61 protein-coding genes and 3 pseudogenes (2 of these 64 only partly in view) are annotated in these 55599 nt (G+C 70.8%); 31 read left to right on the top strand and 33 right to left on the bottom strand.

The features are described from left to right. On the top strand, positions 1–359 hold the end of the coding sequence (locus P8T65_RS25810) for a futalosine hydrolase (RefSeq protein ID WP_316727625.1). 445 nt of this gene lie to the left of the window's left edge; the window shows 359 of its 804 coding nt (coding positions 446–804); its start codon lies beyond the left edge, outside the window; its stop codon occupies positions 357–359. 64 nt (positions 360–423) lie between these two features. After that, positions 424–1251, top strand: a complete 828-nt coding sequence (locus tag P8T65_RS25805; protein WP_316731714.1) for a 1,4-dihydroxy-6-naphthoate synthase — start codon at positions 424–426, stop codon at positions 1249–1251. A 90-nt stretch (positions 1252–1341) separates the two neighbouring features. Here P8T65_RS25805 and P8T65_RS25800 read toward each other — a convergent pair whose 3' ends face one another. Together P8T65_RS25800 and P8T65_RS47370 are read right to left on the bottom strand one after the other, a co-directional pair. Beyond that, positions 1342–1725: a cold-shock protein gene (locus tag P8T65_RS25800; protein ID WP_184892585.1), complete on the bottom strand. Its 384-nt coding sequence runs from the start codon at positions 1723–1725 to the stop codon at positions 1342–1344. A gap of 159 nt (positions 1726–1884) precedes the next feature. Then, a complete protein-coding gene (locus P8T65_RS47370; protein ID WP_399100174.1) occupies positions 1885–2031 on the bottom strand; it encodes a hypothetical protein in 147 nt (48 codons plus the stop codon). Between the two features lie 85 nt (positions 2032–2116). Between P8T65_RS47370 and P8T65_RS25795 the strand changes: the two genes are divergently transcribed. The 3 genes from P8T65_RS25795 to P8T65_RS25785 all read left to right on the top strand — a co-directional run bounded on the left by P8T65_RS25795 (position 2117) and on the right by P8T65_RS25785 (position 3006). Beyond that, a complete protein-coding gene (locus P8T65_RS25795; RefSeq protein WP_316727624.1) occupies positions 2117–2443 on the top strand; it encodes a DUF6069 family protein in 327 nt (108 codons plus the stop codon). A gap of 107 nt (positions 2444–2550) precedes the next feature. After that, positions 2551–2706, top strand: a complete 156-nt coding sequence (locus P8T65_RS25790) for a hypothetical protein (protein WP_316727623.1) — start codon at positions 2551–2553, stop codon at positions 2704–2706. Between the two features lie 48 nt (positions 2707–2754). Continuing rightward, positions 2755–3006, top strand: a complete 252-nt coding sequence (locus P8T65_RS25785) for a hypothetical protein (RefSeq protein ID WP_316727622.1) — start codon at positions 2755–2757, stop codon at positions 3004–3006. A 3-nt stretch (positions 3007–3009) separates the two neighbouring features. Here P8T65_RS25785 and P8T65_RS25780 read toward each other — a convergent pair whose 3' ends face one another. The 4 genes from P8T65_RS25780 to P8T65_RS25765 all read right to left on the bottom strand — a co-directional run bounded on the left by P8T65_RS25780 (position 3010) and on the right by P8T65_RS25765 (position 7145). Further along, positions 3010–3636, bottom strand: coding sequence for a haloacid dehalogenase-like hydrolase (locus P8T65_RS25780; protein ID WP_316727621.1), 627 nt, complete (start codon positions 3634–3636; stop codon positions 3010–3012). Positions 3637–3727: 91 nt separating this feature from the next. Then, positions 3728–5077, bottom strand: coding sequence for a hypothetical protein (locus tag P8T65_RS25775; protein ID WP_316727620.1), 1350 nt, complete (start codon positions 5075–5077; stop codon positions 3728–3730). Positions 5078–5145: 68 nt separating this feature from the next. Continuing rightward, a complete protein-coding gene (locus P8T65_RS25770) occupies positions 5146–6423 on the bottom strand; it encodes a glycosyltransferase (protein ID WP_316727619.1) in 1278 nt (425 codons plus the stop codon). 89 nt (positions 6424–6512) lie between these two features. Continuing rightward, a complete protein-coding gene (locus P8T65_RS25765; RefSeq protein ID WP_316727618.1) occupies positions 6513–7145 on the bottom strand; it encodes a response regulator transcription factor in 633 nt (210 codons plus the stop codon). Positions 7146–7712: 567 nt separating this feature from the next. On the opposite strand from P8T65_RS25765, the gene P8T65_RS25760 reads away from it, so the two are divergent. The 3 genes from P8T65_RS25760 (at position 7713) to P8T65_RS25750 (ending at position 11119) form a co-directional block, all read left to right on the top strand. Then, a complete protein-coding gene (locus P8T65_RS25760; protein ID WP_316727617.1) occupies positions 7713–8051 on the top strand; it encodes a hypothetical protein in 339 nt (112 codons plus the stop codon). Between the two features lie 210 nt (positions 8052–8261). Continuing rightward, on the top strand, positions 8262–8921 hold the full coding sequence (locus tag P8T65_RS25755; RefSeq protein ID WP_316727615.1) for an ABC transporter ATP-binding protein: 660 nt from the start codon (positions 8262–8264) through the stop codon (positions 8919–8921). Further along, a complete protein-coding gene (locus tag P8T65_RS25750) occupies positions 8918–11119 on the top strand; it encodes a hypothetical protein (protein ID WP_316727614.1) in 2202 nt (733 codons plus the stop codon). The genes P8T65_RS25755 and P8T65_RS25750 overlap by 4 nt, the downstream gene beginning before the upstream one ends. A gap of 69 nt (positions 11120–11188) precedes the next feature. Here P8T65_RS25750 and P8T65_RS25745 read toward each other — a convergent pair whose 3' ends face one another. Next, complete coding sequence (locus P8T65_RS25745; protein WP_316727613.1) at positions 11189–12244, bottom strand: hypothetical protein; 1056 nt, start codon at positions 12242–12244, stop codon at positions 11189–11191. A 264-nt stretch (positions 12245–12508) separates the two neighbouring features. Here P8T65_RS25745 and P8T65_RS25740 point away from each other — a divergent pair, with 264 nt between their 5' ends. Next, positions 12509–15226 carry a helicase C-terminal domain-containing protein gene (locus P8T65_RS25740; protein ID WP_316727612.1) on the top strand — a complete coding sequence of 906 codons (2718 nt, stop codon included), beginning with the start codon at positions 12509–12511 and terminating at the stop codon, positions 15224–15226. Between the two features lie 200 nt (positions 15227–15426). After that, a complete protein-coding gene (locus P8T65_RS25735; RefSeq protein ID WP_316727611.1) occupies positions 15427–15615 on the top strand; it encodes a hypothetical protein in 189 nt (62 codons plus the stop codon). Here the strand turns inward: P8T65_RS25735 and istB are convergent. From istB to P8T65_RS47355, 9 genes and pseudogenes are all read right to left on the bottom strand, one after another. Further along, positions 15599–17023, bottom strand: a complete 1425-nt coding sequence (gene istB / locus P8T65_RS25730) for an IS21-like element helper ATPase IstB (protein WP_399100162.1) — start codon at positions 17021–17023, stop codon at positions 15599–15601. The genes P8T65_RS25735 and istB overlap by 17 nt on opposite strands. A gap of 146 nt (positions 17024–17169) precedes the next feature. Then, a complete protein-coding gene (locus P8T65_RS47365) occupies positions 17170–17592 on the bottom strand; it encodes a hypothetical protein (protein ID WP_399100159.1) in 423 nt (140 codons plus the stop codon). Then, positions 17589–18128, bottom strand: a complete 540-nt coding sequence (locus P8T65_RS47360; protein WP_399100156.1) for a hypothetical protein — start codon at positions 18126–18128, stop codon at positions 17589–17591. Before P8T65_RS47360 ends, P8T65_RS47365 begins: the two co-directional genes overlap by 4 nt. A 37-nt stretch (positions 18129–18165) precedes the next feature. Next, positions 18166–20646, bottom strand: a complete 2481-nt coding sequence (locus P8T65_RS25720; protein WP_316727610.1) for a SpoIIE family protein phosphatase — start codon at positions 20644–20646, stop codon at positions 18166–18168. Positions 20647–20677: 31 nt separating this feature from the next. Then, entirely contained in the window at positions 20678–21391 is a 714-nt protein-coding gene (locus P8T65_RS25715; protein ID WP_316727609.1) for an HD domain-containing protein, read from the bottom strand. A 25-nt stretch (positions 21392–21416) separates the two neighbouring features. Then, on the bottom strand, positions 21417–23231 hold the full coding sequence (locus P8T65_RS25710; protein ID WP_316727608.1) for a PEP-utilizing enzyme: 1815 nt from the start codon (positions 23229–23231) through the stop codon (positions 21417–21419). A 94-nt stretch (positions 23232–23325) separates the two neighbouring features. Further along, complete coding sequence (locus tag P8T65_RS25705; protein WP_316727607.1) at positions 23326–24402, bottom strand: PEP/pyruvate-binding domain-containing protein; 1077 nt, start codon at positions 24400–24402, stop codon at positions 23326–23328. Positions 24403–24498: 96 nt separating this feature from the next. Next, positions 24499–25137 (bottom strand): recombinase family protein, encoded by a 639-nt coding sequence (locus P8T65_RS25700; protein ID WP_316727606.1) that lies wholly within the window; start codon positions 25135–25137, stop codon positions 24499–24501. 116 nt (positions 25138–25253) lie between these two features. Next, positions 25254–25688: pseudogene (locus P8T65_RS47355) on the bottom strand (recombinase family protein); the annotation flags it as partial. A 109-nt stretch (positions 25689–25797) separates the two neighbouring features. Here P8T65_RS47355 and P8T65_RS25695 point away from each other — a divergent pair. Both P8T65_RS25695 and P8T65_RS25690 read left to right on the top strand, forming a co-directional pair. Next, entirely contained in the window at positions 25798–27438 is a 1641-nt protein-coding gene (locus P8T65_RS25695) for a DNA repair helicase XPB (RefSeq protein ID WP_316731712.1), read from the top strand. A 74-nt stretch (positions 27439–27512) separates the two neighbouring features. Next, on the top strand, positions 27513–27797 hold the full coding sequence (locus tag P8T65_RS25690; RefSeq protein WP_230222081.1) for a type II toxin-antitoxin system RelE/ParE family toxin: 285 nt from the start codon (positions 27513–27515) through the stop codon (positions 27795–27797). A 255-nt stretch (positions 27798–28052) separates the two neighbouring features. On the opposite strand, the gene P8T65_RS25685 is transcribed toward P8T65_RS25690, so the two are convergent. Beyond that, positions 28053–28250 (bottom strand): hypothetical protein, encoded by a 198-nt coding sequence (locus P8T65_RS25685; RefSeq protein WP_316727605.1) that lies wholly within the window; start codon positions 28248–28250, stop codon positions 28053–28055. A gap of 304 nt (positions 28251–28554) precedes the next feature. On the opposite strand from P8T65_RS25685, the gene P8T65_RS25680 reads away from it, so the two are divergent. Next, positions 28555–30633, top strand: coding sequence for a HelD family protein (locus P8T65_RS25680; protein WP_399100147.1), 2079 nt, complete (start codon positions 28555–28557; stop codon positions 30631–30633). On the opposite strand, the gene P8T65_RS25675 is transcribed toward P8T65_RS25680, so the two are convergent. Further along, the gene (locus P8T65_RS25675; protein ID WP_316727603.1) at positions 30630–30947 is read right to left on the bottom strand and encodes a CPCC family cysteine-rich protein; all 318 of its coding nucleotides are present in this window, start codon (positions 30945–30947) and stop codon (positions 30630–30632) included. The genes P8T65_RS25680 and P8T65_RS25675 overlap by 4 nt on opposite strands. Further along, positions 30944–31429, bottom strand: coding sequence for a hypothetical protein (locus tag P8T65_RS25670; RefSeq protein WP_316727602.1), 486 nt, complete (start codon positions 31427–31429; stop codon positions 30944–30946). Before P8T65_RS25670 ends, P8T65_RS25675 begins: the two co-directional genes overlap by 4 nt. A gap of 436 nt (positions 31430–31865) precedes the next feature. Here P8T65_RS25670 and P8T65_RS25665 point away from each other — a divergent pair, with 436 nt between their 5' ends. Together P8T65_RS25665 and P8T65_RS25660 are read left to right on the top strand one after the other, a co-directional pair. Then, complete coding sequence (locus tag P8T65_RS25665; RefSeq protein ID WP_316727601.1) at positions 31866–32453, top strand: sigma-70 family RNA polymerase sigma factor; 588 nt, start codon at positions 31866–31868, stop codon at positions 32451–32453. Continuing rightward, positions 32450–33058 carry a hypothetical protein gene (locus P8T65_RS25660; RefSeq protein ID WP_316727600.1) on the top strand — a complete coding sequence of 203 codons (609 nt, stop codon included), beginning with the start codon at positions 32450–32452 and terminating at the stop codon, positions 33056–33058. The genes P8T65_RS25665 and P8T65_RS25660 overlap by 4 nt, the downstream gene beginning before the upstream one ends. Before the next feature lie 265 nt (positions 33059–33323). On the opposite strand, the gene P8T65_RS25655 is transcribed toward P8T65_RS25660, so the two are convergent. Next, positions 33324–34580, bottom strand: coding sequence for a hypothetical protein (locus P8T65_RS25655; RefSeq protein ID WP_316727599.1), 1257 nt, complete (start codon positions 34578–34580; stop codon positions 33324–33326). Positions 34581–34926: 346 nt separating this feature from the next. Between P8T65_RS25655 and P8T65_RS25650 the strand changes: the two genes are divergently transcribed. Continuing rightward, positions 34927–35712, top strand: coding sequence for an NPP1 family protein (locus P8T65_RS25650; protein WP_316727598.1), 786 nt, complete (start codon positions 34927–34929; stop codon positions 35710–35712). 371 nt (positions 35713–36083) lie between these two features. Here the strand turns inward: P8T65_RS25650 and P8T65_RS25645 are convergent, their stop codons facing one another. Next, a complete protein-coding gene (locus P8T65_RS25645) occupies positions 36084–36800 on the bottom strand; it encodes a copper homeostasis protein CutC (RefSeq protein ID WP_316727597.1) in 717 nt (238 codons plus the stop codon). A gap of 170 nt (positions 36801–36970) precedes the next feature. Here P8T65_RS25645 and P8T65_RS25640 point away from each other — a divergent pair. The 3 genes and pseudogenes from P8T65_RS25640 to P8T65_RS25630 all read left to right on the top strand — a co-directional run. Further along, a pseudogene (locus tag P8T65_RS25640) lies at positions 36971–37132 on the top strand (helix-turn-helix domain-containing protein); the annotation flags it as partial. A gap of 122 nt (positions 37133–37254) precedes the next feature. After that, positions 37255–37842: a DUF5753 domain-containing protein gene (locus P8T65_RS25635; RefSeq protein WP_316727596.1), complete on the top strand. Its 588-nt coding sequence runs from the start codon at positions 37255–37257 to the stop codon at positions 37840–37842. Beyond that, positions 37802–38017, top strand: coding sequence for a DUF397 domain-containing protein (locus P8T65_RS25630; protein ID WP_316727595.1), 216 nt, complete (start codon positions 37802–37804; stop codon positions 38015–38017). Before P8T65_RS25635 ends, P8T65_RS25630 begins: the two co-directional genes overlap by 41 nt. On the opposite strand, the gene P8T65_RS25625 is transcribed toward P8T65_RS25630, so the two are convergent. Continuing rightward, positions 38011–38388, bottom strand: coding sequence for a beta/gamma crystallin domain-containing protein (locus P8T65_RS25625; protein WP_220648032.1), 378 nt, complete (start codon positions 38386–38388; stop codon positions 38011–38013). The two genes, P8T65_RS25630 and P8T65_RS25625, sit on opposite strands and share 7 nt — an antisense overlap. A 216-nt stretch (positions 38389–38604) precedes the next feature. Between P8T65_RS25625 and P8T65_RS25620 the strand changes: the two genes are divergently transcribed. Further along, positions 38605–39408 (top strand): SGNH/GDSL hydrolase family protein, encoded by an 804-nt coding sequence (locus P8T65_RS25620; RefSeq protein WP_316727594.1) that lies wholly within the window; start codon positions 38605–38607, stop codon positions 39406–39408. Positions 39409–39431: 23 nt separating this feature from the next. On the opposite strand, the gene P8T65_RS25615 is transcribed toward P8T65_RS25620, so the two are convergent. After that, a complete protein-coding gene (locus tag P8T65_RS25615) occupies positions 39432–40109 on the bottom strand; it encodes a maleylpyruvate isomerase family mycothiol-dependent enzyme (protein WP_316727593.1) in 678 nt (225 codons plus the stop codon). An 89-nt stretch (positions 40110–40198) separates the two neighbouring features. Between P8T65_RS25615 and P8T65_RS25610 the strand changes: the two genes are divergently transcribed. Both P8T65_RS25610 and P8T65_RS25605 read left to right on the top strand, forming a co-directional pair. Next, on the top strand, positions 40199–40879 hold the full coding sequence (locus P8T65_RS25610; protein ID WP_316727592.1) for a hypothetical protein: 681 nt from the start codon (positions 40199–40201) through the stop codon (positions 40877–40879). 115 nt (positions 40880–40994) lie between these two features. Continuing rightward, positions 40995–42128: a GNAT family N-acetyltransferase gene (locus P8T65_RS25605; protein ID WP_316731710.1), complete on the top strand. Its 1134-nt coding sequence runs from the start codon at positions 40995–40997 to the stop codon at positions 42126–42128. A gap of 55 nt (positions 42129–42183) precedes the next feature. Here P8T65_RS25605 and P8T65_RS25600 read toward each other — a convergent pair whose 3' ends face one another. Together P8T65_RS25600 and P8T65_RS25595 are read right to left on the bottom strand one after the other, a co-directional pair. Beyond that, positions 42184–42456 carry a DUF4031 domain-containing protein gene (locus P8T65_RS25600; protein ID WP_184892549.1) on the bottom strand — a complete coding sequence of 91 codons (273 nt, stop codon included), beginning with the start codon at positions 42454–42456 and terminating at the stop codon, positions 42184–42186. Continuing rightward, on the bottom strand, positions 42453–42836 hold the full coding sequence (locus P8T65_RS25595; RefSeq protein ID WP_316727591.1) for a hypothetical protein: 384 nt from the start codon (positions 42834–42836) through the stop codon (positions 42453–42455). Before P8T65_RS25595 ends, P8T65_RS25600 begins: the two co-directional genes overlap by 4 nt. Before the next feature lie 55 nt (positions 42837–42891). On the opposite strand from P8T65_RS25595, the gene P8T65_RS25590 reads away from it, so the two are divergent. Then, positions 42892–43827: a MurR/RpiR family transcriptional regulator gene (locus tag P8T65_RS25590; RefSeq protein ID WP_316727590.1), complete on the top strand. Its 936-nt coding sequence runs from the start codon at positions 42892–42894 to the stop codon at positions 43825–43827. 104 nt (positions 43828–43931) lie between these two features. Next, the gene (gene murQ / locus P8T65_RS25585) at positions 43932–44966 is read left to right on the top strand and encodes an N-acetylmuramic acid 6-phosphate etherase (protein WP_316727589.1); all 1035 of its coding nucleotides are present in this window, start codon (positions 43932–43934) and stop codon (positions 44964–44966) included. A gap of 42 nt (positions 44967–45008) precedes the next feature. Here the strand turns inward: murQ and P8T65_RS25580 are convergent, their stop codons facing one another. Together P8T65_RS25580 and P8T65_RS25575 are read right to left on the bottom strand one after the other, a co-directional pair. After that, positions 45009–45437, bottom strand: a complete 429-nt coding sequence (locus P8T65_RS25580; protein WP_316727588.1) for a PIN domain-containing protein — start codon at positions 45435–45437, stop codon at positions 45009–45011. Next, positions 45434–45658, bottom strand: coding sequence for a type II toxin-antitoxin system VapB family antitoxin (locus P8T65_RS25575; protein ID WP_215456348.1), 225 nt, complete (start codon positions 45656–45658; stop codon positions 45434–45436). Before P8T65_RS25575 ends, P8T65_RS25580 begins: the two co-directional genes overlap by 4 nt. A 162-nt stretch (positions 45659–45820) precedes the next feature. Between P8T65_RS25575 and P8T65_RS25570 the strand changes: the two genes are divergently transcribed. Then, positions 45821–46399, top strand: coding sequence for a hypothetical protein (locus tag P8T65_RS25570; protein WP_316727587.1), 579 nt, complete (start codon positions 45821–45823; stop codon positions 46397–46399). An 18-nt stretch (positions 46400–46417) separates the two neighbouring features. On the opposite strand, the gene P8T65_RS25565 is transcribed toward P8T65_RS25570, so the two are convergent. After that, complete coding sequence (locus P8T65_RS25565; RefSeq protein WP_316727586.1) at positions 46418–46636, bottom strand: hypothetical protein; 219 nt, start codon at positions 46634–46636, stop codon at positions 46418–46420. Then, positions 46633–46866 (bottom strand): hypothetical protein, encoded by a 234-nt coding sequence (locus P8T65_RS25560; protein ID WP_316727585.1) that lies wholly within the window; start codon positions 46864–46866, stop codon positions 46633–46635. The genes P8T65_RS25565 and P8T65_RS25560 overlap by 4 nt, the downstream gene beginning before the upstream one ends. 115 nt (positions 46867–46981) lie before the next feature. Between P8T65_RS25560 and P8T65_RS25555 the strand changes: the two genes are divergently transcribed. The 5 genes and pseudogenes from P8T65_RS25555 (at position 46982) to P8T65_RS25535 (ending at position 50503) form a co-directional block, all read left to right on the top strand. After that, complete coding sequence (locus P8T65_RS25555; RefSeq protein ID WP_316727584.1) at positions 46982–47821, top strand: helix-turn-helix transcriptional regulator; 840 nt, start codon at positions 46982–46984, stop codon at positions 47819–47821. Beyond that, positions 47805–48029 carry a DUF397 domain-containing protein gene (locus P8T65_RS25550; RefSeq protein WP_316727583.1) on the top strand — a complete coding sequence of 75 codons (225 nt, stop codon included), beginning with the start codon at positions 47805–47807 and terminating at the stop codon, positions 48027–48029. Before P8T65_RS25555 ends, P8T65_RS25550 begins: the two co-directional genes overlap by 17 nt. Positions 48030–48054: 25 nt before the next feature. Next, positions 48055–48600: a DinB family protein gene (locus P8T65_RS25545; RefSeq protein WP_316727582.1), complete on the top strand. Its 546-nt coding sequence runs from the start codon at positions 48055–48057 to the stop codon at positions 48598–48600. Positions 48601–48906: 306 nt separating this feature from the next. Beyond that, positions 48907–49766 (top strand): annotated as a pseudogene (locus P8T65_RS25540) (hypothetical protein). 59 nt (positions 49767–49825) lie between these two features. After that, positions 49826–50503: a Uma2 family endonuclease gene (locus tag P8T65_RS25535; RefSeq protein ID WP_316727581.1), complete on the top strand. Its 678-nt coding sequence runs from the start codon at positions 49826–49828 to the stop codon at positions 50501–50503. On the opposite strand, the gene P8T65_RS25530 is transcribed toward P8T65_RS25535, so the two are convergent. The 3 genes from P8T65_RS25530 to P8T65_RS25520 form a co-directional block, all read right to left on the bottom strand. Beyond that, positions 50494–51126 (bottom strand): superoxide dismutase family protein, encoded by a 633-nt coding sequence (locus P8T65_RS25530; RefSeq protein WP_316727580.1) that lies wholly within the window; start codon positions 51124–51126, stop codon positions 50494–50496. The genes P8T65_RS25535 and P8T65_RS25530 overlap by 10 nt on opposite strands. A 202-nt stretch (positions 51127–51328) precedes the next feature. After that, positions 51329–52471: an NADH:flavin oxidoreductase gene (locus P8T65_RS25525; protein ID WP_316727579.1), complete on the bottom strand. Its 1143-nt coding sequence runs from the start codon at positions 52469–52471 to the stop codon at positions 51329–51331. A 203-nt stretch (positions 52472–52674) separates the two neighbouring features. Further along, the gene (locus P8T65_RS25520) at positions 52675–53253 is read right to left on the bottom strand and encodes a TetR family transcriptional regulator (protein WP_316727578.1); all 579 of its coding nucleotides are present in this window, start codon (positions 53251–53253) and stop codon (positions 52675–52677) included. Positions 53254–53323: 70 nt separating this feature from the next. On the opposite strand from P8T65_RS25520, the gene P8T65_RS25515 reads away from it, so the two are divergent. Continuing rightward, on the top strand, positions 53324–53917 hold the full coding sequence (locus P8T65_RS25515; RefSeq protein WP_316727577.1) for a dihydrofolate reductase family protein: 594 nt from the start codon (positions 53324–53326) through the stop codon (positions 53915–53917). A 112-nt stretch (positions 53918–54029) separates the two neighbouring features. Here P8T65_RS25515 and groL read toward each other — a convergent pair whose 3' ends face one another. Next, positions 54030–55599: the 3' portion of a chaperonin GroEL gene (gene groL, locus P8T65_RS25510; protein ID WP_316727575.1), read on the bottom strand. 53 nt of this gene lie beyond the right edge of the window; the window shows 1570 of its 1623 coding nt (coding positions 54–1623); its start codon lies off the right edge, out of view; the stop codon is at positions 54030–54032.

Raw genomic sequence — 55599 nt, 5'->3', positions numbered from 1 at the left:
TGGGCTTCGGCACCGTCACCCACCACCCGCCCCGGGACCTCGTGCGCGCCGCCGCGACCGCCACCGGCGCCCGTACCGGCACCGTGCTCACCGTCTCCACGGTCACCGGCAGCGCCGGGCGCGCCGCCGAGCTGCGCGCCCGTCACCCCCGCGCGCTGGCCGAGGCGATGGAGGGCTTCGGGGTCGCCGAGGCCGCCGCCGCGCACGCGACACCCGTCCTCGAACTGCGGGCCGTCTCCAACCCCGTGGGCCCGCGCGACCGCGCCGCCTGGCGGATCGGCGACGCCCTGACCGCACTCACCACGGCCTTCGGGAAGCTGACGCCCGTGCTGGAGAGTTGGAACCCCTATGAGCCCTGAGACGAGCCCCGAGAGCGCCCCCGCGGAAGCCGCCGCCGCCAGCACCGGCACCGGCGCGCTGCGGATGGCGTACTCCTCCTGCCCGAACGACACCTTCGTCTTCGACGCCTGGGCCCACGGCCGGATCCCGGGCGCGCCCGCGCCCGACGTGACGTTCGCGGACATCGACATCACCAACGGCATGGCCGAACGCGGCGACCTCGACGTACTGAAGGTGTCGTACGCCGTCCTGCCGTACGTCCTCGACGAGTACGCGCTGCTGCCGTGCGGCGGTGCGCTGGGGCGGGGCTGCGGTCCGCTGGTGCTGACGCGGGAGCCGGGCTCGGACCTCACCGGCCGTACGGTGGCCGTGCCGGGCAAGCGCTCGACCGCGTATCTGCTCTTCCGTCTCTGGGCGGCGGACACGCTGCCCGGCGGGGTCGGCGAGATCGTCGTGATGCCGTTCCACGAGATCATGCCGGCCGTACGGGACGGGAAGGTCGACGCCGGACTCGTGATCCACGAGGCCCGCTTCACCTACCGGAACTACGGCCTCCACAAGCTCGCCGACATGGGCGAGCACTGGGAGGAGACGACGGGACTGCCGATCCCGCTCGGCGCGATCATCGCCAAGCGTTCGCTGGGCGAGGCGACCCTGACCACGCTCGCCGAGACGATCCGCGCCTCCGTCCACGCGGCCTGGGACGACCCCGAGGCCTCCCGGCCCTACGTCCTGGAACACGCCCAGGAGATGGACCCGGCCGTCGCCGACCAGCACATCGGCCTGTACGTCAACGAGTTCACGGCCGATCTCGGCGAGGACGGCTACGCGGCGGTCAGGGGCCTGCTGACGCGCGCGGCGGCCGAGGGACTGGTACCGCCCCTCGGCCCGGACGCGCTCGAATTCCCCTGAGAACCAGGGGAATCGGTGGTGGTCGGTGGATTCGGCGGGACCCAGCGGGATCCAGCCGAATCCGGCGGGATTCGCCTGGAGTCGGCTGGTCTACACGTCCAACTGGTCGGCCACGGCGCGCAACAGACCCGCGATCTTCGTGCCGGCGGCACGGTCGGGATAGCGGCCCCGCTCCAGCATCGGCGTGATGTTCTCCAGCAGCGTCGTCAGGTCCTGCACGATCGAGGCCAGCTCGTCGGGCTTCTTGCGCTGGGCGGCGGCGACCGAGGGGGCGGGCTCCAGGATCGTCACGGAAAGGGCCTGGTCGCCGCGCTGACCGGCGACGACTCCGAACTCGACCTTCTGGCCCGGCTTCAAGGTGTCGACACCGGCGGGCAGTACGGAGGAGTGGACGAAGACGTCACCGCCGTCGTCGCGGGAGAGAAAGCCGAAGCCCTTCTCACTGTTGAACCATTTGACCTTGCCAGTCGGCAAAGCACACACTCCCTCGATCGCTCCCGGACTGGCCGGACACCCTTGATCTGCCGTTGAGACAGCCTACCGGGGGTCTCTCCAGCCGAACACGCCTTAAAACGGGACTGAGCCCCTGCCAGTGAAGGCAGCGGCTCAAAGTGGTACGGGAAGCGTGAGGGGCTACCCAATGTGCCGGTCTTCCCCCTTAGGCCAGTAGTTACCGGCGAGAGTTCCAGTGAGGATGCGGAGCGCGATTCCACGCGTGTGCAAGTCCCCAGCGATCGTCAGTACGTCCTTAGTTGAACGGCCCAACCGGTCAGCTTCCACACACCGAGGGTGCCTCCCTCACACATTCAGTCGAGAGCGGAGAAGAGGCCAGGGCGCTCCGCGTTCTCGGGAGACCGTCACCCGTTTGCTGGGGCACCGGCTGCGGATCGCCGACGGCGAGCAGACGCTCGACGTCGGCGCCCTGCCCGTTGCGGTCGTCGCGCTGCTCGCGTCGCTCTCCGGCTGGGGACTGCTGGCCGCCCTGGAGCGGCTCTGGGCGCGGCGTGCCCGCGCCATCTGGACCGGGGTGGCCGGCGCCGTACTGGCCGTGTCCTTCCTGCCGCTCATCGGCGACAGCATGGGCAGCGGCACCCGGGGCTCCCTCGCTCTGATGCACCTGGCGGTGGCGGCGGTGCTGATCCCGGGGCTGGGCGGCAGGTCCCCCGGGGCAGGAGCCGGTGCCGCTATTTAGCCTCGCGCTTTCATGAACGTGCTCGTCCATGCCTCGATCAAATAAGCGGAGAGTGCTTCTGACGCAACGATGGGACTCGTCCAGGGTTCTGCTGGCTGCACGGAAAGGTGGTCTCGCAGGCCGGGGCGGTGCTGCTGGTCGAGACGGTCCGCAAGTCCGGCCTGGACAGTGCGATATCGGCGGCACTGACGCCGTGGCGCAAGCCGCGGACGGTGCACGACCCGGGCAAGGTCTCCCCGGCCCATTGGTCCGTGGGCGGGTGACAAGACGTCGGCCGACTGTTCCCTCGCGCTGGGAACTACCCTGGTCGGGTGCGTGACAAAACCCAACCGAATTCCGCCGAACCCGGTGACCGACTGATCCGTGTCGGCGGCATCGTCTTCGTCATCGGCGCCGTGGCCACACTGGTCACCGTGGCCCCGCTGTTCCTCGGAACGACTCCGTTCCCCGTCTACATGTTCGTCCTGAGCATGCTCATGGGCGTCGGATTCCTCATCGCCGGCGCCGGAGTCCTCCAGTCGGTCGCGGCGGGCCGCAGAAGGGCACGCGACGCGCGCTTCTAGGCGTCAGCGGGAGCGCGTCCGCTGGTATCCGGTGAGCCACCGCGGGAACGCCACCAGGTCCGCGAGGACGACGTCGGCGCCCGCCTCGCGCAGCTCCTGCTCGTCACAGGGGCCGGTGGCGACGGCGACCGAGTACGCCCGTGCCGTGCGCGCGCCGCGTACGTCGCCGATGTGGTCGCCGACGTACACGCTCGCGCCGTGCTCGCGCAGGGCGTCCGCCTTGGCCTCCGCCCACAGGTCGCCCACGACCACGTCGGGCTCGATGCCGAGGTGCTCCAGGTGCAGCTTGGCGTTCGGCTCGTACTTGGCGGTGACCACGATGGCTCGCCCGCCGGCCGCCCGGACCGCGGCGATCGCCTCCACTGCGCCGGGCATCGCGAGCGTGGCGGCGATGGCGATGGACGGGTACATGGCGCGATACATGTCCGCCGCGGCCGGCACCTCCTCCGCCGGAAACCAGTACGCCAGCTCATCCACCAGCGGCGGCCCCAGCCGCGTGATCGCCAGATCGGCGTCTATGCACGCCCCCGTCCTCTCCGCCAACGCCTCGAAACAGGCGTGAATTCCCGGCCGAGAATCGATCAGGGTCATGTCGAGATCGAATCCGACGGTCAGCTTGCGAGAGGTCATGCCCCCATTGTGCCGGGCGCGTCCACGGCCCGACACGGGGCGGAAGAGGCCGGCGGTTCGGCCGCACGCGGCCGTGTCCCACCGCTGACGGTCATGGGCGTACGAGGACGGTCCAGCCCGGGTTGTAGGTGTCCGGCACGCGGAAACTCGGCCAGTCGTGGGCCCAGCGCGGCGGCTTCCCGCCGCGGAGAACCAGTGCGCTGGAACGTTCCGGGGCAGTTGTGTCGGCGGAGGAGCAACCCGCCGTGTGAGCGATGGGGACGGTCGAGGCGTTTCCCTGGATGAGGCACGGCGGGCGCACTCCGTGCTCGCGCAGTACCGAGGCGATGCGGTCCCAGTCCCCGCGGGCGCGCTGCTGGATGTCCGCGTGGGTGTGCGCGAGTGTGGCCTGTATCCCCAAGTGGCCGATCACAGTCAGCGCGAGCACGACGACCGCCCACCGCGAGCCGGCCGTGCGGACCCGGCGAAGGACGGCGAGGATCCCGAGGGCGGCGGGCAGCGCCAGCAGTGCGTACACCGGCAGCAGGAACCGGGCGGCGGCGTAGGGAACGAGCAGGAGATACGGCGCCGACGCGGCCACCGCCACCGCCACCGCCAGCCACAGCGGCGCCGTGGAACGACGTGCCCGGCGTGCCTCCCAGAACCCCAGAGCGGCCAGCAGCGGGAGCAGCACCCACCACTCCGCCACGGGCGACTGCACGGTATCTCCCGCGCAGGGGCGGCACAGCAACGGACCGTCCAGCGCGGTGAGATGCGCGCCCAGCGAGAAGACGGGGCGTAGGCCGCCCTGGATCTCACCGGCCTCCGCGAGCCGGTGTCCCACCCCGCCGAATCGCAGGTGGGCCTCGACAATCCAGGGCAGCACACCCGCCACGGCCCCGGCCGCCACCGCCGACAGTCGCCCGTACAGGCGGCCCTGGTTGCGCAGCGCGGGCATCAGCGCGGCGGCCACGAGCAGCGGTATGGCGATGGCCACGCCGTCGTTGGGCCGCATCAGGAACACCACGGCGAGGCTCACCGCCACACCGGCGTACCGGGGCCGAGGTGCGAGAAGGTAGCCCGTCGCGGCGGTAGCGCCCATCGCGGTGTAGTGGTTCGGCATCGCGGAACCGGCGTAGAACAGGGTGATCCACAGGCTGCTGTACAGGCCGGCCGCCACCCAGACCGCCGTCGGCCGGTGCAGGACCCGCAGCCAGGGCCGGAAGCCCAGCCACAGAGCGCCACCGGCCAGCATGAGCAGCCAGACCCTGAGCAGAACCGTCGAATCGCTCCAGGAGGCCACCGGCGCCAACAGCAGGGGGACGCCGCGCGTGCGCGGGGCACTGAACGGGGTCGCGGGATCATAGGGCGAGAAACGGCTGGCGTACACGATCTCGTCCCAGCCGAGTGGCATCGTGAGCGGTACCAGCGCGGCCGAGACCAGGCAGAACGCTCCGGACACGATCCACAGCATCCTGTGGGCTCGGACCCGCGCGATCCGGTGGGCCGCACCCCGCATGCTCAGGGCCCTCATGCGGCTCGGCGCAGCGTGCGGCGGCCGCGGCGGACCACACCGCGCGAGAGTATCCGCGCCGTGGCGGCGAGCACGGTGGCCCGGCCGCGCCATCCGGCTGAGCCCAGCCGTGTGGGAGCCGGCCTTGTGGAGTGCTCATCGGCCAGGGTGCGGAACAGGCGCTCGTAGCGTTCGGCGATGTCCTCCGGTGCGAAGCGATCGGTCGCGCCGGCTCTCGCCGCCCTGCCCATCGCCTTGCGCCGCTCCGTGTCCTGCATCAGCGCCGTCAGCATGTCGGCCATGTCCCGGGTACTGTCACGCGGGACGAGCAGACCGTCCACCCCATGGCGGATGATCTCGCCGGGGCCGTGCGGACAGTCGGTGCTCACCACAGGCAGGCCGCACCGCATGGCCTCCACGATGGTCATGCCGAACGACTCCTGGGCCGAGGTGACCGCGGCGATGGATCCCTTGACCCACTCGTTCTCGATCGGGGTGACCATCCCCATCAAGAGGGCCCGGTCGCCTAGGCCGTGATGGGCTATCCGCTCGGCGATCCGGGCGCGCTCCACGCCGTCCCCATAGATGCGCAGGGACCAGTCAGGGCAGTCCTCGCCGGCCATGGCGAAGGCGTCGACCAGCATCTCGTACCGTTTCACACGGGCCAGCCGGCCGGCCGCGACCACGACCTTGGCGTCTCCGTCGGCCGGTGACACGGCAGGTTCGGGGACGCTGTTGGGGATGGCCAGTACGCGAACACGCGGCAGTCGCAGGCCGCGCCGGTGGTCGCGTGCGTCCGCCTCGGTCATGGTGACGAGGGCGTCGAGGCCGCCGTACCAGCGCTGAATGTCCTTGCGCAGCCTGTGCGGGTGGTTGTCGTGGGTGAGGTGCTCCTGGCCGATGAGGACGGCGTCGCGGGGGCCGAAGCGGCCCAGCAGGACATTGAGTCCGGCCCTGGCGCTCACGACGACGTCGGCCTTCGTCTCCCCCAGCCATTCGATGATGCGTTGCTCGGCGAGCCGGTGGTACTGGCCCGCACGGCTGTCCCCCTTGGGGAAGACCGTTCCAGCCTGCGCCGCGAGGGGATGTGTCGCGTCCGGGGATTGCTTGCGCCGGTCCACCAGGGCCCGCAGTTGAACCCCCGACGGCTGACCGAACTGCGGCTTCTCGCGGTGCCGGAAGACCGACACGAGTTCCACACGGTGGTTCCTGCCCAGCGTCTCGGCAAGCGTCATGCTCGTCCGTGTGGTGCCACCGGTCGCATAGGCGTTGTGCAGCAAGAAGGCTATGTGCACGAGAATTTCCCTCGGTCTTATCATGTGATGCGGTCGGCCGGGGCCGTCCACGGCCATGTCGCCGACGACCAGCCGCAGCAGTCGGGCTGTTATGCGGAACGCGAAAAAGTGTTGTCCGCCGAGCGGTTGGCGTCATGGCGCGGCACGGGAGTTGGAGCGGAGCCGGCTGACCAGAAAACTCGGGCGGCTTGAATGCGGTTACTCACACCGAGTTTGTCGTAGACGCTGCGCATATGGCTCTTCACGGTGCCGGTGGCGAGGGAGAGCATCGCCGCTATTTCGGGTGCGGCATAACCGTCTGCGAGCAGGGTGAGGACTTCTCGTTCACGAGCGGTGAGTCTGGTGAGCAGGCTTTCCGCCTCCGACTGCGTCTGATCCCGCCTCAGAGGTTCCAGATAGCTGTCGACCAGCAGAGACGCCAGTGCGGGTTCCAGCGCGAGTGCGCCCTGGGCCGTGGCCTGCACGGCCCAGGGCAAATGAAGCCGTGCGGTGCTGCGGCGGAGTATCCCGGCCGCGCGCGCGTCGAGCAACGCGCGGACAGCCTTCTTGCTGATCCGGTCGGCGAGCACCACGGTACGTGGTGGTACCGGCTGACAGTTGATGGTGCGGAGCAAGCGCAGCGCCTCGTCTTCGGTGGCCGGGCTGGCCACCAGGACAGAGAGCGACAGGCGATTCATCACGTCCAGCACTCGGCTGGTGTGTCCGTCGGCGACGACGCTCACTCTGGCGTCGCCTTCAAGGGCGTTACGAATACCGGCCCGGAGCAAATCCTCCGGGGCTACCACTCCGACACGTATCAAGATTTCGATCCCCCGTAAGTCGTCATTCATCGCCGACAAGGGAGGTCAGCCCTCACGACGATTCCAGGAAGGGTATGACGGGGGGCGGAGACGAGTCCATCGCCTTATCAGATCCCTTTGGTTCGGTGTCCCGTTGGCGGTTGCACCGCGTGACACGGCATACCGGACCGATGGCGGATATAGGGGTGATGTCTACGCCTGGGGTCGAGCGCATTGTTGCCGCGTGTATCCGAGTCGGATCGGTTGTGGCTTTCACCACAGCCTGTCCGTTCGGGGTGGAAGTGCTGTCGACCGACACGGTCACTCGGCGTCGGCGCGGCTTGCGCAACATCCGGGCGATGTCAATCCCACGATCGGCAGGCGGAATTGGGGAGTGCTACCCAAGAGCGGATGCCGTTGTCGTCCGGACCGCGCCGAGGATGTGTACACCCAAGGCGCTGACCGCTCCGATCAGGGCGCGAAGTGCCGGGAAGAAACGGAGGGTTCCACATGATCACGATGAAGAAGATCGCCCTGTCGGGTCTGGCCGTCATGGCGCTGACCGCAGCCGCCCCTGCCTTCGCCCTCACGGCCTCGGTCGACGAAGTCACCGTCAAGACCATCGATGACCGCAAGCGCATCGCCGTCACCAAGACCCACGACAACGACGCGCAGGTCAAGGGCCAGTACAAGCGGAACGGCGAAGGCGGCTCGGTCCGTACCATCTGGAACAAGAACGAGTACGCCAGCACCGTGAAGAGCGGCACCGGGGCGCGGATCTACGCGGTCAAGGCCTGCGAGTACAAGAACAACTGGCCGGACGACTGCAGCAACTGGGTCACTCGCTGACGCGAGTCACGTCTGCGATCGTGCGGCGGTGTCGCTACCGAGCACGCGTAGCCTTACCGGATGCCTGTCCGGGGTTCAGGGTGGGGGTGACCGTTCAGGTCCCTCCACCCTGGCGCACAGATCCATTCTCGAGGATTGATGACTGACTCTCAGCGCTCATTGGCCGAAGGGCTCGCCGTAGCAGCGAAGGCGCCTCCTACCGGGCAACTCATGCTCGAAGTACGGGGACTCCGTGTGCGGGTGTCGGAGCGGTTATTGCTCGACGACACGGACCTGACGGTGCGCAGCGGAGAGTCCGTCGCGGTGACCGGGCCGAGCGGCAGCGGCAAGAGCACGCTGCTGATGTGCGTTCTGGGGCTCAGCCGGCCGACGGCCGGGCAGGTGAAGGTGGCGGGTGCCGACGTCACCGCGATGCGGCCCCGTGCGCTCGCCAGGCACCGGCGTACGCACATCGGCACGATCTTCCAGTTCGGCGAACTGCTGCCGGAACTGACTCCGGTGGAGAACGTCGCGGTGGCGGCGCTGTTGTCCGGCGCCCGCCGGTCCGCGGCGTTCGAGCAGGCGGCGTCGCTGCTGACGCGGCTCGGGGTCTCCCCCGACACGGTCGCCACCTCCCAGCTGTCCGGCGGTGAACGCCAACGGACCGCCGTCGCACGAGCATTGATCAACAAGCCGTCGTTGCTGCTCGCCGACGAACCCACCGGCGCTCTCGACGATCGGAATCGGGAATCGGTCTCGGATCTGCTCTTCGGTCTTCCGAAGGAGACCGGCTGCGGACTGTTGGTCGTCACACACGACGCCGCGGTGGCCGCACGCGCCGACAGGACCGTGCACCTTGCCGAGGGGCGGCTCGCCGAGGCGGCGACATGAGCGCGATGACGCACATGCTGCGGATCGGACGGGGAGCGGCTGCCGCAGCCGAGGCGGGCACGATCCGAACCTGGCTGCTGGCCGCCGCCACCTTTCTGCTCGCCGCGAGTCTCGGTGTCCTCGCGCTGGCGCAGAGTTCGTTCGACGGCCGGGCGCAGCGGACCCAGGAGCGTGCCGTTGACTGGACGACCGGGACCCGCGACGCCAATCTGATAGCGCAGCCTGTGACCGACATGGTGGGGACAACCGCCTTTCAGGTGGTGTGGCTGGAGCCGCTGCGGGCGGACGCCCCGCTGCCGCCGGGCCTCGACCGCTGGCCGGGGCCGGGGGAGGCCGTTCTGTCGCCCGCACTCGCGGAAGCCGGTGCCGGTACCGTGGAGCGCATCGGCAGCCGATACGGGAAGTCCGTCGGCACTATCGGCGCGGAGGGTCTGCAGGCCCCGGCAGAGCTGCTGGCGTATGCCCGACCCGTCGGTGGTGCGGACGACCTCGACGCGGAGTCGTTCGGGGCGGTGGGGTTCGGCGGGGCCGGCGCGTCCACGTTCGGCGAGGACGACAATCTGCCACCCTCCGAGCAGTTCTACGGTGCCCTGGCGGGATTGGTGTTCCTGCCCGTGGTCCTCCTGGTCACCGTGGCGGCCCGCGTCGGCGCGGTGGCACGGGACCGGCGATCGCGACTGCTCGCCGTGCTGGGCGCCGGTGCGCGTGCGCGTGCGTGTTTCGCCCTCGGAGAGGCGTCTGTGCCGGTTCTCGTCGGCACGCTTGCGGCCGCTCTCGCCCTCACTCCCGCCCTTCTGATCGACCTGCCGCTCCCCATGGTCGACTTCCAGCTCTATCGCCCGGACGCGACCGCCGCCGTACCGGGACTCATCGGTGCTCTGCTGGCCGCTCCGGTCGTCGTGCTCGCGACGGTGGTACTGCTGCAGCCGAAGGCCGACGGCGCGCAGCAAGGCGGCTCCCAACCGGCGGTACGCCGCGGCAGGCTGTACCGGATCGGCGGGTTCGCGTTCGCGCCCGTTCTCCTGGTGACCGTGCGGGGCACCGAGCTCATGTCCGACGACATGAAGCTCCCGTTCTACGTCCTCGGCACTGTTCTGGTTTTCGCCACCCTTCCCGCCGCCGTGAGCATGCTCTGCGTAGGGCTCGGCGGACGACTGGCCAGGTGGGGACGCCGTATCGGATCCAGCGGGAGCATCATCGCGGGCCGCCGCCTGGCCGCCCATCCGCAGGCCACGGTCCGCCTCGTGGCCTCACTGACGCTGGCCGTCGGACTAGCGGCGCAGGCCCAGTTGTGGGGCGGGGTGTTCGGCGAGAACGCCGCCCGTGCCCTGACCACTCTGGACAGAGTCGGCAACAGCGTGCTCACCGTGGACTATCCGCAGTCCTCCAAGCGACTTGCCGCCTTCGAGAAGTCGCTTCCCGACGGGGTGGAAAGCGCGGTGCTGCGCGTGGTGACCGATGACGAGACCGTGCGGAGCACGGCCAGGCTCATCGGCTCATGCGATGCGCTCAAGGCATTGAACACGCCCTGCAGTTCCACGCCGGTGTCCGTCCCGGGAGGCGGACCTGATCCGCGGCTGCGGGAGTTGGTGGCGTGGAGCACGTACGACACCGCATCGGTCGACGCGCAACAGGGCAGGACGTCGGGCTGGCGGACGACGGACAACACATCCGTGACTCTGCTGCTCGTCAACGCCGCGGGACCGCACGAGGATCTGCCGATGGGGCTGTTGAAGGAACTGGCGTACCGGCATCTGGGCGTGGACGCGACCGTCACGTCGGTGGGCGGCTTCTACAGTGCCGTCGGTGGCCTGGAGGCCGCCACGCGCTGGATCCGGCTGCTGGCGTCCACCGGCATGTTCGTGATCGCTCTGGCGGCAGGGCTGGGGGCGATGGGCGAGTTCGTCCGGTACGGGCGTGAGCTGGCCCCGCTCAGCGTGTTGACCGGGCGTCGGACGGTGTTCGGGACCACGGCCGTGTGGTCGCTTCTGGTGCCCTCCCTGCTGGCTGTGGGGATCGGTGTCCTCACCTCGGTCTGGCTCGCCACACCCATCCAGATCGACCGGCCCACGGTGATCTCCCTGGCCTCTCTCGCTCCGACGACTCTGGCCGCGCTGTGCGGCGCCATCGTGCTCACGGTGTGGGGCGCTCGGGTATCAGTCGTGTCGGCCCGCGGCTGGCGGCCCGCCGCAGACTGATGTGTTCGCCCGGGGCCAGGCCCCGGGCGGATGCCGAGCATGGGGCGGCGGGGGCGGGACACTCTCGGGTCAACGAGGTCGCTGAGACCGCCAGAGAAGATAGAGCGCCGACGAGATCGCGGCGACCCGAAGCACCCACGGCCACGTCTCCGCCACCGCCACATTCATCTCCCCCCGAGCAATGGAATCCCCCCACCGCCCGTCACTACGCCCCCACAGCCACACGATCCCACCCGCGGCTACCGCCCCCGGTACCCCCATCACCGCCCACTTCGACTCCGCGGGCGTCAACCTCCGCGAGAGATAGGCGATCAACCACCCCAGCCCCAACGGCACCAGACTCCCCATGACCGCTCCCGCGACCAACAGCACGGCCGCCAGCAACAGCAGCGGATTGCTCCACCCCCCACCCACGGGCCGCAGCCGGGGCAACGGCAGCCGCCGCCGCTGCCGAGGAGCCTCTTCCTCCACGCCCCCCGCCGAAGCCGCCGCCCCCTTCTCGACGACAGCCCCGGGCTTCCCCTCGGCCTTGCCATCCCGGTCCCCGTCCGCCTTCGCCGGAGGCGGCGGCTTCAGCAACTCGGGAATCTCCACACCCCCGACGAACCCCGGCACGGAGTCCCCGATCCCGAACCCGATGTCGCCGCCGGGTCCCCCGCCCCCGCCGACCCGCCACCAGTCGGGCTGTGCGTCGCCCTCGCCCAGCTCGTGCAGCGGGGCGAGATGCGGCGGAGCGGCACCACCCGCCACCGGCGGCGGCGCGGCGTCGGCGGAACGGGGTCGCGGCACGACCCGCCGCAGCCCCTTGGCCCGCTCCCCGGTGTCCTCGGCGGTCACGTCCCCACCGGTCACCCGCTGCACGGGCACGGCGGCCGCCAGGGGCTCCGGTACGGCACCGGGCCCGCCCGCCGCCTCGACGACCTCGTCCGGGGTCCCCAGGCGGGCGATGATGCGGCGTACGGCGGCCGGACTGTCCACCGGCGCCTTCGCCCGCCGCCGGTCGATCTCGTCCCGCAGCCCCGACACGAGACGCATCCGAGTCGAGGACGGCAACTGCCGCTGCTGGGCCAGATCACCGACCCGGCTCAGGTACTCGTAGACGACCTGGTCGCTCTCAATCCCCACGAAGCCCCTCCGGGATCGGCCACGCATACTCCTCCGACCGTATCGCTTCCGGGCATCCGGAGGTCATGGCCCGAGAGCAGGGGCCGCAACCCCGACTTCTCAGGACCGAACCCCGCGCCCCCTGAGAAGCAAGGGGCGCAGCCCCGGCTTCTCAGGGGGCGCGGGGAACTGCGCGGGAAGCCCCACGCACCCGCACCCGCCGACGAGACGCGCACCCCCGAGCTACTGGCGCCCCAGCCCGGCGCAGCCGCTACCGTTGGCCGGATGAGCACCGAGGAGCACACCCCCACGGAGGCGGCCCCCACCGGCGGAGCCCCCCGTTCCCTGGCGGAGGCGCTACGCGGACGCGACGACCGTTCGCTCGCCGTGCTGCTCCGGACCCGGCCGGACCTCATCACACCCGTGCCCACCGACCTGACCCAGCTGGCCACCCGCGCCGGCACCCGCGCCTCGGTGGTCCGGGCCCTGGAACGCCTGGACCGGTTCGCCCTGCAGACCGCCCAGGCCCTGGCCGTGGCGGCGGACCCGGCGCCGTACGCCGAACTCGCCGCCCTGCTGGCCGGTGACGACGCGGACCCCGCCGTCACCGCCGCGCTGCCCCGCGCCCTCGCCACCCTGCGCGACCAGGCCCTCGTGTGGGGCCCCGACGACCGGCTCCGCCTCGTCCGCACGGCCCGTGAGCTGCTCGCCCCCTCCCCGCAGCACCCCTCCCCCACCGGCCTCGGCCCGACGGTCGCGGAGGCCACGGCGGGCATGTCGCCGGGGCGGGTCCAGGAGATCGTCGCGGCGGCCGGCCTGCCGAGCACCCATGACTCGGTCTCGGCGGTCACGGCCCTCGCCACGCTCTTCACCGACCGCCGCCGCATGGCCGCGCTCCTCGCCGCCGCGCCCCCGGAGTCCCTCGACGTCCTGACCCGGCTGGTGTGGGGGCCGCCGTACGGCCAGGTCACCGCCAACCCGGCGGCCCATCTGCGCTGGCTGCTGGACCGGGGGCTGCTGCTGCCCACCGCCCCCGGCACGGTCGTCCTGCCCCGCGAGGTCGCCCTGCACCTGCGCGGGGGCCGCGCGCACCGGGAGGTGCAGCCCGTGCCGCCGCCCGTCGAGGCGTCGGATGCGCACCGTCCACAGGTTGTGGACGCGACGGCGGCCGGGCAGGCGTACACCGCGCTGGCGACCGTGGAGGAGTTGCTGAAGGACTGGGACGAGGGCGGCCCCGGTGTCCTGCGCGCGGGCGGGTTGAGCGTGCGGGACCTCAAACGGACCGCCGTGGCCCTCGACCTGCCCGAGCCGGTGGCCGCCTTCTGGGTCGAACTCGCCTACGCCGCAGGGCTGTTGGCCTCCGACGGCGAGGCCGACGAACGGTACGCCGCGACACCCGCGTACGACGAGTGGCTGGAGCTGCCCGCCGCCGAGCGCTGGGCGCGGCTCGCCACGGCCTGGCTGACGGCGACCCGTACGCCGGGCGTGATCGGGGAACGGGACGCCAAGGACCGTACGTTGTCGGCGCTGGGCCCGGGGCTGGACCGGTCGGCCGCGCCCGAGGTGCGCCACCGGGTCCTCACCCTGCTCGCCGGGCTCCCCGAGGGCACCTCGGCCACCCACGACTCCGTACTGGCCCGCCTCCACTGGGAACACCCCACGCGCGGCGGCCAGCAGTCCCACCAGGCCCCCGCCCAGCCCTCGTCGGCGCCGACGCAGACGCAACAGCCCGCGCAGTCCCAGTCGGCGCCATCGTCCCCATCGGCCCAGTCGGCCCTGCAGCCGTCCGCGCGGCAGCGTCAGGGCGAGGACCTGCGGGCCCGGATCGCCCGGTGGACCCTCTCCGAGGCCGAGTCGCTCGGGGTCACCGGGCGCGGCGCGCTGTCCTCGCACGGTCGCGCGCTCCTCGGGCTGCCTCCCGAGACCCCGGCCACGGTCGAACTGCCGGAGACCCCGGGCGACAAGCTCCCCGCCCACCACGTGCCCCTCCCCGACCGTCCGCCGGTCCCCTCCCCGGCTCCCTCCCCCTCCCCCGACCCCGTCGCCGAGCAGGCCGCAGCCGCCTCCCGGGCCGCCCGGCTGCTCGCGCCGCTGCTGCCCGAGCCGCTGGACCACGTCCTGCTCCAGGCCGACCTGACGGCGGTCGCGCCCGGCCCGTTGAAGCGTCCGCTTGCCGACGTGCTGGGCGTGCTGGCGGACGTGGAGTCGAAGGGTGGCGCGACGGTGTACCGGTTCACGCCGGGGTCCGTACGCCGGGCGCTGGACGCGGGGCGCAGCGCCTCCGACCTGCACGACTTCCTGACCGCGCACTCCCGTACGCCGGTCCCGCAGCCGCTCGCGTACCTGATCGACGACGTGGCCCGCCGTCACGGTCATCTGCGGATCGGCGCGGCGTCGGCGTACGTCCGCTGCGACGACGACGCGATGCTCAGCGAGATCCTCGCCGACAAGCGGTCGCAGGGGCTCGGGCTGCGGCGGCTCGCGCCGACCGTCCTCGCCGCCCAGGCCGACCCGGCGACGCTGCTCGACGGGCTGCGGGCGATGGGGTATGCGCCGGCGGCCGAGTCGGCGGAGGGCGATGTGCTGATCACGCGGGCGCACGCCCACCGCACCCCGCCCCGCACGGCACCGGAGCCCGTCCCGGACGGCCCCCCGGCCCCGGACGACACCCTGTTGGGCGCCGCGATCCGCGCCATCCGCGCCGGTGATCTCGCCTCCACCGCGCCGCGCCGGACTCCCGGCGGCCCGGCCACCCCGCCCGGCACCCTGCCCCGGACCGGCTCCGCCGAGACGCTCGCGACGATGCAGGCCGCCGTCCTCACCGGCGAGGCCCTCTGGATCGGCTACGTCAACGCCGAGGGTTCCGCCAGCCAGCGGGTCATCGCGCCGGTCCGCGTCGAAGGCGGCTTCGTGACGGCGTACGACCACACGGCGGACGAGGTGCGCACCTTCCCGCTCCACCGGATCACGGGCGTCGCGGAACTCGCGGACGACGCGACCTGACTCAGCCACCCCCTGGTTGATCAAACCGTCTCCCGCGCATCACCCGTTCGGGCGTACGCGGGTGTTCGTGCAGGCCACGCTCGTTTTTCCCCCTCATGGGCGAGCGCGGGTCCCCCGGGGCATCCTCTCGGGGCGTGCGGGGCAGCCACCCTGTGTCCGATCGAGATCGACTCCTGCGCTCGAAAGGCCCACACGCACGCATGCGCCCTCTCGCCACGCTCCTGACCGCATTCACCGTCTCCGTCGCCGCAGCCGTCGTCCTGGTGGGCGCGCTCGCCGCCCCGGCCGCCGCGAACCCGCCGCTGCCCCTCCCCGAACTCGGCACCCTGGTGGGTGAGGGCATCGGCGTGGAGGGGCCGCTGATCCAGAACGTCAGCCTGCTGAAGTAGTGCGCAGCCGGTAGCTGTCCCCTTCGAGGAGGACGATCTCGGCGTGGTGCGCGAGGCGGTCCACCATCGCCGGGGCGGCCCCGCCGAAGATCTCCTCCCAGCGGCCGAGCGGGCGGTCGCTGGTCACGATCAGCGAGGCCCGCTCGTAGCGGTGGGCGATCAGCTGGAAGAAGAGCCGGGCGGTGTCCGTGTCGAAGGGGAGGTAGCCGACCTCGTCGACGATCAGCAGGGGGCAGGCGTCGAGCGCGGACAGTTCCTCGGCGAGCCTGCCCTCGGCCCGTGCCCCGGCCAGCCGGGCCGCCCACTCCGTCGCCGTCGCGAACATCACCCGGTGTCCGGCCTGGCAGGCCCGTACGCCGAGACCGATCGCGAGATGCGTCTTGCCGGTGCCGGGGGCGCCGACGAACACCACGTTCCGTCCGGTGCCGAGGAAGTCCAGGGTGCCCAGCCGGGCCAGCAGCCGCCGGTCGAAGGAGCGCGGGTGCCCCTCGTCGAACTCCTCCAGCAGCTTCCGCGCCGGGAACCCGGCCGCCCGTACCCGCCCCTCGACCCCGGTCCCGCCCCCGGCACCGAGACCGCCCTCGCTCCCGGCCGTGTACGGCGCGCGCCAGGTCTCGTACTGCACCAGCCGCGTCCCGCCCCGCGTGAAGCGGGTCTCGGGGGACGTCGCCTGGGCCGGGATCGGCAGCGGCGCCCGGGACATCACGGGGGTGGCCGCCGCCGGCTCAGTCCGCTCCGTCGGCTCGCTCCGTTCCGTCGGCTCGGCGGGCCCGCGCGGGCTCTTCGGCGGCCTCGGGTCGTCGGACGGGTCGTGGTGGGAGCCGTGGCCCTTGTCCTCGCGCAGCATCGGCCCCGACATGTACGCCAGGAGCACCGCCGAGGCGATGAAGGCCATGTGGATCACCGTGCCCCATAGCAGCGCGTGCTGGGAGGTGTGGTGGACGTCCACGAACATCTGGAGCAGATGCACCGAGGAGATGCCCACGATGGCGGTGGCGAGCTTGACCTTCAGCACGTTGGAATTGACGTGCGACAGCCATTCGGGCTGGTCACGGTGGCCCTGGAGGCCGATGCGGGAGACGAAGGTCTCGTAGCCGCCGACGATCGTCATGATCAGCAGATTGGCGATCATGACGACGTCGACCAGTTTGAGCACGGCGAGCATCACATACGTCTCGGTGGCGCTCCCGCTCACGCAGCGGACGATTAACGTCCACAGCTCGTTGAAGAACTTGTAGACGTACACCCCCTGCGCCGCGACCAGACCGAAGTACAGCGGCGCCTGGAGCCAGCGCGTGGCGAAGAGGGCGTAGCCGAGTGTGGTGCCCTGCGGCGAGACGGACGGGGCGATGGACGGGGCGACCGGTTCAGCGGCGTCGGCCTGGGTGGGAGGGTGCACGGTTCGCATTCTTCGGAACCGCTGCCGCAAATCTGAATTCCAGCCACTCATCGGAATGAATAGACATCCAATAGGACCGGAACCCTGCCAGGGGGAACGATCGGGCAAATTGGACGTTCGGCCGAATCGAAAGGTGTCGCGCGTGAACGGTTCCCTCATCGTCCAGGCGGTCCCCCCCCCCATTCCTCGCGGTCCTTGTCCTGCTGGGCGCGGTGCCGCTTGAGGGCCTGGACCGTGTCGGTGTCCAGCGCGATCGTCCGGGCGCCGGCGTCGGTCTTGGGGTCGTCCTCGTACACCTCCCAGCCGTCCACGACAAGTTGCTTGACAACCGTAATGAGCCCGGCATCGAAGTTGGTGTCGGTCCACTTCTGCCCGCACGCCTCGCCTCGTCGCAATCCGCAGAAGGCGATCAAGTGGAACAGCGCGTACAGGCGGTCCTCCGCGACGTGATCGAGGAAGAGGCCAGTGCGGTCCGGCGTCCACACCATCACCGACGACGGCTTCCCGCCGGTGCGCTTCCAGTGCAGGATGCGCTTCTCGGTCCACACGAGAGCCTTGGGCCGCTTGCCCGCCTTCAACTCGACGTGGCTGCCGGGTTGAAGGTGATCAGCTGCTGGGCGATCGCGGCGTTCAGCGCGGCCCGCGGCGTGGAGCGGACGCGCTGCCGCGTGGCCGGGCCCACGATGCGGCGGTAGGGCTCCATCTCGGCGATGGCCGCCTTCATCGCCTTGCGGCGGGCACCGTGCTCGCGCCCCTTCCAGGGGATCTGGGCAAGGTCCTCGAACGCCTTGCGGCGGGCGGCGTCGCCCTCCGCGATCTCGACGTTGGCCTCGGCGATGGCCTCGAACATCTCCGACAGGTGAGTGACCCGCAGGCGGTCGAGCCGCAGGTGCCCGATCCGCGGTTTGAGGTGCACCCGGATGTCGCTCTCGTCGCGACTGATGGCGCTCTGCCGCCCCTTCTTGCCCGCCGGCCACATGTCCAACCACTCGCCGACCGTGAGTCGGCTCGTCAGGTCCAGGCCGTGACTGAGACGCCTGCGGGTCGCCTCGATGTCCAGCAGCGGGGCCTCCTCGTCGGCCACCTTCTCCAGCAACTCGGCGATCTGGGCCAACCCCTCCGTGTCGTCGTCACGCGCCGCGTACGGCGCGTCAGATGGCGGCAGTTCCCTCCAGGGAGAGGAGCGGGCCGTCGGCCGCGGCCAGGGTTTGCTCACACCAGATCGTCTTGCCGGCCGCCGTCTGCCGGGCGCCCCAGCGCTCCGTGAGCTGCGCGACCAGCAACAGCCCCCGACCGCCCTCGTCGAACACCCGAGCCCGCCGCAGATGCGGTGCGGTGCTGCTGGAGTCGGAGACCTCGCAGATCAGCCCGCGGTCGTGGATGAGCCGCAACTGGATCGGCGGGTCGCCATACCTGATGGCGTTGGTGACCAGTTCACTGACCACCAGTTCGGTGACGAACGCGGCTTCTTCCAGCCCCCACTCGGCCAGGGCACGGACGGCGTTCGACCGTATCCGCGCCACCTCGGCGGGGTCGGCCTCCACGTCCCACACGGCGACCCTGCGCGCGTCCAGGGCCCGGGGCCGCACCAGGAGCAGGGCCGCATCGTCGGCGGGGCCCTCGGGCAGCAGCTCGCGTACGACGTGGTCGCACAGGGAGTCCAGCGTGCCCGTCGGAACGGCCAGCGCCTCCCGCAGGGCCTCAAGCCCCTCCCCGAGGTCGCGGTGGCCGGAATGGATCAAGCCGTCGGTGTAAAGGGCGAGCAGGCTGCCTTCCTGGAGGGTGACGTCCATCGATTCGAACGGCAGCCCACCCAGTCCGAGTGGCGGTCCCACGGGGACGTCCAGGAACTCAGCGGTGCCGTCCGGACCGACGACGGCGGGCGGCGGGTGGCCGGCAAGCGCCATGGAGCAGCGCCTGGAGACCGGGTCGTACACCGCGTACAGGCAGGTGGCCCCGATGTCCCCGGCGGCCTCCGCCCCCGGCGGCTCCGTGTCGGCCCCGGACTCCGCCGACAGCCGGAGGACCAGGTCGTCGAGGCGGGTGAGCAGTTCGTCGGGAGCGAGGTCGACATCGGCGAGGGTTTGCACGGCGGCGCGCAGCCGGCCCATCGTGGCGGCCGCGTGGATGCCGTGGCCGACCACGTCGCCGACCACCAGCGCGACCCTGGCTCCGGAGAGCGGGATCACGTCGAACCAGTCGCCGCCCACCCCGTAACGCTGTTCGGCGGGGAGGTAGCGGAAGGCGGCTTCCACCGCCGACTGCTCCGGCATCCGCTGCGGCAGCAGGCTGCGCTGCAGAGTGAGAGCCGCGGCGCGTTCGCGGGTGAAGCGCCGGGCGTTGTCCAGGCAGACCGCCGCCCTTGCCACCAGGTCCTCGGCGAGGGGAAGATCGTCCTCGTCGAAGCTCTCCGGAGTCTCCCGCATGCGGGTGAACCACACCACGCCGAGGGTCGTGCCCCTGGCCTTCACCGGCACGATGATCCATGAGTGCGGGCCCATCCGCCGGACCCTCGCCCGCCGCTCGGGGGTCGCGTCGATCTCGTAGTAGGAGCGGATCGGCGGGGCGGTGTTGTCCCGGTACAGCGTCGGCCGGCCGCTGGCCAGGCACAGGGCGGTCGGCGAGTTCGCGAGGTAGACGTCCGCCTCGCCGACGGTGCGCTGTTCCGTGGTGACCCCCTCGAGCAGGAACAGTTCCGCGATGCGCCGCAGCCGCACGGGGCCGGCCAGCGGCCCAGGAGCGGGTTCGTCGCCCTGGAGGATGACGTCCAGCAGGTCCACGCGGGCGAAGTCGGTGAACCTGGGTACGGCCACCTCGGTGAGCTCCCGTGCGGTCTGTACCATGTCGAGGGTGCTGCCGATGTGCAGGCTCGCGTCGTTCAGCAGAGAGAGCCGCTCGCGGGCACGGCGCCTCTCGGTCACATCACTCACGAGAGCACAGACTCCGAGCGTACGGGCCTCCGCGTCCCGCAGCGGCGTCGCCGAGACACTGAAGACACGGGATCCGAGGCCGGTCAGGCCGGTGCCCTTGAGCTCGCTGACCTGCTCCTCTCCCGTGGCCATGGCCAGCCGCATCCGCTCCTCCCACTCCACCGCGTCGGGGCCTGCGAAGACCTCCGTCAGCCGGCGTCCGCATGGCTCCTCGTCAGGCAGGCCGCTGAGGCGGTGCATCGCGGCGCTCTGCCACACGCTGCGCAGATCGGTGTCGTACACCGTCAGGGCCAGGGGCGAGTCCTGCAGAACCCAGCCGGACAGCGACTGCCGCAGGCGCTCCGCCGCCGACCCGGACCGCGGGGCGACGAGCAGGACGGTGCCGGGTCCTCCTCCGATGCCGTCCACCCCCGGGGCGAGGCGGTAGCGGGAGACGGCCACGGCCAGCCGGTGCCCGTCCTTGTGGCATACGCTCACGTCCGGATGCCGTTCGCCGAGCTCGGCAGCCCCTTCACCTCGAGCAGGCTCCCCGCCCGCGAGCACGGGGGCGTCCAGCAGCTCCGCCACGGACCGGCCGCGGGCCTCGGCGCTCGTGTGACCGAGCAGGCGTTCCACTCCGGGCGTCCACCCGACGACGAGGCCCTGCCGGTCGGTCACGACCACTCCGAGTGGCGGATAGGCGTCCATGCAGTCAAGACTCACGCCGGAAATATCCATAAGCAACCGAAATAAGTCATTCACTGCGTGATGGGGGGTTCAGGCCGCTTCGCTGCACGCTGACATCGGTACGGGCCAGCACGGTGAATGCGGCACCGACGGCACGGGCGGGTTCGGTGAGCAGCCGGTCGTAGGTACGTGCCGCCACGAACCGCAGTGTCCGGCCCGGGTCCAGGGCGAACCACGCACCGACGGTCCGCAGGCCGTGCGGGGTCAGCCGCCACAGCTTGTCGGCGTCCTTCACCACGGCGTCGTCCAGGTCGAGGGCATCCCTGCGGGTGTCGTGCCCGTCGATAATGGTGACGATCCGCTCGGTGTCCCGCGCCGGGTAGCCGACATCGGCGAGGATGCGGGCGGCGATGGCGGCACCCTCGGACTCGTGCCTGCGTATCGTCTCCTGCCCGGCAGGTCCGGCCCGCCCGGCGATGGCGGGCAGGATGTCCGCAGGGTAGACCTTCTTCCAGCCGGTGTCGTGCAGGAGGACGGCGGGCAGCACGACGTCCTCCCGTGCTCCTGGCAGGGTGTGCAGCAGTGCGGCCGCCAGCGCGAAGGCGTACAGCGAATGGGCGTCGTTGTCGCGCACGTCGAGGTAGGGAAGGGCGCGGTCCCATATCTCCCGCCGGACGCCGGTCAACGGCACGGGCGAAGGGAGGGGGTCACTCAGGGGAATCTCCGAGGCTGCGAGCGGCAGCGTCGGCAGCGGATTGCGGGCCGCCCGGTCGGGCGTCATGACGTCTCCTGTCGTACGGGGCCGGTCAGTCGAGAAGGGTGACCGTGCCGGCCGTGCCGTCCACACGGATCCGACGGCCGGACTTGATGCGGGTGGACGCCGAGCCCGTCCCGGTGACGGCGGGCAGGGAGTACTCGCGGCAGACGATGGCGGCGTGGGACATGACTCCCCCGATGTCGGTGACGGTCGCGCGGACCTTCACGAAGGCCGGCGTCCAGCTAGGCGCGGTGACCGGGGCGACCAGGATGTCGCCCTCCTGGAGGCGGTCCAGCTCGTCGGGGCTGCGGATCACCCGGGCCGTGCCTTCGGCGACGCCCGGCGAGGCGGCCATGCCGGTCAGGTCGCCCAGGTCGCCGGGGGCTGCCAGCCACGACCGGATGCGCTCGCTGGTGATGCCCCACAGCATGACGCTGAACGGCTCGGTGATGGCTCGCGGCGGTTCGTTCAGCGCCGGTTCGGGGTGCTGCCGTGCGAGCGCGGCCACGATCCGGCGTCGCCGTTCCACCTCCGCCGGCCAGTGACCGGGGCCGGCCGGCTCGACGCCGATGGCCCAGCTGGACGCGTGGTCGAACAGCGCGGTCCGGACTTCGTCGCGCGTGAGGTAGAACATGTCGTTGGGCTCGGGCCAGAACCCCGCCCGGTGCAGCAGGGCGGACAGCTCCCTGGCCTTGCGCCAGAAGACGCCCATCGTCCAGTGCTCGATGTAGAAGTTGTGGTCCTCCACATACGGGTAGACCTGGCGGGCGAGGCCCAGTTTCGCCTCGAAGTCGGCACGTGCCGGGGGGTCGAGCAGCGCGGCGTACTCGCCGGTGATCCGCTCGCGCTCGGCGGCGAGCTCGGCGAGGCGCCGGTCGATGGCCTCGCCCCGCCGCAGGCGCAGGATGTAGTCGCGGATGTACCCCAGGGGAAGCGAGGGGGTGTCCCTCCAGTACCGGTCGCTGCTGTAGAGGCCGTTGCCCGACGTGAAGTTGAACCAGGGATCGCGGGCGGCGTTCCAGGCGTCGAGCCAGTCGCGGCCGCCCGGCTCGCGGCTGAGGGCGGTCAGAGTGTGCTCCCCGGGGTCGGGCACGGTCAGTGCCCTGTCGACGCCCAGTTCGACAGCGAGCCTTGCCAGTTTCCTGAGCTCTTCGTCCGGACGGAACAGCTCCATGTCCACGCCCGTGACCATCGCCGCGATGCCCTGGTCCGGGATGCCCGGGAACCGTTGCTTGCAGAACTGGAAGAAGTCCAGGTAGGCCGCGTAGCCGAGGTTCAGGAACTCGAAGTGGTACTGCAAGGCGCGCTGGCACAGGGCGAGGAGCCGGTCGTACCCGCCGATCAGGGCATCGGCCGCGCCCAGGCCGACCCCCGCTTCGATGTCCTCGTACGGCTGGACCTCCGGTAGCTCGCCGAAGCTGATGGACTCCAGTTCACGGATGGTGCCGAGGACCTTGCCCTTCCAGTTCTCCAGCAGCCTGTCCCAGTTCGCGTAGTAGTACCCGGCGCGTTCCAGGAACTGCTGTGCTCGGGCAGGGATCCGGCTCTCCGGCGCGGCCACCGGACTCAGGTAGACGTAGCCCTGGTGGATGCGGAACGTGACGCCGTACGAGGGCGGTACGACGAAGTGCCGGGTGTTGAACTGGCCCTGGCCCTTGAACGCGAGCTCGGTGACGACCGTCTCGAACGGCTTGACCACGGTGGGCCAGTGCTGGCTGTCGCAGAACCAGAAGCGTTCCTCCTCGGCCGAGCGCCGCCAGGGCTGGAAGACCATGTAGTACGGGTACAGCTGCTCCCAGCCCTCCGCACCGGCAGGGGAGGTCATCTCGTAGGGGCTCGGGAAGGCTGTGCGCGAGACCGTCATCTTGACGTGCTCCTCACAGGGCTCGCAGGCGGGCGATGCCGACTCGGCGTGGACGAGTCTTTCGACGGCGGCCGAGACGAGGGGGGCATATCGGCTACCTCCCAGGTCGAAGGAGGGTGTCGAGGATGCTGGAGACGCCCGCGCCGTGGCTGGCCCGGGCAGGTGTCCTCGGCCGACGGCTCCAGACCGTCTCGGGCCGCGTCTGGAGCAGTCTCACGGCGCCCGTATCCGTGGAGCCGTTCGGGTGCTTGTCGACGGCCCACTCGATGTCCTGCGGGCAGCCGTATTGCCGCTCGGCGGTCTTGGCCAGGCGGGCGATCTCCACGACCTCCCCCTGAGCCAGGCAGGGGACCTGCTGACGGCCCTCCTCGACCACCCTCCGAGCGAGCCCGTGCCCGTCGGGGGCGGGAACCAGTTCCTGGTGCTTCGGCGACACCGTCGTCCGCACCGTGCTGAGCAGTACCTTGTCCACCAGGTAGGCGTCCGGGGTCACCTCGCCGGACACCATGAGCTGCCCCAGTCCCCAGATCGCCTCCACCCGTATTTTCGAAGGGTCGCCGTCAGCCGGGTTGACGGTCACGGCGGCGCCGGAGGTACGGGCATCGACCATCTGCTGCACCCCGACCGCCATGTGCAGCACCGTCTGGGGCAGCCCACGGGCCGCTCGGTAGATGATCGCGCGGTCGTTCCACAGGCTCGCCCAGCAACGCCGGACGGCCCCGAGCACGGCGTCGGCACCCCGGATCCACAGGAACGTGTCGTGCTGACCGGCGCAGCTCGCCTCGGGCAGGTCCTCCACTTCGGCGCTCGACCGGACGGCCACCGCGACATCCGGGCAGCCGACGGCCCGGCAGAGCTCCTCGTACGCCGCCGTCACCGCCGACGCGACCGGTGAGGGCACGGGCTGGTCAATCACCATGCAGCGGATCTCGGCGCCGCGCGCCGCCGCAGCACCCGGATCGGCGACGAGCCCGGCAAGGGCGGCGTCGACGGCCCGGCGCAACCCGCCGCGGTCGAGCAGCGCCTCGAAGGCATCCATGGTCACCACGAACCCGGGCGGCACCGGAGCACCGGCACGGGTCATCACGATGAGCGCGGCGCACTTGCCGCCGAGCCTGCTCGTCCCGGCCTCGGCAGAGCTGTCGAACGTGAGGGTGTACGGAGAGTTCACGGGCTCTCACTCCACTGCACTGCCACGGACTTCACCGCGTGGCCGCCAGGCCATTCCGGCCGTGCCTCGTTCCACGAAGGCACAGGCCCCCGAAGGTCAGCCTATGACGCCCAGTGCCCTCCCGCACCTGGCGACCGCCCAGGTCAGGGCGCCCGGCGTACGCGGCGGGTGCCGCGGGGCGGCCGGCGTCGGAACTGCGGGCGGCGCTGCGACGTAAGGTCGCGGAGGGCGCCCACACCCTGTTCTCTCCACTGAGGGACCGGCTTGGCGTACTGCTCCCTCCCCCTTGGCCGCCCGCTGGCGGTACTTCAGCGGGCCGATGCACCGGTACCGAAGCTGACCGTTGCGCCCGCTGAAGGTGTACATGCGCTCACCGCAGACTCCGCGGTGCATGATGCCGCGGAGCAGCGACGTACCCTCTCGGCGCTTCTCACCGGGGTTGGCCCGGCGCTCCAACTCGTCCTGGAGCGTCTGCCAGGTGTCCGTGTCGAGGATCGGCGGCCGGTTGACCAGCGGCAGGCCGTCCGTCCGCAGGATCGGCTTTCCGTCCTCGATGACCTGGCCGAGCAACTGGGGATTGCCCAGGAGGCTGCGCAGCGTCGTCGTGTACCACTGCTTGGAGTCGCTGCGCTTGCCCGTGGTCTGGCGTGAGGTGTGTCCCGGCGACGGGATGCCCTCCTTGTTGAGGTCGTTGATGATCTGCATGAGCGAGTCCTTGGACAGGACCCGCTCCACGACCGCTTGATCGTCTTGGCCTCGTCCTCGTTGACCGCAAGGACCTTGCCCGCCCCGTTGGGGTTGGGGACGACCATGTACCCGTACGGGACCCGACCGCCGGTGTAGCGCCCCTCGCGGCGCAGGTGCTCGTGCGCGCTGGACACCCGCATGCCCATGGTGTCGGACTCCGGCTCGGCGAAGACAGCGATCACCTTCGCCATGGCCCGGCCCATGGACGACGTGAGATCGAGCGGCTCTGTCGCCGACGCGAGCGCTACACTCTGATGCTCGGCGAGTCGCATGATCTCCGCGAAGTCGAGCGTCGAGCGTGCAAGCCGGTCGATCTTGAAGAACACGATCACGTCCAGCTCGGCGAGTCTGGTCAGGATGCATTGCAGGCCCGGCCGGTCGAGGCCTCGCGAGAAGCCGGAAACATCGATGTCTTCCTCGACGACCATGACGTTCCAGCCACGTGCCTCACACAACGCCTCGCAAGCCGCTCTCTGGCGCTCAGGAGAAGTCGTCTCGTCCGTTTCACGCGATAGGCGAACATAGATAGCGGCGCGCATCCCCGGCGCGCTGGCCGGAACGCCCTTTCGGCGCCGGGCACGGGGCATGGCCCGAGCGGTGACAGGTGCACTGTCTGTCACGCTGGAGATCCAATCCGTGGAGGTATGTGTGTCCTGCCTAATCGTCCAGTCCGACAAGACGCTGCTCCTGGAGGTCGACCACGAGCAGGCGGACGAGTGCCGTCGGGCCATCGCGCCCTTCGCCGAGCTGGAGCGGGCGCCGGAGCACATCCACACCTACCGGGTGACACCGCTCGGGCTGTGGAACGCGCGGGCCGCCGGCCATGACGCCGAGCAGGTCGTGGACGCGCTGGTGCAGTACAGCCGCTACCCGGTGCCGCACGCGCTGCTCGTGGACGTCGCCGAGACGATGGACCGCTACGGCCGCCTCACCCTCTCCAAGCACCCGACCCACGGCCTCGTCCTCACCACCACCGACCGGCCGGTGCTGGAGGAGATCCTGCGGTCGAAGAAGATCGCTCCGCTGGTCGGGGCGCGGATCGACCCCGACACCGTGGCCGTGCACCCCTCCGAGCGCGGTCAGATCAAGCAGACCCTGCTGAAGCTGGGCTGGCCCGCCGAGGACCTCGCCGGGTACGTGGACGGTGAGGCCCACCCGATCGAGCTGGCCGAGGACGGCTGGGCGCTGCGGCCCTACCAGAAGCAAGCCGTGGAGAACTTCTGGCACGGCGGCAGCGGGGTCGTCGTGCTGCCCTGCGGCGCCGGGAAGACCCTGGTCGGCGCCGGGTCCATGGCCCAGGCCAAGTCGACCACGCTCATCCTCGTCACCAACACCGTCTCCGCGCGGCAGTGGAAGCACGAGCTGGTGAAGCGGACGTCGCTGACCGAGGAGGAGATCGGCGAGTACAGCGGGACGAGGAAGGAGATCCGGCCGGTCACCATCGCCACGTACCAGGTGCTGACGACCCGGCGGAAGGGCGTCTACCCGCACCTGGAGCTCTTCGACTCCCGTGACTGGGGCCTCATCGTCTACGACGAGGTGCACCTGCTGCCCGCGCCGGTCTTCAAGTTCACCGCCGATCTCCAGGCGCGCCGACGGCTGGGGCTGACGGCCACGCTGGTCCGGGAGGACGGGCGGGAGTCGGACGTGTTCTCCCTCATCGGGCCCAAGCGGTTCGACGCGCCGTGGAAGGAGATCGAGGCACAGGGGTACATCGCGCCCGCCGACTGTGTCGAGGTCCGGGTGAACCTCACCGACTCCGAGCGGCTCGCCTACGCCACCGCCGAGCAGGAGGAGAAGTACCGCTTCTGCTCCACCACCGCGACCAAGCGGAAGGTGGCCGAGGCGATCGTCCGCCGTTTCGCGGGCCAGCAGATCCTCGTCATCGGCCAGTACATCGACCAGCTCGACGAGTTGGGCGCCCATCTGGACGCACCGGTGATCAAGGGCGAGACCAGCAACGCCCAGCGCGAGAAGCTCTTCGACGCGTTCCGCGAGGGCGAGATCAACGTCCTCGTCGTGTCGAAGGTCGCGAACTTCTCCATCGACCTGCCCGAGGCCACCGTCGCCATCCAGGTCTCCGGCACGTTCGGCTCCCGCCAGGAGGAGGCGCAGCGTCTCGGCCGGGTCCTGCGCCCGAAGGCCGACGGTCACCAGGCCCACTTCTACTCCGTGGTCGCCCGCGACACCATCGACCAGGACTTCGCGGCGCACCGCCAGCGCTTCCTGGCCGAACAGGGCTACGCCTACCGGATCATGGACGCGGACGAGCTCCTGGCGGAGGGCTGAGCGAGGGGTCACAGGGGGTGCCCGCGCTCGGTACGCTGAGCCGTACCAGCGCGAGCCAGGTCAAGGAGGGCGGCATGCCTCACGAGGAGATCTACGAGGTGCTGTACACGGAGCCGGCGGCTCGTGACCGCGACCGGCTGGACCCCACGCGCCGTGCCTCCCTCGACAAGGCGATCGAACTGCTCGCCCGTGATCCGTACACCGAGCTGTCCCGCACCATAGGAGTGGGCGACCAGGACCGCGAGATCCGGCTCACCTCACAGATCGTCGCGGAGTACATGGTCTCCCGCGGTCGCCTGCTCCTGGTGATGCTGCGGATCTTCGACGACGCGGACATCCTGCTGCCCGAGGAAGGCTGAGACCGCCGACGGGGGCGGAGGAGGGCTGGGCCGTAGGGAGTTGCCCGCGCGGGCGGTCAGGCAGGCGGTCAGGTGAGGGTCAGATCGAGGCGGCCGTCCGGGAGAGCGCGGCTGACGGCCGAGGGGCTCGGGTGGTCCGGGTGGTCCAGGTGGTCCGGGTGTTCCGTCGGCCGGGTCGGGCCAGGTGGTCCGGCAGGGATGACGGCCCCGCGAGCTGCGCGAGGCTCGGAGAGGTGTGGGCCGGGAGTCCGGCCTTCACCGGCGGCGTACGCCCGCTTCCTCCGCGTACTCGCCGAGGATGACGACGCCGAACGCGGCGCTCGCGAAGACCTTGACGGCGCGCAGGGCGTCGGCGAGGCGGTGGCGGTTGTGGTGGTCGTCGAGGCCGGTCGCACCGGGCGGCGGACCGGTTCGGCCGGAGGCCGAGGCTGGGATGAAGGTCGCTGCACTCATATCTCCATGGTGGAACGCCCGCCTTCGAACCGCGTCGGTCTGCGGAGTGAACGCGCTGAGCCCCCGGCTCCCTCTCAGGTCCAGCTCGCCCGTAATACCGGCGGTGTAGGGACCCCCTAGGGGTACGGCGGGCACGGCGGACGCGGCGGCAAAAAAATCCGTTGGCTTCCGCCCCCTCCCCTCACCTACACTCTCCGCTCTTGCCCGCCTCCCGTCCGTGGAGCGCCGCCGCCCGGACGGAAACCGGTCGGTCACCGTCGTCAGGCGTACCCCCAGCTCCCCGCAGGCCCCCGGAGGCACCCCCTTGTCCGCGCAGCCCACCGCCGGCCCCGCCGGCCCCGCCGCCCTCAGCGACCCGGCCGATCCCCTCTCCCGCGAGCGCTCCCACCTCGCCGCCTCCCGGTCCGCGCTGCGGGCCATGCGGGAGGACGCGGAGGCGCTGGACATCAGGGACGTCACCGCGAACTGGGTGAACGCGGAGGTGCTGGCCCGCCAGATCGAGGAGCGGATCAAGGCCCTGGCGGACCTGAACCACACCCCGCTCTTCTTCGGCCGGCTCGACTACCTGCACGCGCCCGGCGCGGACCGGGCGGAGGGCGCGGAGGGGGAACAGTTCTACATCGGGCGCCGGCACGTGCACGACGCGGACGGCGACCCGATGGTCATCGACTGGCGTGCCCCCGTCTCGCAGCCCTTCTACCGGGCGTCGAAGAAGGACCCGATGGACGTCGGGCTGCGGCGCCGCTTCGGGTACACCGGCGGCGACCTGACCGCGTACGAGGACGAGCACCTCTCCGACCCCGCCGAGGCGGCCGCCACCAGCAAGCTGCTCCAGCAGGAGATCGAGCGTCCGCGTGTCGGCCCGATGCGGGACATCGTGGCGACGATCCAGCCGGAGCAGGACGAGATCGTCCGCTCGGACCTGTCCGGCAGCCTCTGCGTGCAGGGTGGACCCGGCACCGGGAAGACCGCGGTCGGCCTGCACCGGGTCGCCTATCTCCTCTACGCCCACCGCGAGCGTCTGTCCCGCACCGGCACCCTCGTCATCGGGCCGAACCGCTCCTTCCTGCACTACATCGAGCAGGTCCTGCCCGCGCTGGGCGAGCTGGAGGTCAAGCAGGCGACCGTCGGCGACCTCGTCGCGCATGTGGAGGTGCGGGGCACGGACGACGCGGCGGCCGCCGTCGTCAAGGGCGACGCCCGGATGGCCGAAGTCCTCCGCCGGGCGGTGCGCTCGCACGTCACGCTGCCCACCGAGCCCGTCGTGGTCGTCCGTGGTTCGCGTCGCTGGCGCGTGCCGGCGTACGAACTCGAAGGCATCGTGCGGGAGTTGCTCGACCGGGACATCCGCTACGGGGCCGCGCGGGACGCCCTGCCGCAGCGGATCGCGCACGCGGTGCTGGTGCAGATGGAGCGGTCCGGGGAGGCGCCCGACGACCGGGTGCAGGACGCGGTGGCGCGCAACGCGGCGGTGAAGGCGGCCGTCAAGGCGATCTGGCCGCCCGTCGACCCCGCGAAGCTCGTGCTGCGGCTGCTCTCCGACGCGGACTTCCTGGCCGAGCACGCGGACGGGATCCTCACGGACGACGAGCAGAAGGCGATCCTGTGGGCGAAGCCGGCGCGGAGCGTGAAGTCGGTGAAGTGGTCGGCCGCCGACGCGGTCCTGGTCGACGAGGCGACGGACCTGGTGCAGCGCACGCACTCCCTCGGCCATGTCGTCCTCGACGAGGCGCAGGACCTCTCGCCCATGCAGTACCGGGCGGTGGGCCGTCGCTGCACCACCGGTTCGGCGACGGTCCTGGGCGACCTGGCGCAGGGCACGACCCCCTGGGCGACGCGGAGTTGGCAGGAGGCGCTGGCGCACCTCGGCAAGGGGGAGGCCCATGTGGAGGAGCTGACGGCCGGTTTCCGCGTCCCGACGGACGTGATCACGTACGCCTCCCGGCTTCTCCCGCACATCGCGCCCGGTCTGACCCCGGTGGCGTCGGTCCGCGAGAACCCGGGCTTCTTCGACGTACGGCCGAGCACCGGCGACTCCCAGGTCATCGCCGCCTGCGAGGAGTTGCTCCGCAACGAGGGCTCGACCGGCCTGATCGCAGCGGACACCCGCATCCCCGCCCTCGCCGAGGCGCTGACGGCGGCGGGCCTCGCCCACCTGTCCCCCGGCGAGGAGACGACGCAGGAGACCCGCCTGACCCTTGTCCCGGCCTCGCTCGCCAAGGGCCTGGAGTACGACTATGTCGTCCTGGACGAGCCCCAGGCGATCGTCGACGCCGAACCGGACGAACGCACGGGCCTACGCCGCCTCTACGTCACCCTCACCCGAGCGGTCTCGGGCCTGATCGTGACCCATGCGGCGCCGCTGCCGCCGCAGTTGGCCTAGAGCAGGCCCGCCGGGCCACCGGGCAGGGCACCCGGCTGACGTCGTGCCTCCGCCAGCCACATTCCCGCGCCGCCGCGCGTCAGGGACTCGTCGTGCTGGTCCTCGGTCAGCGCCTCCGCGAATTCCGCCCGGGCCCGGGTCAGGCTCAGCGAGCCGTTGGGGCCGCCCCGGACGACATGAGCGTCGGCGTCGTCCTGCCCGTCGTCCTCCCAGCCGCACTCCGGGCAGATCTCGAAGTTGGCGCGCTCCTCCAGGGTGGGCTGGAAGCAGCAAGGGCACGGGAGCAGACCCGGCTCGCTCTCGGTGCTCGTCACCTCTCCCATCTCGCCTCTTCGTCAGGGGTGTCGGGGCTGGCGAAACGGAAGGGGACCGACAGGTGGGCCGCCAGGGCCCGGCCGGCGTGGGTGGCGGCCTCGGCGGACGGGTGGCCCGGGGTGCGGGCCGCCCTGTCCGCTCCGAGGTGGCGCTCGGCCGTGCCCCAATAAGTGGTGGCCAGCGGGTGCTCGCCCTCGGGGTCGGCGGTGTGGGCCAGCAGGATCACGAACCAGTCGTGGACTGTGTCGCCGTCCCAGACCGCCTCGATGGCGACGAGACGGCTGGGGAGGCCGGTGGCGAGGGCGGTCAGGGAGTCCAGGTCGAGGGGGCTGTCGGGGGTGCGGGCGACGCGGTCGCCGTGGTGGAGGTAGCGGTCGCGGACGACGTGCTGGGCGTCGGCCAGGCCGAGACCGTGGACGCGGCCGGCGGCGAGGACGGCGCGGATCGCCGGGAGCAAGGCGTCCTGACCTGCGAGTGTCAAGTTTCTCGACCTGATGGCCGACAGCATCATCTTCTCCACCACCGTCGACACGACCGAAACCCTGCGCCAGATGGCCGCCCAAGGCCGGGAGGTAAACCCCGGCGACATCGCCGCGCTCAGCCACCCGCTTGGTCTCCGCCGTCGCGGCAAAGGACGCGAACAGAATCTTCCCCGGGCCTGTGGGGCAGGGCGCCTGGCGAGCACCTCTCAAGGGCCAGGCCATGGGTGGTTGGACGAGGTGGTGAGCCCTTCGCTCTGGAACCGGTGGCGATCGCACACGGGCGACTCGCGCGGGGTGTGTACTCACGGCAGGCTCGTGCTCCGTGTCACGCCTGCCGAGACGGCCCGAACCTGAAGCGCCAGAGGCTGTAAGAGATCCGGCCCGGCCGTACATCTCCCGGTTGACGGCCGTTGATGGACGGAACATGGAGGTGCTGTGAGACGACGACGAACAACCGCCGGGGAGTACGGGGATCCGGGCGGACACCGGGCCTTGGAGGCTCTCTATACGGCTCATGCTGATCGGGTACTGGCGTATCTGCTGCACCGTACGGACCGGGAGACAGCACAGGACATCCTGTCGGAGACCTTCGTGCTGGCCTGGCGCAAGTCCGGGTCCGTACCCGATGATGCCCTGCCGTGGCTGCTCGCCTCGGCCCGGCGGCTGCTCGCCAACCGCGTGCGGTCCGACCAGCGGCACCGCGCACTGACCGAGCGCTTGGCGGTGATGGCCGACCGGACAGGGGCTGCGGAGATCGGGGACGCGATAGGGACGCGTGCCGAGGTGGCCGCCGCGCTGTCGGCGCTTTCCGAACAGGACCGGGAAGTACTCGTGCTGAGCGCCTGGTACGGCTTGACGGCCAAGCAGGCGGCCGTGGTCGCAGGCTGCACGGCCACCGCCTTCGCTGTGCGCCTACACCGGGCGCGCAAACGGTTCAGGGCAGCGCTGCCCCGTGCAGGCCATGCACAGCCGGTCCATGGCGCTCTTGCCCAGCCCCACTTCACCCAACGGGAGTCAGCATGAAGCAGACCGTCACCCAGCACAGCCAGGCGCCCGACCTCGCCGCCATCCGTGCCCTGCGCCCCGACGGCACCGAAGGCTGGGCAGCGTCCGCAGACGGCAAGGCCGTCCTGCGGGAGATCCTGCGCCGTAGCGAGCAGCCGCGTGACACGGCCGGTTCCGGGAGGCGCCGGCACCTGTTCATGGTGGGTGCGGTCACGGCCGTCCTCCTCGGGGGCGCCACCACGGCTGCCGTAGCCACATTCGGGCCATGGGGCGAGGACGGGCGCAACGTCATGTGCGCTCGCACGCTGTCGCCCGAGGCGGACCTGAGCCAGCTGCCGCTCAAAGCCATGAAGGATTTCGATCCGCAGGACGCGGCGCGTTCCTGCGCGGCGTCCTGGGACCGGATGTGGAACCAGCCGGCACAGGGCACAGTGCCACAGACCCCCAGGCCGACCCGGTTCGCGGCCTGCTATTTCCCCAACGCGCAGCCCGACAGCGGCGAGTCCTCCGCTACCGACGGCCATGCGGAACTCGGCGGGCCGGTGATCTACCCGGCGGACGGCTACCCCACGAAGAAGGCGGCCTGCGCGGCCATCGGCTCCAGGCCCGTGGCAGGCGGTTGAGGCTGACTGGGGTCGGCCAGGTTCAGTAGGGTCGGGGACTGGCGCGGTGGCCTGTGAGGGCTCCGTTTCCAGCCCCCGGCCCTACTCAGCCCGTCTGAAACCGGCATAGTTGGCAGCGGGTGGGAGAAGTTCTCTTCTCGGTCATCACTCTGCGTATTCACTAGCCGAGGGATGTGCCCCACCAACAGGTCTCTGGTCTTTGGAGGAGATACGCCCGAAGGGCGCCCCCGCGGGGGCGCCCTTCGGGCGTATCTCCTCCAAAGACCTACTTGAACTTGTTGCTGGTCGCCAGGTAGACCTGCTTCGCGTTCTTGCCGAGGCGCGGCCCCGTGATGAACGTGGAGCGGTCGCTCAGGGAGTTGTTGGAGACCAGGTAGGTGCGGCCCTTGTGGGACATGAACCAGGGGCCGCCGGAGGCGCCGCCGTTCATGGTGCAGCCGACCATGTACTGGGCCGGGTGGTCGCTCGGGTAGCTGTAGCCGAGGACGAAGCGCTTGGTGGCGCCCTGGCAGTGGTACATCTTCGAGCCGTCGTACGGGGCCTCGGCCGGGTAGCCGCGCACCTTCATGTTCTTGACCTTGTTGGCGGCGGGGGCGTTGAACCACACCGGCAGGGCCGAACCGAGGCGCTCCTCAAGGGACTTGGAACCCTTCTCCGGCTTCACGTGCAGCACCGCGTAGTCGTACGCGGCGGCCACGGTGCCCTCGCTCGCGGCGCCGCCCTTGATCCAGGTGCCGGAGGTGGTGGCCCAGTCGGCCCAGGCGATCCCGTACGGGGAGACGTTGCTCGCGCGGTAGTTCGCGGACGCCTGGCTGATGTTCAGCTTGCCCGTGTTGTTGAAGGACGGTACGAAGGCGATGTTGCGGTACCAGCCGCCGCCCTTGCCCGCGTGCACACAGTGCCCGGCGGTCCACACCAGGTTGGACTTGCCCGGGTGCGCCGGGTCCTTCACGACCGCGGCGGAGCAGACGCTCGACCCCTGGGGCGTGGTGAAGAAGAGCTTGCCGACCGGGGGCGCGTACTTGTGGTACGTGGCCTTGACCCTGCCGGCCTGCTGCTTCTTGACCTTGCCGTCGGGCAGCCAGACCTGGGTGGTCTTGCCGGCCCCGGTGGCGGTGTTGCCCGCCTCGGCGACCGCCGGCAGGTCCGGCAGGTTCTCCTTGGCCTCGGCGATACGCTCCGGCGTCCAGAAGTTCTCGATGTACGGGTTGGCGAAGTCCTCCGCCTTGGAGGCCCAGTCGCCGCTGAAGTCCTGCCAGCCACCGTCCTTCCACTTCTGCAACGCGTCACCGGTGAGCTCGGTCGGCACACCCTTCGGGAGCTTGAACCCGCCGACGGTCGTGTCACCGCCGCTCTCGTTCTCGCCGGTGTCGATGCTGTCGCCCGCGTCCGCCTGGGCGGTCGTGGAGTCGGAGGCCTTGGCCCCGCTCTCCTCGGTCTTGCTGCAGGCGGTGGTAGTGACCATGACCGCGGCGATCACGGCGGCTGCGGCCGTGAGGCCGCGGCGGCGTATGAATGGCATGGAGCCCGTCCCCGTGTGATGAAACTTGTCATGCCCCCGCTTGTCTGGGGCGAGACAACTATGCACGCGCGGAAGCCCGGGATGATCTCCGGAAGGCCCTGCACGGCGACTTCGCACACAACAACTACGTGGCGGATATCTACCTGTGATGTGGCGCGTCCGCGCCCCGTCCCCACCCATCCCCAGCCACGGGCTCGCAACTCACAGGTTTTTCACAATGATTGATTCTTCATCACTCCGACACCTCCGGACCCTTGTGCACTACCCGCGAGTAGCGCCAATCTGACCTGCGCATGCCATGGCGCATGACATGCGCCATCCCTCGCGGCAGGCTCAGGAGGCCGTAGTGAAGACAGGTTCGCGCACGCGCACTTCGCGTCGTTTCCGCAGATCCGCCGTGGTGCTCGGCGCCACCGTCACCCTGGTGGTCGGCGTCGCCGGCAGCGCGTACGCGGCTCCGCCCGCCGCGCTGCCCGCCAACGCGGAGGCGCTTGAGACGACTTGGCAGCCGGCGTACGACTACGACACGGACGGCTGTTACTCGACGCCCGCGATCGGTCCGACGGGCACGGTCAACGGCGGCCTGAAGCCCACCGGTTCACTGCGCGGCGACTGCCGCGACCGGTCCGACCTGGACAACACCAACGGCTACTCGCGCTACAAGTGCAACAACGGCTGGTGCGCGATCATGTACGACCTCTACTTCGAGAAGGACCAGGCGGTCCCCGGCAGCAGCATCGGCGGCCACCGGCACGACTGGGAGCACGTCGTGGTCTGGGTGCAGAACGGCACGGCCCAGTACGTCTCGACCTCCGCCCACGGCGGCTTCAGCGTGCACGCCGCGTCCTCGGTCCGCTGGGACGGTACGCACCCGAAGATCGTCTACCACAAGGACGGCATCCGGACGCACTGCTTCCGGCTCGCGGGCTCCAACGACGAGCCGCCGGAGAACCACAAGGGCACCTGGCAGTACCCGCCGCTCGTCGGCTGGAACGGCTACCCGGCCGGCGTCCGCGACATCCTCGTCTCGCACGACTTCGGCAGCGCCAACTTCGGCCTCAAGGACGGGAGTTTCGCCTCCAACCTCGCCAAGGCCAAACCGTCGGGGATCGCTTTCGACCCCAACGCGTAGCCCTGCGGGCTGCTTGGCCGGGGGGTGCGCTGTGGGGTGGGTGCGTTTGTCGGGTGCGGGTGGGTGGGGGTTCTCGCGCAGTTCCCCGCGCCCCTGAAAAGCCGGGGCTGCGCCCCGTGCTTTTCACCCCGCCGCCCCGCCGCCTCCAGGCCCACAGCCCCACCACCTCCCAGACCCGCCGCCCTCCACCTTCAGACCCGCCGCCCCCCACCTTCAGACCCGCCGCCCCACCACCTTCCAGACCCGCCGCCCCGCCGCCTTCAGACCCGCCGCCGCGTCGCCTTCAGACCCGCAGGGCCTGGCCTTCAGGGGCGCGGGGAACTGCGCGAGAAGCCCCGCCGGGCCCGCGGCCGGCAACGCACCCCCGCGCGTCAGCGCGAAGCGGTCGCGCGGGCCGGGCGCGCGTCGAGGGCCGCGCGCCACGCGCGTACGGCCTCGGCGGCGACCGGCGCGTCCCAGCCGTGCGGGCGGGCCGCGCCGCCGATGTGGAAGGCGTCCACGCGGGCGGCGCGCAGCCGGGGGATGTGGTCGAGGCGGAGACCACCGCCGATCATGAGGCGCTGCGTGTAGCCGGGGTCCCCGCGTCTCGCGGCCTCCGCCAGCAGGACCGGCATCCCGTCGTCCACGCCCCGCGCCGACCCCGCCGTCAGGTACGTGTCCAGCCCCGGCAGGTCGGCGAGCTGCTTGCGCAGGGCGTCCCGGTCGGCGGCACGGTCGATCGCCCGGTGGAACGTCCACGCGCGACCGTCCAGCTCGGCGACCACCCGCTCGACGGCGTCCAGATCGGGCCCGCCGTCCTCCCCGAGGAACCCGAGCACGAACTCCTCCGCCCCGGCCGCCCGCATGTCGCACGCGACCCGCACCAACGCGTCCACCCGCCCCGCCGCGAACCCGTCCGCGAGCCGCAACATGACCCGTACGGGGATGTCGACGGCGGCCTGCACCTCCACGAACGTCGCGACCGCCGGGGTGAGCCCGTCGGCCGCCATGTCGGCCACCAGCTCCAGCCGGTCGGCACCTCCGGCCTGGGCGGCGACGGCGTCCTCGGCGTCGAGGGCGATCACCTCCAGAAGCGCGCGCGTGGTCATGGGGCCCCTTTCTTCGGGCTTCGCGTGACGACAACAGGTCTAGTCCAATTTACCAACAACCCGGGCTGTTGGACGCGGCCGTCACGTTCAGCACGCACCCGACCACCCTCCGCATCTACCCTCGAATCGGCGCGCAGCAACAAGACCGGCTGTACGAGAGGGAGTTGCCCATGCCCATGCCCAAGCCCAGGACCATCGACCCGTCCCAGTCCACGCGGGCGATGTGCGGCGCGGAACTGCGCCACCGGCGCGAACGGGCGGGCCTGTCCCAGGAGGACCTGGGGGCCGCGATGTTCATCAGCGGGGCGTACGTGGGGATGCTGGAGGTCGGGACGCGCCGGATGCAGCCGGAGTTCGCGAGGATGGCGGACGAGGTGCTGAGCGCGGACGGGTTCTCTTCACGCGGAACCTGGAGGCGGCACGACAGTCCCCGTACGAGCATCACTTCGCAGATGTGGTGGAGTTCGAGGGCCTGGCGCTCACGATCAAGGACTGGGCGCCGATCCTGGTGCCGGGCCTGCTGCAGACGGCCGAGTACACGCGCGCGGTCGTCCGGGCCTACGACCCGTTCCTGCCGGAGGACGCGGTCGAGGGTCGGGTAGCGGCCCGCCGCGCACGAGCGCACATCTTCGAGAACCCGCGAAAGCCTCAGTACTGGGCTGTGCTGGACGAGATGGTCGTACGTCGCCCGGTGGGCGGACCGGCGGTCATGGCCGCGCAGATGGAGCACATCGCGGCGATGGCCAGGCGCCACCGGATCATCGTCCAGGTGCCATCGCTGGCGGAGGGAGCGAATGCCGGGATGACGGGCATGTTCAAGCTCATGACGTTCGAGGACGCCCCTCCCCTTGCTTACGCCGACGGGTCCGAAACTGGCCGTCTCCAGGACGATCCTGCCGTAGTGACGCGTTCCACGCTGTCCTACGATCTGATTGGGGGTGCGGCACTGTCGCCTGGCGTGTCCCTCGCCCTGATCGAGCAGGCGGCCAAGGAGTACGAGGATGCGCAACGCACCCGATCTGAGGACCGCGACTTGGCGTAAGAGCAGCTACAGCGGGGGCAACAGCGCGGAGTGCGTCGAAGTCTCCGACGACTTCCCCGGAATCGTCCCCGTCCGCGACAGCAAAATCGCGACCGGCGATGTTCTCGTATTCCAGGCCGCCGCCTGGTCGTGCTTTGTCGCGGCGGCGGCCCGGGAACTCCGCGCCCCTCAGTAAATGGTGATCTGCTCGATCTTGTGAACCTTGCCGCTGGGGGAACCGGAGGCGAGGCCGAGGTCGAAGGCGTACCACTTCGGGAGGCGGCCCGAGTCCCACTGAGGGCCGCCCAGAACCGTGCGGTACTTGAAGCTCACCTCGTTGTTGCCGGTGTTCATCCAGCCCACGCCGTAGATGGCGACATCGATGGTGCCGGCGTTGGCGAAGCAGGGATTCACCCCGTCGACCTCGAAGTACAGGAAGTCACTCCGGTCCCCGCAGTCCACTCGGTTGATGGCGTGCGCGGGCAGCGCGGTGGCGACGGTGGCCGCCAGCGCCGCACCGGTGACACCGGCGAAGCGGAGCGCGCGGCGGGCGAGCGAACGGTTCATCGAGGACCCCTCTGGCTCTCACGACTGGTATGCGGCAAGTGAGAGTGCCGGAAAGCTCGTCAGGTTGCTTCGTATCGGCGAATTTTTCACACCAATGCCCTTGGAGGCAGAGGCAGTTGCCCTCCCGTGCACAGTGAATTGCGGGGACCGTTTCCCGCTGTACGCTCTGCGATCAATTCCGGCTTCAAGCTTCAGAGATCGACGCAGAGGGAAGTCATGCGCAGAATCACAGCGGCCGTCGCCGCAGGTCTGATGACGTTCGCGGGACTGGTCGCGGCGGGCGCCCCGGCCCAGGCGGCGACGCCGACCGCCGAGTACGTCGCGCTCGGCGACTCGTACGCCTCCGGCGTCGGCGCGGGCTCGTACGACCCGGGGAGCGGCGACTGCAAGCGGAGCACGAAGAACTACCCCCACCTGTGGGCGGCGGCCAACCCCGAGTACACGCTGAAGGACGTCACCTGCAGCGGCGCGACCATCGCGGACGTACGGGCCGAGCAGCTGTCCGCGCTGAGCGCGTCGACGAACCTCGTCACGCTCACGGTGGGCGGCAACGACACCCAGTTCTCGACGGTGGTCAGGACGTGCCTGACCGACACCGAGAGCGCCTGCGCGCTGGCCACCGGGTGGATGTCGGCTGTCGCCAGGAACCAGCTCGTGGGTGAGCTCAGCGGTCTCTACAAGGACATCAAGGCGCGCTCGCCGAAGGCCCTGATACTCGTCTTCGGCTACCCGCAGACGCTCTCCACCACCGGTGCGTGCTCCCCGATCGAGCTCAGCGCAAAGAAGCGCGCCGACATGAACGGGCTGGCCGACGCCCTCGCCGAGGGCACCGCGAAGGCGGCGGTCGACGCGGGCGTCCACTTCGTCGACATGCGCAAGCCGTTCGCCGGCCACGGGGCGTGCGGCACCGACCCGTGGGTCCACGGCGTCAACACGTCCGACACGACGGCGACCTTCCACCCCAACGCGGCGGGCCACGAGAAGGGCTACGCGGCGAAGTTCATCTCCACCTGGGGCTGACCGACCCGTGACCGCGGCCGGGCTCAGGGATGGAGGATGAGCTCGGCCTCGGTCGCGCCGGCCAGCTCGTACGACGTCCCGGCGGGCGGGCGACGCCCCGAGTAGAGGCGTACGAGGGTGGAGGCGTCGCCGATGTAGCGGGCGGGCGGGGCGTCGCCGCTCGGGGCGCCGAGCAGCAGGGGCGTGTCGGCGTCGTCGAGGTCGGCGTGCAGCGGGCGGGTGCCGCCCACCCGGGTGAGGTGGGTCAACAGCTCCACCGCCAGGCCGAGGTGGGGACCGTCGTACGCGCCTGGCAGACTCCACGCCTCGCGTACGTCACCGGCGTGCACCCACTCGCCGAAAGCGACGCCGTCCAGGACGCCACCGGCGTCGGCGATGACCGGGCCGGCCTCGGTCATGCCCCGCTCCAGCGCGTCCACGATCCGCGCGACGGGCCACTCGACCCGCTCGGCGATGTCCCGGTCGTTCGACTCCGGGCTGAACACGCCCTTCTCGAACCGGCCCTCCACCACCCGCGACAACACGGCGGAACAGTGCGCCAGCATGTCCCGCACACTCCACCCCGGACAACAGGTCGCCGCCCCGAAGTCCGCCTCCGGCCTCCCCCGCAACAGCGGCACCAGCGCGTCCCGCTCACCGGCCAGCAGCCGCGCGGGGAGTCCGGGGTCCCGTACATCGTGCGTATCAGCCACAGTCGTCATGCACTCCACGCTAGGGGCAGAGGGCCGCCGGGCGCACGACCACGGCGCACCACCACCAGCACGGCGCACCACCACGGCACAATGCGTACATGCCCGACTCCCAGTCCCCCGGCGAAGCCCTTCGCCACCGCTGGCTGCCCGCGCTGCTGTCGGCCCGGGACGGGGCCTGCCACCCCGATCCGTTCCCGTACTGCGACAACCTGATCAAGCGCTGGGCCGAGCCGCAGCGGAAGTACCACACCCTCGACCACCTCACGGCGGTGCTGGACCGTATCGAGGTGCTGGAGGACCACGCGACGGACCCGGACCTAGTCCGGCTGGCCGCCTGGTTCCATGACGCGGTGTATCTGCCGGACCGGTCGGAGAACGAGGAGCGGTCGGCGCGGCTCGCCGAGCGGGCGCTGCCGGAGGCCGGGGTGTCGGAGGAGAGGACGGCGGAGGTGGCGCGGCTGGTGCGCCTCACCGTCACGCACGATCCGGCCGACGACGACCCGAACGGTCAGGTCCTGTGCGACGCGGACCTCGCGATCCTGGCGTCACCGCCGGACGCGTACGCCGCGTACGCCGCCGCTGTGCGGGAGGAGTACGGCTTCGTCCCGGACGACGCGTTCCGAGCGGGCCGAGCGGCGGTACTGCGACAACTCCTGGACCTCCCAAGGCTGTTCAGAACCCCGTACGGCCGCCGGGAGTGGGAGGACCGGGCCCGGGAGAACCTCCGGGCGGAGCTGGCAGGTCTGACGGGGCCGACAGGACCGGCGGCCGACTGCTGAACAGGCGGCGATTCCTCACCGGGAGCGGTGAGCTGACCGGCGGCGGCAGTGGCGGCGGCGTAAATCCGGTACGTACGGACGCCTGACCCCGCCTATCCTCGCCGCCATGCGACCAATGGGTGGGGAACAGGTACGGGAAGCCGTCGAGCACTGTCTCGCGGTGCTGGGGGCGGTGGCCGACCGGGACTGGGAAGGCACCAAGGCCGGCCGGCTGGACTGGAGCTGCCGGGAGACCGCCGAGCACGTCGCAGGCGACCTGATCGCGTACGCGGCGCAGCTGGCGGGGCGGCCGACCGCGCGCTACGTACCGTTCGAGATCGACATGGCGGAGTGCGAGAACAACGCCGACCTGCTGGAGGTGATCCGGACGACCGGCGCCCTGCTCACGGCCGTCGTCCACACCACGCCCCGCACGGTCCGCGCCTTCCACCCGTACCCGTTCCGCGCCGCCGACCGCGAGGGCTTCGCGGCGATGGGCGTCGCCGAGGTGCTGCTGCACACGCACGACATCGTCGAGGGCCTCGGGCTCCCGGCGGCCACGGCCGTGCCGCCCGCCGGGCTCGGCCTGTGCGAGACCGTGCTCGCCCGTCTCTTCCCGCACGTCAGGCCCGGTGACGACCCCTGGGCGACGCTGCTGTGGGCCACCGGCCGGGGCGATCTGCCGGGCCGGACGCCCGTCACGGAGTGGAAGTGGAGCAACCCGCTGCACATCGACGCCGGGCGCCTCGTCCTCCAGGGCGTCCACCCGGCCGCCGCGGCCGATCTCACCGAGGGCGGCACCGGCGGCTTCGACTGGATCGCGGGCGGCCCGGTCGACGGGACCCGGACCGGCGCGGGCCTGGTGTTCCAGGCGTACGAGGCGGGGGTGCACCGCCCGGAGTGGGGCATGTTCGTGCTCGTCCGCAAGGAGGACGGGCTGGCCGTCGGCGCGCTCGGCTACCACGGGGCGCCGGACGAGGAGGGCCGCGTCGAGATCGGCTACGACCTGGTGGAGGGGGCGCGCGGGCAGGGTTACATGACCGAGGCGGTGCGCGCGCTGGCCGACTGGGCGCGGGAGCGGGGCCGCGCGAGGGGTGACGTACGGTCGCTGTTCGCGGTCGTCGAAAAGTCCAACCTGCCTTCGCAGGGCGTCGTTTCGCGTACCGGATTCGAGAAGGTGAGCGACGACTGGGGTGACGGGGGGCAGACCGGGGAGCAGGCCGGGGAGCACGGGGAGCAGTTCGCGTACGAACTCCGTCTGCGCGCCTGACGTACGCCGGGCCCAACCGCTCCGGTCGATCGCCCCCGGCCGGGGCCCGGCACCCTCAGACCGCCGTCCCCCGCCGCTTCGGCCGCCGCAACCCCGCTCCCGTCAGCCGGCGCAGCAGCTCCTTCGAGCCCACCTCCACGGCCCCCGCCCGCACGACCTCCGCGTAGCGATGCGAGGGGATGTCGTAGTGGTCGCGCTCGAAGGCCCGCTCGGGGATGCCCAACTCCCTGGCGAAGGCGTGCAGTTCGTCGAAGGACACGTCGCTCACGAGGTGGGACCACATACGCCCGTGCCCCGGCCAGGTGGGCGGATCGACGTAGAGGGTCACGTGGCCGTCGCCCCGCCGAGCGCGCCCAGCGCCGCGACCCGCACCCCGGCCTTGTGGCACACCCACTGCGGATCGGGCCCGAGCTCCGGCTCCACGTCGAGCGCGTGCGGGTCACCGGTGCCGCAGACCGGGCAGAGGGGCCAGCGGCCGTACCGTTCGAGCAGGGCGTCCTGGACGTCCTGGGCGACGAGCCCGGCGACGTACGCCGCGCCGTCCGGCCACTGCTCGACCCACCAGCGGCGCTGTACGACGGATTCCTCGACCATCGAGACGACATCCGCCTCGGCGACCTGCCCGGACACCAGATCGGCGAGCACGAGGGCGCGGGCGGCGTGCAGCGCCTGCTCAAGGGGGCTCACGGGGTCACTGCCGGTACTCATGCGTCCATTGTGCGGCCCTTGACCATCCCGCCCGACAGAAAATATCTTTCAAGATGTGAGCGATGACGTGAAGGAAATTTCCTCCCCGGCGTCCGGTCCACCCGCGCCGCCCGCCCCCGCCGCCCTCGCGGCGAAGGTGCGGACGCTGGCGCCCTCCATGACCCGCTCCATGCAGCGCGTCGCGGAGGCCGTGGCGAACGACCCGGCCGCCTGCGCGGCGCTCACGGTCACCGGCCTCGCCGAGCTCACGGGGACGAGCGAGGCGACGGTCGTCCGCACCGCCCGCCTCCTCGGCTACCCGGGCTACCGGGACCTGCGGCTCGCCCTCGCGGGTCTCGCCGCCCACCAGCAGTCGGGCCGCGCGCCCTCGGTCACGGCCGACATCGCGGTGGACGACCCGCTGCCCGACGTGGTCGCCAAGCTCGCGTACGACGAGCAGCAGACCCTCGCGGACACGGCGGCCGGACTCGACATGGGCCAGCTCGGCGCGGCGGTCGGAGCGCTCGCCGGGGCGCGGCGCATCGATGTGTACGGGGTCGGGGCGTCCGGGCTGGTCGCGCAGGACCTCACGCAGAAACTGCTCCGCATAGGGCTGATAGCCCAGGCGCACAGCGACCCGCATCTCGCCGTCACCAACGCGGTGCAGCTCCGCGCGAAGGACGTGGCCGTGGCGATCACCCACTCCGGCTCGACGGGCGACGTCATCGAGCCGCTGCGGGTCGCCTTCGACCACGGGGCCACGACGGTCGCGATCACCGGCCGCCCGGACGGACCGGTGTCCCAGTACGCCGACCACGTCCTGACCACCTCCACGGCACGGGAGAGCGAGCTGCGACCGGCGGCGATGTCGTCCCGGACGAGCCAACTGCTCGTCGTGGACTGCCTGTTCGTCGGAGTGGCGCAACGGACGTACGAGTCGGCCGCGCCGGCGCTGTCGGCGTCGTACGAGGCGCTGGCCCATCGGCATCGGATCGGGGGCCCCTCGCGGTAGCCGGGCCGGCGCGCACGGCGCCCGTGGCGACCGTCACGACAGCGCCCGGCATCCACCCCGAAGGCACCAGGCACAGTCGCTCCACCTGCACGGAATGAGTCACCATGCCACCCACCTGCCCCAACGCCTCCCCTCGCCCCGACACCTCCGACTCACCGAACCCGTCCGGCCAAGCCCTCCCCGACCCCTCCGCCCTCCCGAACTCCTCCGCCCTCGCCAACCACCTCGCCGTGCGTGCCGAGTTGGAGGCGTTGACGACCGAGGCGTTCCGGCCGGAGCTCGCCGACATCGATCAGCTTCCGACGCTCGACATCGCCAAGCTGATGAACACCGAGGACGCGGCGGTGCCGACGGCCGTGGCCGCGCAGCTGCCGCTGATCGCGGCCGCGATCGACGCGATCGCGGAGCGGATGGCCCGGGGCGGCCGGCTGATCTACGCGGGCGCGGGCACGGCGGGCCGCTTGGGCGTGCTGGACGCGTCCGAGTGCCCGCCGACGTTCAACACGGACCCGACGCAGGTCGTGGGCCTGATCGCGGGCGGCCGGGAGGCCATGGTCACCTCGATCGAGGGCGCGGAGGACTCGGCGGAACTGGCCCGCGCCGACCTCGACGCGCTCGCGCTGACGCCCGACGACACGGTGGTCGGCGTCTCGGCCTCGGGCCGCACCCCGTACGCGGTGGGAGCGGTGGAGCACGCGCGGGCGGCCGGCGCGCTGACGGTGGGCCTGTCCTGCAACACGGCCAGCGCGCTCGCGGCGGCGGCCGACCACGGCATCGAGATCGTCGCAGGCCCCGAGCTGGTCACCGGCTCGACCCGGCTCAAGGCGGGCACGGCCCAGAAGCTCGTCCTCAACATGCTCTCGACGATCACGATGATCCGCCTCGGCAAGACCTACGGGAACCTGATGGTCGACGTCCGGGCCACCAACGACAAGCTCCGAGCCCGCTCCCACCGCATCGTCGCCCTCGCCACCGGCGCGACGGACGATGAGATCGAAACGGCCCTCACCGCCACGAACGGCCAGGTCAAGAACGCCATCCTCACGATCCTGAGCGGCGTGGACGCCCCCACGGCGACCCGCCTGCTGACAGAGAACGAGGGCCACCTGAGGGCGGCGTTGGCGGCGGCGACGCGGTGAGGAGTCACTGAACCCCACGGAAGGCACCCCTGGCTCCGCCGTCTACAGCGACCTCTGCAGTGGCCCCTGATGCACATTGAGCTGTCGCAGCTCGACCGCCAGGCGAGCGGCTGTCACGAAGTCCCTGTCGTCGTGCAGCACGACCAGGCCGTGGTGAGCGGCGGTGGCACAGATCTGGAGATCGACGGCGGACAGCGCCTGGTGCTCTCCCCGCTCGGCGGCTCTCAGCTGCAGGCCGCCGATCCACTTGGGCGCCTGCTTCGGAACGGAGACGTCGTCGTAGAGTTCCGCGAACATCGCGCTGTACGCCTCGTACTCCTTAAGGCCACGTGCCGACCGAAGGAACTCCGCCCGCTGCGGATAGCACGAACGGATGTCGCCGTCCATGGCGATCGGGCGCCACGCGTCGCGCAGCTGCCGGTCCCTGAGCAGGCGCCACAGGGCCGACGAGTCCAGCAGGTACCCGCTCACGCGCGGTGGGCCTCCTTGTCCGCGCGATGCGCGGCCTCGGCCCCTTCGATGTCCCACTCCTGGGCGAGGTCGAAGTACTTGTCGTAGGCGGTGCCACGCTGCAACCGCAGGTTGTACTCCTCCAGCGCCTTCGCCACCGCGGCCGTCTTCGTCCGGTGCCCGCCCAGGCGCTTGGCGGTCTCCAGCGCCTCGTCGTCGATGTCGATGTGTGTCAGGGACATACGAACTCCCGCGATGCGATGTACAGATTCATCCGCGATCTCACTCAGCAGTGTACATAGCTCACGTCGACCGAGCCCGGCCCCGACGGGACTGTCAGTGGTGTGTGGCACGGTGGTGGGGTCGCTGTCGTCTCCCCCACCCCTCCGGGAAGGACCGAGCCCGTGAACCACGCCCAGCTCACTGCCCTCGGCCGTGCCCTGCGTGTCCTCGGGGAGCACGGCGAGGCGCTGAACGCCGACACCCCGGACGCCCGGCTGCACGAGGTGAAGGCCGACATCAAGCGAGCGCTGGAGCTGCTGGACGAGACGGTCACGACGGCCGCCCCCACCACCCGCTGCGCCGAGCACCCGAACGGCCCGGTGGACGAGGAGGCCCCCGACCGCTGCCTGCTCTGCGAGACCCGCCGCCGAGCCGCCCGCCGCACCCAGCTGAACGACAGCTACGGCCCGCCCCGTCCCACCGGCCCCACCACTCCGGCCCCCTCCCGCTACGGCATCCGGGACGACCGCCCCGAACCCCAGCAGCGCTGGCTCCCGGAAGCGTGGAACGGCCAGGTCTGGCAGCTGTGCGGTACCCCCCGCCGCGACCGCCGGGAGGCCGAGCTCTACCTCGCCGCCCAACGCCGCGGCCCCCGCCCCGCCATCGCCTACCGCCTGGTCCAGGAGTTCACCGACTACGACGTGACCCGCATCTGGGGCGAGCCGGTCCGCATGGACATCGAGCCCCTGGGGAACGTGTGAGCTCCGGGAGACCGTCGCTCAGCACGGCAGCCGGCCCTCCTCGTTGACCCGGCGCACCCGGGCCCGCAGCACCTCCCCCGGCGTGGCCTCGCGCAGCGACCCCGGCGGGCAGTCCCACTCCCGCCCGCCCCCGACCGGCCGCAACTGCGTGTAACCACCCTCGTGCCCCATGACCTCCCCGAGCCGCCCGTCCCGTACGTCCACGGCGTACGACCGCGAGCCCCGCGGAGCGGTCACGTCTCGGCCGCCTTGCGCAGGACGGCGGCGAGCTTGGCGGCGACCTGGTGGTTGCAGCGCCCCAACTCGACGAGAGGGTAAGGCAGTTCACTGGCGCCGGTGATCGGGTCCACGCGCAGGGACGGCAGGATGATCCCGACCCCGCGCAGCGCCTGGTCGAGCTGCTCCACGGCGTCCTCCGTCGAGAACGCGGACCGGCGCCGCCGCCCGTTCGCTGCTCTGTTCTTCACGTCGCCATTCCTCCACGCTGGGTTGCCGATTCACGACACAGCGTGTCCGAGATCGCCCTAACCTGGCCAGACGCGGAGCGTTGACAACGGCGACTGCCGAACAGGGAGCAACACGATGCCAGGACCGAGGGACCTCGACCCGTCGTCATCCCCCCGCGCACTGCTGGGCGCCGAATTGCGGCACGCCCGAGAGAAGGCGGGCCTCAGCCAGGAGGAGTTGGGCCAACAGCTCTTCGTGAGCGGTTCGTTCGTGAGCCAGCTCGAAGCGGGGATGCGACGTATGCAGCCGGATCTGGCCCGCCTCACCGATCTCGCCCTCGGCACGGACGACTTCTTCAGCCGAAACTGCGGTGCCACAGCCAAGTCCAAGTACCCGGAGCACTTCGCGGAGGCGGCGGAGGCAGAGGCGGTCGCCACGAGGATCAGGGAGTACGCGCCCATGCTGATCCCCGGACTGCTCCAGACTCGGGCCTACGCCGAGGCCCTGTTCATCGGCCATCAGCCGACGGCCCCTGACGACGAGATCGACAAGCTCGTCCTGGCGCGGCTGGAGCGAGCCAAGCTCCTCGGCCATCCGACAAAGCCTCTGTTGAGGGTCGTACTCGACGAGGCGGCCCTGCGCCGGAGAACAGGCAACCGAGCGGTCATGGCCGAGGCCCTGCACCACGTCGCCGCCCTGGTCAACCGCCGCCGCGTCATTGCACAGGTGATCCCGTTCAACGCCGGCGCCCACACCCTGATGGGCGGGGCCCTCAAGCTGATGACCTTCGACGACGCCCCACCGCTCGTGTACTTCGAAGGCCCCGGGACCGGCAGACTGGAAGACGACCCGGCCACCGTCGCCCGCTACGAACTGGCCTACGATTTGCTGGGGGCCACCGCGCTCTCGCCCCACGAATCTCTGGCCTTGATCGAATCAGTGGCGGAGGATTGCGCCCATGAAGATCAGCCCTGAGTACCACCTGCCCTCGGCGATATGGCACAAGTCGAGTTACAGCGACGGCAGCGGCGGCAACTGCCTCGAAGTGGCCCTCTCCGCCTCCCCCCACATCCCCGTGCGCGACTCCAAGAACCCCCTCGGTCCGAAGCTCGTGTTCCGAGCCGCGAGCTGGTCCCTGTTCATCGAACAACTGAAGAGCGAGGTCAACGAGGTCAGGATCTGACCTACACACTCCCTAGCGTGGAGCCATGAACACCACCACGAACACCCCGGCCCGCACCCTCCCCACCGAAGAGCACGCCACCCTGCTGGACGCCCTGGCGCAGCACCGCGACTTCCTGCGCCTCACCACCCGCGACCTCACCGACGAGCAGGCCGGCCGACGCACGACCGCCAGCGAGCTGTGCCTCGGCGGCCTGGTCAAACACGTCACGTCGGTGGAGCGCAAGTGGGTGACGTTCATCCTGGAGGGCACGTCGTCGATGCCCGACTTCACCAAGATGACCGACGCCGACTGGGCCCGCCGCGCGGACGAGTTCCGCATGCTGCCCGGCGAGACCCTGGCGGACGTACTGGACGCGTACGCGCGCACGGCGGACCGAACGAACGAGGTGATCGCCGCACTGCCCGACCTGAACGTCTCTCACCCGCTGCCGAAGGCGCCCTGGTTCGAGGGCCAGCCGCACTGGTCGGCCCGCAGGGTGCTGCTGCACATCATCGGCGAGACGGCCCAGCACTCCGGCCACGCGGACATCATCAGGGAGTCCCTGGACGGCGCCCAGAGCATGGCCTGACGCACCGAGGCCCGACCGCCCCGAGGCTCAAGCCACCAGCCGCGAGCCCTCTTTTTTCGGAATGGGTGGAGGGCCTCAACCCACCCTCCCACCCGGCAAGTTGACGTCACGCGTTCAACTTGCCACGCACCGTGACGGTGCTGATACGGTGCCCGCAGACGAAACAGCCCCCGCCAGGTGCTACCAACACCTGCGGGGGCTTGACCTACAAGATCGAAGGAACGATTCGATCCCATGGCTGCTGCCAACCTTAGTGGCGCTCCCCTGCCCGCGCACGCGGACCCGCACCCTCCGCACCGTCACCCCATGGCCAACCCGGGCTACGGCAAGCGCACCGCCCCCGGCCAACTCCCGCGCACGGCCCACGACTTCGCCGACCTCCCACCCCGCGAGGCGGCGATCGCCGCGTACCTCGACCGCCTGCCCGACGGCGCCGACATCAGCGTGAAGACGCTGGCCAAGGAGCTGTCGTACGGCCAATGCGCGCTGCGTACGGCCCTCAACAGGATCCAGGACGCGGGCCACTTGCGCCGGGGCCGCGAACACCTGACCGCCGAGTCGGGGACATCGCAATGGATCACCCGAACGTGGTTCTCCCGTACCGCGCGCGACGACACCTGGTGGGCGAGGTTCACCCGGGGTGACGTACCCGAAGAGGAACCGGGCCGAGCCCGCCCCACCCGCTCCCGCGCCCACATCCTGCTGGCCGCCCTGGGCCGTACGACCCCGGCCCTGCCCCTCTCCCAGGCCGATTGCGTGACCCTGGCCCCGCTACTGACCCCGTGGTTCGAGCGAGGCGCCACCGACGAGTCCGTGATCCGCGCCCTCACCACGGCCTCCCCACCCCCATCCACAGCCCGGCGGCCCTGATCCGCACCCGCCTACGCGACAAACTCCCCCCAGAACCACTACCGGCACCAACACCGGCACCGGCACACACACCGGAGTCACCCCCGTCCCGCCCGCCCCTCCGCATGCTGGAATGCTCCCGCTGCCGCACCCCGGGCCGGCCGGAAGCCCTCCCGGGCGGAGTCTGCGGCGCGTGCCGTGGCGAACGCGCCCCGGCCCAGCCCAAGGCGCCCCTGTCCGCCGACGCGGTCCGCACCCACGTGGCCCAGATCCGTGCGGCGATGTCACAACAGCCACGAGAGGGGACGCCCGTATGACCGCTCCTACGGTCCGACGACACCACGCCGGGGCACGATGGGAGGAAGGAGGCGACACCATGACCCCTGACACCGCCGAGCGCCCGCAGATGTCCGTCGAGGACTTCGAGGAACTCGTCCGCAGGGCTCCGAGGGAGCTGCGGAACCGGCTGGAGTTTCTCGGCGGGAAGCTGCGCGTCCGGCACGGCCCGCTCGACGTCCACGAGTTCGAGGAGCTGGCCGCCGTTGCTCCCGAGACCGTGCGGCTTGAGTACATCAACGGAAAAGTAGAGGTCAAGGCCATGCCGGACGGCAACCACCGGTCGATCTTCATGTGGCTGCTGCGCCAGTGCATGCAACACCGTCCCGATCTGGATCTCGTGCCTGAGTCGGGAGTGAAGGGCGAGGCATATCGGAAGGGTCGCGCCCGCACGGACGGCACCCTGGTGCCGGTGGATCACTTCCGAGGCGACGGCGAGTGGTCCAACCCCGACGGCACCCTGATGGCCGTGGAGATCACTTCCCACGACCGCGACACCGACCAGCGCGACCGCGTCGACAAGCCCCTCGGCTACGCGGCGGCCGACATCCCCGTCTGCCTCCTCATCGACCGCGACGACCACACCCTCAAGGTCTTCAGCGAGCCCAAGGACGGCCGCTACCAGCAGACCGAGTCCTATTCCTGGGGGGCGGCCGTCGAGCTGCCCGCCCCCGTCGGCATCACCCTCAGGACGGAGAAGCTGAAGGGCTACGCCTGACCCCGGAACGGCACGTTCACGCAGGCCAGCCGCGCTCCCGCCGTTCCCGCGTGTCCCTCGTGCGTGGAGGTCGCCGCCTCGTGCAGCACCACGGACCGGGCCCCGCCCTCCCGGAAGCGCCAGTCGACGACGGCGACGGAGCGCGCCGAGCCGTCCTCGTTCGTCCGCACGTCCAGCCACACCTCGTTCTCGGGGTTGGCGTAGGCGGGGTCGACGGACGGCTGCTTCGGGTCGGCCTCGTCCTGGTAGTGCGGCCCTGCGTCGGCGGGCAGCTTGCCGCACGGTTTGGTGTGCACGTGCGCCCCGTACGCGCGGTTCGCGACAAGATCCCGCAGCCGCAGCTCGACCCGCGTACCGCCGTCGCGCCGCAACTCCTCCTTGACCTGCACCCGCCCTGCGACCGGCACCAGTTCGGCGTCGTAGGTGACGGCGGGCGCCACATCGGCGGTGGCGGCCGGGGCGAACACCGTCTTGACGACGAGCTTCGGGACGGGCACCTTCTCGGCGACGGTCTCGCTGGCGCCCGCGTTCGCGGCGACGCCGAGTCCACCGGCGACGGCTGCGACGGCGGCACCGGCCGCGATGAGCCGCTTGTTCTTCAGGGTGAGCTTGTGTCGTGCCATGGGGATCTTGTCCGATTCGTGGGGGGGGTGGAGGGACCAGCATGGTCATCGGCAAGTCGGCGCCCCAACTACCGCTGATGTCAACGGAGTTGGGGCGCCGACGCGTCGTGCCACGACACTACAACGACACATATGACGGAATTGGTTCGCTACCGCCGGGTAGTGGGGAGACTTGGCGAAACATCCCCGGCGCGGGGGCGACTCAGCTGAGCGAGCCCAGCGCCGCCGGCTCGAACGTCTTCAGTTCGTCGAAGCGGCCCTGGAGCACCTTCGCGGCCCACTCGGGGTCCTGGAGCAGCGCCCGGCCCACGGCGACGAGGTCGAACTCCTCCGCCTCCAGCCCGTCCAGCAGGTCGTCGATGCTCTTCGTCGCCGCCCCCTCCCCGGTGAACACGGCGAGGAACTCCCCGTCCAGGCCGACCGAACCGACCGTGATGGTCGGCTTGCCGGTGAGCTTCTTCGTCCAGCCCGCGAGGTTCAGCTCGGACCCCTCGAACTCGGCCTGCCAGTAGCGGCGCGTGGACGCGTGGAACGCGTCGACACCGGCCGCCACCAGCGGGCTCAGCACCGCTTCCAGCTCCTCCGGCGTCTCGGCGAGACGCGCGTCGTACGCGTCCTGCTTCCACTGCGAGTAGCGGAAGATGACGGGGAAGTCGGCGGACACGGAGTCCCGTACGGCCGCCACGACCTCCGCAGCGAACTTCGTACGGGCGACGAGGTCCCCGCCGTAGGCGTCGGTGCGACGGTTGGTGTGCGCCCAGAGGAACTGGTCGACGAGGTAGCCGTGGGCGCCGTGGATCTCGACGCCGTCCATGCCGATGCGCTCGGCCTCGGCGGCGGACTTGGCGAAGGCCGCGACGACCTCGTCGATGTCGGCCTGGGTCATCGCCCGGCCGCCCTCGGCCTCGGTGCCGTCGGGCCGCAGACCGGAGGGGCCGAGGACCGGGGCCTCGGGGAACAGCTTGCCCTGCTGCCGGACGGTCCCGATGTGCCACAGCTGCGGCACGATCGTCCCGCCCCCGGCGTGCACGGCCTCGGCGACCTTCGCCCACCCGGCGAGCTGCTCCTCACCGGCGAACCGGGGCACCCCGTCGAGGTCACCCGCCGTCTCGTGCCCGACGTACGTCCCCTCGGTCACGATCAGCCCGACCCCCGCGGCCGCCCGCCGTCCGTAGTACGAGGCGACGTCCGCACCGGGCACACCCCCGGGCGAGAACACCCGCGTCATCGGCGCCATCGCAATCCGGTTGGGGATGGTCAGCCCGTTGATCGTGACGGGCCGGGACAGCACCTCGGCGGCTCGGGACGTGGAACCAGTGGTGGAGGCGGTGGAAGCGGTGGTCACGTGGGGACTCCTTGGAGGCGTCGGTCGGACAGCGAGGAGTGTCGACGGCGTCGGACCGTCGAGTCCTGACGGTATGTGCACATGCATCAACCGTCTCCCTAGCCCAACGGCCGCTCCCCCTGCCGCATTCCGATCCACCTCGACGGCGCCCTGTGACCCCGGGCACAGCAGCGTCCGGGGCTCCTTCGGACGAGCGCGACGGTCTACTCCGCCCCCACGATGCGCTCCACGGCGGCCGTCACCAGTTGTTCACGCTCCGCCTCGGTGAAGACGTCCGGCAGCGTGAGCTGTTCGACGATCAGCCAGTTCAGCGTCAGGATGAGCAGCTTGACGGCCATGGCGTCGCCGGGGAGGCCGGAAGCCTCGTGATAGGCGACATTGGCGTCGACGTCGGCTCGGACCCGATCAGTGAGGACCTTGCGCAGTTCGGGGCGCCGGGTGGCCTCGAGGCGCAGCTCGAGCAGCGCGAGGTAACCGGTGCGGAAGGCGGCGATGCGGCCGACGAGCTCGCGCATCAGTTCGGCGTAGGTCTCCCGGTCGCGTCCGGCCGCCCGCTGACGGGCGATGGTGGCCTCGTCGGGCTGGAGTCGCTCGTAGACCCGGGCGCCGGCCTGGGTGAACAGGTCGTCGCGGTTGGCGAAGTAGTTGGACGCCGTGCCGACGGGCACGGCGGCTTCGGCATCCACAGCCCGGAAAGTCAGGCCTCGTGCACCTTCTCGGGCCAGCACCTCGATCGCCGCGTCGACGAGGGCCGCGCGCCGCTGCTCGTTCCGTCTCACCATTGACACCACTCCGGATGTAGTACTACGTTCAAACCACTTCAAGCAGAGTACTACGCATGGGGGTCATGAGATGCGAAAGCTCGTGTATTACGTCGGCGTCTCGCTCGACGGCCGTATCGCCGGTCCCGGCGGCGAATTCGACTTCTTCCCGCAGGGCGACGAGCAGCAGGCCGCCGCCTACTCGACCTGGATGAACGCGCTGCACCCGGAGACCGTCCCGACCGCCTACCGCGCGGCCGTCGGCGTCGCCGACGCGCCCAACCGGCGTTTCGACACCGTCGTCATGGGCCTCGGCACCTACCGCCCCGCCCTCGACAACGGGATCACCAGCCCGTACGCGCACCTGCGTCAGTACGTCGTCTCCAGCACCCTCGCACCGGACACCGACCCGGCCGTCACCGTCGTACCGAGCGACCCGCTCGCCCTCGTCCGTGAGCTCAAGGGCGAAGGGAGCACCGGCCTGGACATCTGGCTCTGCGGCGGCGGCCGGCTCGCGGGCACCCTGCTGCCCGAGATCGACGAGCTGCTGATCAAGACCTACCCGGTCGTCGCCGGCACCGGAATCCCGATGGTCGACGGCGCCTTCGACCCCACCGCCTTCAACACCGCCGAACGCACGGCCTTCCCGAACGGAGTCACCCTCACCCACCTCACGCGCCGCTGATCCGGGGGACCCTCTCCGGCTCCCCTCTCAGCCGAAACGCCCGAGGGCGGCACCCCCCGTTTCCAGGGAGTGCCGCCCTCGGTACCGCAGGACGGTGATCGACCGGGGTCGATCAGAAGTCCATGTCACCGCCCGGCATGCCGCCGCCGGCGGGCGCGGCGGCCTTCTCCGGCTTGTCGGCGATGACGGCCTCGGTGGTCAGGAAGAGCGCGGCGATGGAGGCGGCGTTCTGCAGAGCGGAACGCGTCACCTTCGCCGGGTCGATGATGCCGGAGGCGATCATGTCGACGTACTCACCGGTCGCGGCGTTCAGACCGTGACCGACCTGGAGGTTGCGGACCTTCTCCACGACGACGCCACCCTCGAGACCACCGTTGACGGCGATCTGCTTGAGCGGGGCCTCCAGCGCGAGCTTCACGGCGTTGGCGCCGGTCGCCTCGTCACCCTCCAGCTCCAGCTTCTCGAAGACCTGGGAGGCCTGCAGCAGGGCCACGCCACCACCGGCGACGATGCCCTCCTCGACGGCCGCCTTCGCGTTGCGAACGGCGTCCTCGATGCGGTGCTTGCGCTCCTTGAGCTCCACCTCGGTCGCGGCACCGGCCTTGATGACGGCCACGCCGCCCGCGAGCTTCGCCAGGCGCTCCTGGAGCTTCTCGCGGTCGTAGTCCGAGTCGCTGTTCTCGATCTCGGCGCGGATCTGGTTGACCCGGCCCTGGACCTGCTCCGAGGAGCCGGCCCCGTCGACGATGGTGGTCTCGTCCTTGGTGATGACGACCTTGCGGGCACGGCCCAGGAGGTCGATGGTGGTGTTCTCGAGCTTGAGGCCGACCTCCTCGGAGATGACCTCGCCGCCGGTGAGGATGGCGATGTCGTTCAGCATCGCCTTGCGGCGGTCACCGAAGCCCGGGGCCTTGACGGCGACGGACTTGAAGGTGCCACGGATCTTGTTGACGACCAGGGTCGACAGGGCCTCGCCCTCGACGTCCTCGGCGATGATCAGCAGCGGCTTGCCCGACTGCATGACCTTCTCCAGGAGCGGGAGCAGGTCCTTGACGTTGGTGACCTTGGAGTTGGCGATGAGGATGTAGGGGTCCTCCAGGACCGCCTCCATGCGCTCCATGTCGGTCGCGAAGTACGCCGAGATGTAGCCCTTGTCGAAGCGCATACCCTCGGTGAGCTCAAGCTCCAGACCGAAGGTCTGCGACTCCTCGACGGTGATGACGCCTTCCTTGCCGACCTTGTCCATGGCCTCGGCGATCAGCTCGCCGATCTGGGTGTCGGCGGCGGAGATGGAGGCCGTGGAGGCGATCTGCTCCTTGGTCTCGACCTCCTTGGCCTGGTCGAGCAGCGCACCGGAGACGGCCTCGACGGCCTTCTCGATGCCGCGCTTGAGGGCCATCGGGTTGGCGCCGGCGGCTACGTTGCGCAGGCCTTCCTTGACCAGGGCCTGGGCGAGAACGGTCGCGGTGGTCGTACCGTCACCGGCGACGTCGTCCGTCTTCTTGGCGACTTCCTTGACCAGCTCGGCGCCGATCTTCTCGTACGGGTCCTCGAGCTCGATCTCCTTGGCGATGGACACACCATCGTTGGTGATCGTGGGGGCGCCCCACTTCTTCTCGAGGACGACGTTCCGGCCCTTGGGGCCGAGCGTCACCTTGACGGCGTCCGCGAGCTGGTTCATG

The sequence above is a fragment of the Streptomyces sp. 11x1 genome, assembly GCF_032598905.1.
GTDB lineage: Bacteria > Actinomycetota > Actinomycetes > Streptomycetales > Streptomycetaceae > Streptomyces.
The sequence above is the reverse complement of the archived record's forward strand: the minus strand, read 5'-3'. Positions and strand labels throughout refer to the sequence as shown.

Coding starts and splice junctions, on each gene's coding strand:
- P8T65_RS25520 (WP_316727578.1), bottom strand. CDS start 53,253: ATGGTGAGACGGAACGAGCAGCGGCGCGCGGCCCTCGTCGACGCGGCG.
- P8T65_RS25735 (WP_316727611.1), top strand. CDS start 15,427: ATGCGCCCTCTCGCCACGCTCCTGACCGCATTCACCGTCTCCGTCGCC.
- P8T65_RS25750 (WP_316727614.1), top strand. CDS start 8,918: ATGAGCGCGATGACGCACATGCTGCGGATCGGACGGGGAGCGGCTGCC.
- P8T65_RS25555 (WP_316727584.1), top strand. CDS start 46,982: ATGCCAGGACCGAGGGACCTCGACCCGTCGTCATCCCCCCGCGCACTG.
- P8T65_RS25545 (WP_316727582.1), top strand. CDS start 48,055: ATGAACACCACCACGAACACCCCGGCCCGCACCCTCCCCACCGAAGAG.
- P8T65_RS25630 (WP_316727595.1), top strand. CDS start 37,802: ATGCGCAACGCACCCGATCTGAGGACCGCGACTTGGCGTAAGAGCAGC.
- P8T65_RS25740 (WP_316727612.1), top strand. CDS start 12,509: ATGAGCACCGAGGAGCACACCCCCACGGAGGCGGCCCCCACCGGCGGA.
- P8T65_RS25780 (WP_316727621.1), bottom strand. CDS start 3,636: ATGACCTCTCGCAAGCTGACCGTCGGATTCGATCTCGACATGACCCTG.
- P8T65_RS25615 (WP_316727593.1), bottom strand. CDS start 40,109: ATGACGACTGTGGCTGATACGCACGATGTACGGGACCCCGGACTCCCC.
- P8T65_RS25710 (WP_316727608.1), bottom strand. CDS start 23,231: ATGACGGTCTCGCGCACAGCCTTCCCGAGCCCCTACGAGATGACCTCC.
- P8T65_RS25620 (WP_316727594.1), top strand. CDS start 38,605: ATGCGCAGAATCACAGCGGCCGTCGCCGCAGGTCTGATGACGTTCGCG.
- murQ (WP_316727589.1), top strand. CDS start 43,932: ATGCCACCCACCTGCCCCAACGCCTCCCCTCGCCCCGACACCTCCGAC.
- P8T65_RS25805 (WP_316731714.1), top strand. CDS start 424: ATGGCGTACTCCTCCTGCCCGAACGACACCTTCGTCTTCGACGCCTGG.
- P8T65_RS25645 (WP_316727597.1), bottom strand. CDS start 36,800: ATGACCACGCGCGCGCTTCTGGAGGTGATCGCCCTCGACGCCGAGGAC.
- P8T65_RS25625 (WP_220648032.1), bottom strand. CDS start 38,388: ATGAACCGTTCGCTCGCCCGCCGCGCGCTCCGCTTCGCCGGTGTCACC.
- P8T65_RS25605 (WP_316731710.1), top strand. CDS start 40,995: ATGGGTGGGGAACAGGTACGGGAAGCCGTCGAGCACTGTCTCGCGGTG.
- P8T65_RS25655 (WP_316727599.1), bottom strand. CDS start 34,580: ATGCCATTCATACGCCGCCGCGGCCTCACGGCCGCAGCCGCCGTGATC.
- P8T65_RS25660 (WP_316727600.1), top strand. CDS start 32,450: ATGAAGCAGACCGTCACCCAGCACAGCCAGGCGCCCGACCTCGCCGCC.
- P8T65_RS25715 (WP_316727609.1), bottom strand. CDS start 21,391: ATGACGCCCGACCGGGCGGCCCGCAATCCGCTGCCGACGCTGCCGCTC.
- P8T65_RS25515 (WP_316727577.1), top strand. CDS start 53,324: ATGCGAAAGCTCGTGTATTACGTCGGCGTCTCGCTCGACGGCCGTATC.
- P8T65_RS25755 (WP_316727615.1), top strand. CDS start 8,262: ATGCTCGAAGTACGGGGACTCCGTGTGCGGGTGTCGGAGCGGTTATTG.
- P8T65_RS25595 (WP_316727591.1), bottom strand. CDS start 42,836: ATGAGTACCGGCAGTGACCCCGTGAGCCCCCTTGAGCAGGCGCTGCAC.
- P8T65_RS25760 (WP_316727617.1), top strand. CDS start 7,713: ATGATCACGATGAAGAAGATCGCCCTGTCGGGTCTGGCCGTCATGGCG.
- P8T65_RS25690 (WP_230222081.1), top strand. CDS start 27,513: ATGCCTCACGAGGAGATCTACGAGGTGCTGTACACGGAGCCGGCGGCT.
- P8T65_RS25575 (WP_215456348.1), bottom strand. CDS start 45,658: ATGTCCCTGACACACATCGACATCGACGACGAGGCGCTGGAGACCGCC.
- P8T65_RS25550 (WP_316727583.1), top strand. CDS start 47,805: ATGAAGATCAGCCCTGAGTACCACCTGCCCTCGGCGATATGGCACAAG.
- P8T65_RS25685 (WP_316727605.1), bottom strand. CDS start 28,250: ATGAGTGCAGCGACCTTCATCCCAGCCTCGGCCTCCGGCCGAACCGGT.
- P8T65_RS25535 (WP_316727581.1), top strand. CDS start 49,826: ATGACCCCTGACACCGCCGAGCGCCCGCAGATGTCCGTCGAGGACTTC.
- P8T65_RS25610 (WP_316727592.1), top strand. CDS start 40,199: ATGCCCGACTCCCAGTCCCCCGGCGAAGCCCTTCGCCACCGCTGGCTG.
- istB (WP_399100162.1), bottom strand. CDS start 17,023: ATGCGAACCGTGCACCCTCCCACCCAGGCCGACGCCGCTGAACCGGTC.
- P8T65_RS25530 (WP_316727580.1), bottom strand. CDS start 51,126: ATGGCACGACACAAGCTCACCCTGAAGAACAAGCGGCTCATCGCGGCC.